This is a genomic window from Gemmatimonadaceae bacterium (assembly GCA_036273715.1).
Classification (GTDB): Bacteria; Gemmatimonadota; Gemmatimonadetes; order Gemmatimonadales; family Gemmatimonadaceae; genus JADGGM01.
In genome coordinates this window covers 1-57,122 of record DASUHB010000004.1, presented here as the reverse complement: position 1 = coordinate 57,122, position 57,122 = coordinate 1, and the positions used below count along the sequence as shown (strand labels likewise).

At 67.1% G+C, this 57,122-nt stretch carries 50 protein-coding genes and 1 tRNA gene; 27 read left to right on the top strand and 24 right to left on the bottom strand.

Annotation, left to right across the window (positions count from 1 at the left end):
- The first annotated feature begins 535 nt into the window (after window positions 1-535).
- Window positions 536-1,066: a DUF2059 domain-containing protein gene (locus VFW04_00610; GenBank protein ID HEX5177802.1), complete on the top strand. Its 531-nt coding sequence runs from the start codon at window positions 536-538 to the stop codon at window positions 1,064-1,066.
- A gap of 28 nt (window positions 1,067-1,094) precedes the next feature.
- Here the strand turns inward: VFW04_00610 and VFW04_00605 are convergent, their stop codons facing one another.
- Together VFW04_00605 and VFW04_00600 are read right to left on the bottom strand one after the other, a co-directional pair.
- Window positions 1,095-1,619, bottom strand: coding sequence for a hypothetical protein (locus tag VFW04_00605; protein ID HEX5177801.1), 525 nt, complete (start codon window positions 1,617-1,619; stop codon window positions 1,095-1,097).
- 175 nt (window positions 1,620-1,794) lie between these two features.
- The gene (locus VFW04_00600; protein HEX5177800.1) at window positions 1,795-4,128 is read right to left on the bottom strand and encodes a TonB-dependent receptor; all 2,334 of its coding nucleotides are present in this window, start codon (window positions 4,126-4,128) and stop codon (window positions 1,795-1,797) included.
- Between the two features lie 209 nt (window positions 4,129-4,337).
- Between VFW04_00600 and VFW04_00595 the strand changes: the two genes are divergently transcribed.
- A tRNA-Gly gene (locus VFW04_00595) sits at window positions 4,338-4,410 on the top strand.
- 129 nt (window positions 4,411-4,539) lie between these two features.
- Here VFW04_00595 and VFW04_00590 read toward each other — a convergent pair.
- The 5 genes from VFW04_00590 to ilvA all read right to left on the bottom strand — a co-directional run bounded on the left by VFW04_00590 (window position 4,540) and on the right by ilvA (window position 9,852).
- Window positions 4,540-7,056 carry an ABC transporter permease gene (locus tag VFW04_00590; GenBank protein HEX5177799.1) on the bottom strand — a complete coding sequence of 839 codons (2,517 nt, stop codon included), beginning with the start codon at window positions 7,054-7,056 and terminating at the stop codon, window positions 4,540-4,542.
- Window positions 7,057-7,180: 124 nt separating this feature from the next.
- Entirely contained in the window at window positions 7,181-7,672 is a 492-nt protein-coding gene (locus VFW04_00585; GenBank protein HEX5177798.1) for a carboxymuconolactone decarboxylase family protein, read from the bottom strand.
- Window positions 7,673-7,706: 34 nt separating this feature from the next.
- The gene (locus tag VFW04_00580; GenBank protein HEX5177797.1) at window positions 7,707-8,120 is read right to left on the bottom strand and encodes a hypothetical protein; all 414 of its coding nucleotides are present in this window, start codon (window positions 8,118-8,120) and stop codon (window positions 7,707-7,709) included.
- 172 nt (window positions 8,121-8,292) lie between these two features.
- Window positions 8,293-8,571, bottom strand: coding sequence for a DUF542 domain-containing protein (locus tag VFW04_00575; protein HEX5177796.1), 279 nt, complete (start codon window positions 8,569-8,571; stop codon window positions 8,293-8,295).
- A 72-nt stretch (window positions 8,572-8,643) separates the two neighbouring features.
- Complete coding sequence (gene ilvA / locus VFW04_00570) at window positions 8,644-9,852, bottom strand: threonine ammonia-lyase (protein HEX5177795.1); 1,209 nt, start codon at window positions 9,850-9,852, stop codon at window positions 8,644-8,646.
- A gap of 315 nt (window positions 9,853-10,167) precedes the next feature.
- Here ilvA and VFW04_00565 point away from each other — a divergent pair, with 315 nt between their 5' ends.
- Together VFW04_00565 and VFW04_00560 are read left to right on the top strand one after the other, a co-directional pair.
- Window positions 10,168-11,085, top strand: coding sequence for an NADP-dependent oxidoreductase (locus tag VFW04_00565; protein ID HEX5177794.1), 918 nt, complete (start codon window positions 10,168-10,170; stop codon window positions 11,083-11,085).
- A gap of 73 nt (window positions 11,086-11,158) precedes the next feature.
- Complete coding sequence (locus tag VFW04_00560) at window positions 11,159-13,444, top strand: ATP-binding protein (GenBank protein ID HEX5177793.1); 2,286 nt, start codon at window positions 11,159-11,161, stop codon at window positions 13,442-13,444.
- Here VFW04_00560 and VFW04_00555 read toward each other — a convergent pair.
- Window positions 13,404-14,183 (bottom strand): cytidylate kinase-like family protein, encoded by a 780-nt coding sequence (locus tag VFW04_00555; GenBank protein ID HEX5177792.1) that lies wholly within the window; start codon window positions 14,181-14,183, stop codon window positions 13,404-13,406. The genes VFW04_00560 and VFW04_00555 overlap by 41 nt on opposite strands.
- Window positions 14,184-14,440: 257 nt before the next feature.
- Between VFW04_00555 and VFW04_00550 the strand changes: the two genes are divergently transcribed.
- The 5 genes from VFW04_00550 to VFW04_00530 all read left to right on the top strand — a co-directional run bounded on the left by VFW04_00550 (window position 14,441) and on the right by VFW04_00530 (window position 19,902).
- Window positions 14,441-15,145, top strand: a complete 705-nt coding sequence (locus VFW04_00550) for a hypothetical protein (protein ID HEX5177791.1) — start codon at window positions 14,441-14,443, stop codon at window positions 15,143-15,145.
- A gap of 44 nt (window positions 15,146-15,189) precedes the next feature.
- Window positions 15,190-15,966, top strand: a complete 777-nt coding sequence (locus tag VFW04_00545; GenBank protein HEX5177790.1) for a (2Fe-2S)-binding protein — start codon at window positions 15,190-15,192, stop codon at window positions 15,964-15,966.
- 102 nt (window positions 15,967-16,068) lie between these two features.
- Window positions 16,069-16,416, top strand: a complete 348-nt coding sequence (locus tag VFW04_00540) for a PadR family transcriptional regulator (protein HEX5177789.1) — start codon at window positions 16,069-16,071, stop codon at window positions 16,414-16,416.
- 3 nt (window positions 16,417-16,419) lie between these two features.
- A complete protein-coding gene (locus VFW04_00535; protein HEX5177788.1) occupies window positions 16,420-19,158 on the top strand; it encodes an ABC transporter permease in 2,739 nt (912 codons plus the stop codon).
- Window positions 19,159-19,281: 123 nt separating this feature from the next.
- Window positions 19,282-19,902 (top strand): TQO small subunit DoxD, encoded by a 621-nt coding sequence (locus VFW04_00530; protein HEX5177787.1) that lies wholly within the window; start codon window positions 19,282-19,284, stop codon window positions 19,900-19,902.
- Here the strand turns inward: VFW04_00530 and VFW04_00525 are convergent.
- Together VFW04_00525 and VFW04_00520 are read right to left on the bottom strand one after the other, a co-directional pair.
- Window positions 19,834-20,835: an SDR family oxidoreductase gene (locus VFW04_00525; protein HEX5177786.1), complete on the bottom strand. Its 1,002-nt coding sequence runs from the start codon at window positions 20,833-20,835 to the stop codon at window positions 19,834-19,836. The genes VFW04_00530 and VFW04_00525 overlap by 69 nt on opposite strands.
- Entirely contained in the window at window positions 20,832-21,158 is a 327-nt protein-coding gene (locus tag VFW04_00520; protein ID HEX5177785.1) for a hypothetical protein, read from the bottom strand. The genes VFW04_00525 and VFW04_00520 overlap by 4 nt, the downstream gene beginning before the upstream one ends.
- 166 nt (window positions 21,159-21,324) lie before the next feature.
- Here VFW04_00520 and VFW04_00515 point away from each other — a divergent pair, with 166 nt between their 5' ends.
- The gene (locus tag VFW04_00515; GenBank protein HEX5177784.1) at window positions 21,325-21,675 is read left to right on the top strand and encodes a hypothetical protein; all 351 of its coding nucleotides are present in this window, start codon (window positions 21,325-21,327) and stop codon (window positions 21,673-21,675) included.
- A gap of 16 nt (window positions 21,676-21,691) precedes the next feature.
- Here VFW04_00515 and VFW04_00510 read toward each other — a convergent pair whose 3' ends face one another.
- Window positions 21,692-25,192, bottom strand: a complete 3,501-nt coding sequence (locus tag VFW04_00510) for an ATP-binding protein (GenBank protein ID HEX5177783.1) — start codon at window positions 25,190-25,192, stop codon at window positions 21,692-21,694.
- 79 nt (window positions 25,193-25,271) lie between these two features.
- Here VFW04_00510 and VFW04_00505 point away from each other — a divergent pair, with 79 nt between their 5' ends.
- The 5 genes from VFW04_00505 (at window position 25,272) to VFW04_00485 (ending at window position 29,739) form a co-directional block, all read left to right on the top strand.
- The gene (locus VFW04_00505; GenBank protein HEX5177782.1) at window positions 25,272-26,216 is read left to right on the top strand and encodes a VOC family protein; all 945 of its coding nucleotides are present in this window, start codon (window positions 25,272-25,274) and stop codon (window positions 26,214-26,216) included.
- 76 nt (window positions 26,217-26,292) lie between these two features.
- A complete protein-coding gene (locus VFW04_00500; protein ID HEX5177781.1) occupies window positions 26,293-26,601 on the top strand; it encodes a metalloregulator ArsR/SmtB family transcription factor in 309 nt (102 codons plus the stop codon).
- A gap of 55 nt (window positions 26,602-26,656) precedes the next feature.
- Window positions 26,657-27,532, top strand: a complete 876-nt coding sequence (locus VFW04_00495) for an arsenite methyltransferase (protein HEX5177780.1) — start codon at window positions 26,657-26,659, stop codon at window positions 27,530-27,532.
- Complete coding sequence (gene arsN2, locus VFW04_00490; GenBank protein HEX5177779.1) at window positions 27,529-28,008, top strand: arsenic resistance N-acetyltransferase ArsN2; 480 nt, start codon at window positions 27,529-27,531, stop codon at window positions 28,006-28,008. The genes VFW04_00495 and arsN2 overlap by 4 nt, the downstream gene beginning before the upstream one ends.
- A gap of 153 nt (window positions 28,009-28,161) precedes the next feature.
- On the top strand, window positions 28,162-29,739 hold the full coding sequence (locus tag VFW04_00485; protein ID HEX5177778.1) for an ankyrin repeat domain-containing protein: 1,578 nt from the start codon (window positions 28,162-28,164) through the stop codon (window positions 29,737-29,739).
- A 47-nt stretch (window positions 29,740-29,786) separates the two neighbouring features.
- On the opposite strand, the gene VFW04_00480 is transcribed toward VFW04_00485, so the two are convergent.
- Window positions 29,787-30,296 (bottom strand): cupredoxin domain-containing protein, encoded by a 510-nt coding sequence (locus VFW04_00480; GenBank protein ID HEX5177777.1) that lies wholly within the window; start codon window positions 30,294-30,296, stop codon window positions 29,787-29,789.
- Window positions 30,297-30,806: 510 nt separating this feature from the next.
- Entirely contained in the window at window positions 30,807-31,193 is a 387-nt protein-coding gene (locus VFW04_00475) for an FtsX-like permease family protein (protein HEX5177776.1), read from the bottom strand.
- Here VFW04_00475 and VFW04_00470 point away from each other — a divergent pair.
- A complete protein-coding gene (locus tag VFW04_00470; GenBank protein HEX5177775.1) occupies window positions 31,174-32,034 on the top strand; it encodes an NADPH-dependent F420 reductase in 861 nt (286 codons plus the stop codon). The two genes, VFW04_00475 and VFW04_00470, sit on opposite strands and share 20 nt — an antisense overlap.
- Before the next feature lie 25 nt (window positions 32,035-32,059).
- On the opposite strand, the gene VFW04_00465 is transcribed toward VFW04_00470, so the two are convergent.
- Entirely contained in the window at window positions 32,060-33,814 is a 1,755-nt protein-coding gene (locus VFW04_00465; protein HEX5177774.1) for a PAS domain-containing sensor histidine kinase, read from the bottom strand.
- A gap of 439 nt (window positions 33,815-34,253) precedes the next feature.
- Between VFW04_00465 and VFW04_00460 the strand changes: the two genes are divergently transcribed.
- Genes VFW04_00460 through msrA form a run of 4 tightly spaced genes read left to right on the top strand, consistent with a single transcriptional unit; the run spans window position 34,254 to window position 39,664 of the window.
- Window positions 34,254-35,993, top strand: coding sequence for a CHASE3 domain-containing protein (locus tag VFW04_00460; protein ID HEX5177773.1), 1,740 nt, complete (start codon window positions 34,254-34,256; stop codon window positions 35,991-35,993).
- Window positions 35,994-36,053: 60 nt separating this feature from the next.
- Window positions 36,054-36,380: a PadR family transcriptional regulator gene (locus tag VFW04_00455; protein ID HEX5177772.1), complete on the top strand. Its 327-nt coding sequence runs from the start codon at window positions 36,054-36,056 to the stop codon at window positions 36,378-36,380.
- Window positions 36,381-36,383: 3 nt separating this feature from the next.
- Window positions 36,384-39,068, top strand: a complete 2,685-nt coding sequence (locus VFW04_00450; protein HEX5177771.1) for an ADOP family duplicated permease — start codon at window positions 36,384-36,386, stop codon at window positions 39,066-39,068.
- 53 nt (window positions 39,069-39,121) lie between these two features.
- Entirely contained in the window at window positions 39,122-39,664 is a 543-nt protein-coding gene (gene msrA, locus VFW04_00445; GenBank protein ID HEX5177770.1) for a peptide-methionine (S)-S-oxide reductase MsrA, read from the top strand.
- A 54-nt stretch (window positions 39,665-39,718) separates the two neighbouring features.
- On the opposite strand, the gene ligD is transcribed toward msrA, so the two are convergent.
- Complete coding sequence (gene ligD / locus VFW04_00440; GenBank protein HEX5177769.1) at window positions 39,719-42,391, bottom strand: DNA ligase D; 2,673 nt, start codon at window positions 42,389-42,391, stop codon at window positions 39,719-39,721.
- Window positions 42,392-42,421: 30 nt separating this feature from the next.
- Between ligD and VFW04_00435 the strand changes: the two genes are divergently transcribed.
- On the top strand, window positions 42,422-43,243 hold the full coding sequence (locus VFW04_00435; protein HEX5177768.1) for a Ku protein: 822 nt from the start codon (window positions 42,422-42,424) through the stop codon (window positions 43,241-43,243).
- Window positions 43,240-43,941: a DUF72 domain-containing protein gene (locus VFW04_00430; GenBank protein ID HEX5177767.1), complete on the top strand. Its 702-nt coding sequence runs from the start codon at window positions 43,240-43,242 to the stop codon at window positions 43,939-43,941. Before VFW04_00435 ends, VFW04_00430 begins: the two co-directional genes overlap by 4 nt.
- Before the next feature lie 78 nt (window positions 43,942-44,019).
- On the opposite strand, the gene VFW04_00425 is transcribed toward VFW04_00430, so the two are convergent.
- From VFW04_00425 to VFW04_00415, 3 genes are all read right to left on the bottom strand, one after another.
- Window positions 44,020-44,619 (bottom strand): Uma2 family endonuclease, encoded by a 600-nt coding sequence (locus VFW04_00425; protein HEX5177766.1) that lies wholly within the window; start codon window positions 44,617-44,619, stop codon window positions 44,020-44,022.
- A 113-nt stretch (window positions 44,620-44,732) separates the two neighbouring features.
- A complete protein-coding gene (locus VFW04_00420; protein HEX5177765.1) occupies window positions 44,733-45,368 on the bottom strand; it encodes a Uma2 family endonuclease in 636 nt (211 codons plus the stop codon).
- A 93-nt stretch (window positions 45,369-45,461) separates the two neighbouring features.
- Window positions 45,462-46,097, bottom strand: coding sequence for a Uma2 family endonuclease (locus VFW04_00415; GenBank protein HEX5177764.1), 636 nt, complete (start codon window positions 46,095-46,097; stop codon window positions 45,462-45,464).
- Between the two features lie 89 nt (window positions 46,098-46,186).
- On the opposite strand from VFW04_00415, the gene VFW04_00410 reads away from it, so the two are divergent.
- Complete coding sequence (locus tag VFW04_00410) at window positions 46,187-46,540, top strand: cupin domain-containing protein (GenBank protein ID HEX5177763.1); 354 nt, start codon at window positions 46,187-46,189, stop codon at window positions 46,538-46,540.
- Between the two features lie 122 nt (window positions 46,541-46,662).
- Here VFW04_00410 and VFW04_00405 read toward each other — a convergent pair whose 3' ends face one another.
- From VFW04_00405 to VFW04_00380, 6 genes are all read right to left on the bottom strand, one after another.
- Window positions 46,663-47,364, bottom strand: a complete 702-nt coding sequence (locus VFW04_00405; GenBank protein HEX5177762.1) for a hypothetical protein — start codon at window positions 47,362-47,364, stop codon at window positions 46,663-46,665.
- Window positions 47,365-47,492: 128 nt separating this feature from the next.
- Window positions 47,493-48,725, bottom strand: a complete 1,233-nt coding sequence (locus VFW04_00400) for a DUF6596 domain-containing protein (protein ID HEX5177761.1) — start codon at window positions 48,723-48,725, stop codon at window positions 47,493-47,495.
- Window positions 48,722-49,087: a YciI family protein gene (locus tag VFW04_00395; protein HEX5177760.1), complete on the bottom strand. Its 366-nt coding sequence runs from the start codon at window positions 49,085-49,087 to the stop codon at window positions 48,722-48,724. Before VFW04_00395 ends, VFW04_00400 begins: the two co-directional genes overlap by 4 nt.
- 83 nt (window positions 49,088-49,170) lie before the next feature.
- Window positions 49,171-49,836, bottom strand: coding sequence for an alpha/beta family hydrolase (locus VFW04_00390; protein HEX5177759.1), 666 nt, complete (start codon window positions 49,834-49,836; stop codon window positions 49,171-49,173).
- Complete coding sequence (locus VFW04_00385) at window positions 49,833-52,763, bottom strand: UvrD-helicase domain-containing protein (protein HEX5177758.1); 2,931 nt, start codon at window positions 52,761-52,763, stop codon at window positions 49,833-49,835. The genes VFW04_00390 and VFW04_00385 overlap by 4 nt, the downstream gene beginning before the upstream one ends.
- Window positions 52,764-52,808: 45 nt before the next feature.
- A complete protein-coding gene (locus VFW04_00380; GenBank protein HEX5177757.1) occupies window positions 52,809-53,393 on the bottom strand; it encodes a Uma2 family endonuclease in 585 nt (194 codons plus the stop codon).
- Window positions 53,394-53,701: 308 nt separating this feature from the next.
- On the opposite strand from VFW04_00380, the gene VFW04_00375 reads away from it, so the two are divergent.
- The 4 genes from VFW04_00375 to VFW04_00360 all read left to right on the top strand — a co-directional run bounded on the left by VFW04_00375 (window position 53,702) and on the right by VFW04_00360 (window position 56,783).
- Window positions 53,702-54,022, top strand: a complete 321-nt coding sequence (locus VFW04_00375; GenBank protein HEX5177756.1) for a hypothetical protein — start codon at window positions 53,702-53,704, stop codon at window positions 54,020-54,022.
- Between the two features lie 93 nt (window positions 54,023-54,115).
- On the top strand, window positions 54,116-54,742 hold the full coding sequence (locus VFW04_00370; GenBank protein HEX5177755.1) for an NAD(P)H-dependent oxidoreductase: 627 nt from the start codon (window positions 54,116-54,118) through the stop codon (window positions 54,740-54,742).
- Window positions 54,743-54,747: 5 nt separating this feature from the next.
- On the top strand, window positions 54,748-55,728 hold the full coding sequence (locus VFW04_00365) for a hypothetical protein (protein ID HEX5177754.1): 981 nt from the start codon (window positions 54,748-54,750) through the stop codon (window positions 55,726-55,728).
- Complete coding sequence (locus VFW04_00360; protein HEX5177753.1) at window positions 55,728-56,783, top strand: LLM class flavin-dependent oxidoreductase; 1,056 nt, start codon at window positions 55,728-55,730, stop codon at window positions 56,781-56,783. Before VFW04_00365 ends, VFW04_00360 begins: the two co-directional genes overlap by 1 nt.
- Window positions 56,784-57,122: the final 339 nt, after the last annotated feature.

Here is a 57,122-nt window from a genome sequence, read left to right as displayed (position 1 = left end):
AGCCGCTCGGCGCGGAACTCTAGCGCGGCGGTGGTGATCGCGTAGTCGCGGCGCGTGGGGAGCGTGACCGGCGCAATGGGCTTCTGGACGGGCGCCTCGTCGAGCGTCATGAGGTCGGGCATTGCGATTCCTCGGGGGTTGGGGCACTGGCGAGTTGCACGGTTAGAGCGTCGATGAGCGATTGGGCGCGCCAGTTCACAGTGCCCACCGGGCGATGGTGAGCGCCTGCCGGACCGTGAGCGAGCACGGTTCCGTTTTCGTTACGCATTTTGGGTCGGTTTCGGGTCGAGAGGGGGGCTTGCGCAATAGAAAAACGACCATACGTTGCGCCAATCGGCGGCTAATTGTCATCTGGCGTTCGTACGGAGTCGCGCGGTCCTCGGTTCAATCCCGAGCGCTGGCTCTCTTCGTTAGGCCAACCATCACCCGAACACGCTGCGGCCGCCCAGGCCGCGCGCCTCCGTCTCTCCGACGTCGCGATGCCCGGGATGGTGACTGCCACCTCGTCGCGTGTCGCGCGCTACCCCCGACCCCCATGAGATTCGGCATGCACGCAGCGCTCGCCGTCGCGCTGGCGGCCGCCCCCGCTGCGCTCGCCGGCCAGACCGGCGCCGCCGGCGCCCGCGATACCGCGGCGCCCCTGCCTAACGATACCGTCGAGCCGCCGGCCGCCCGCCTGGCGCTCGCCGACACCCTGATGCGCGAGATGCACGCCGACACGCTGATCCACGCGGCGATGAAGAACAGCTTCGATGCGATGATCCGGCAGCAGCCGGCGCTCGCCATGTACCGCGACGTGTTCGACGAGTGGGCGGCCAAATACCTGACGTGGAGCCAGTTCGGCCCGCCGATGATGCGGGTGTATGCGCAGGAATTCACTGACGACGAGCTGCGCACACTCATCGGATTCTATGCGACGCCGCTCGGGCAGAAGATGGCGATCGCACAGCCGGAGCTCATGCGGCGCGGCGCGGAAGTCGGCCGCGCACTCGGCGAAAAATACGCGCCGCAGCTCCAGGAGATGATTCGCCAGCGCCTCTCGGCGCGACCCGACTCCACACGCTGAGCGTCGGGCGTTAGGCGGTTGTCGGACGTCAGTCCTGGCTGCCGGACACCTGCACCGTCACCACGGTGGGCACGACGACGGTGCTGTCGCCGTCGGTCCACGAGCACGGCAGCGTGAGCACGCCGCTCAGGGCGATGTCGCCGTTCTGCACCACGCCGCCCATCGCCCCCGACGCCGCCTGCGTGAAGTCGCACGAGGGCATTGCGGTCTCGAGAAACGCCACCGCCTCGAGCGGCGTGAGATTCGGGTCGCCGAAGTGTGTGATCGTGACCGAGCCGCCCGTCGTCATCGTGCCCGCGACCGTGCCCGAGCCGCCGTTGTCGTTGATGGAGAAGGACCCGCTGAACGAGCCGTCGCCGGCCGGCGTGCCTAACGAGATCGTGCCCAGCGTCTGCGGCAGGGTCGCCGATCCGTTGATGCTCGCCGCGGTCATCGTCGGCTGAAAGAACACATCGTAGGAGCCGGCCCCGCCGCCGCTCGTGCCGTTCGACCCGGTCGCGCTGCTGCATGCGGCGACCAGCGCGGCCAATACCCAGACATACCGAGATCGCATCGTCCTCCTCCGGAAAATTCCATTGCGTGGTGCGCTCCGGGGAGACGGATGGGCGGATCGGACGTCACCGGCCTCATCCCATATGACTAACGATACCGTCTGGATGCGGCAGAGCTCGGCGTGCTGGCCGCCGCGCGCCGGCAGGTCGTGCGAGCCCGTGCGCGCGGCCGCTCGATCAGAACAGATACTTGAGGCTGATGGTGCTGTAGAGCTGCGCCTTGTACGGCGCGGGAATGATGTACCCGTCGCCGCGGCCGCCGTCCTGCGCCTGCGCGAGCGCGGCGTAGTTGGCGCCCACGAAGAGGAAGCTATAGTAGGTGCTCCCGGTGAGGTTGTCACCACCGACGGCCAGGTCGAGCAGCCAGTGCGTGTTCACCGTCTTCTTGTAGCCGAGCTTGAGACCGAGCAGGTCGTACGAACGAACCCATGTCGAATTGTCGAACGTCACCGGCACCTTGGACACATACTGGTACGTGCCGTTGAGGTAGACGCCGACGTTGCTTCCCAGGTCGAAACCCGCGTTGAACATGTTGCGCGGAACGCGCGGCACATTGTTGCCTGAGAAGTCGACCGTCTGCGCGTTGGCGTTGTTGTCGCTCTTGAAGTCGGTGAACTTGGCGTCGGTGAAGGCGTACGACGCCCAGGGCCGCACGCTGGAAATGGGACGCGTCGTGTCGCTCACGGCGAGGTAGCTCAGCGACAGCTCGACACCGCGGTTGCGCTGGTGGCCGGCGTTGGTGGTGAACGTCACGGAGTTCGCCGTTTCGGACACCAGCTTGTTCGTGTTCTCGATGTCGAACACCGAAAGCTGTCCCGTTAGGCGCTGGCGCAGAAACGTGCCCTGCGCGCCCACCTCGTATTGCACGGCGCGTTCGGGCTCGAGATCGAGGTCCACGGTGCCGTCGCTCGCCACCACGTTGCTCAAGAGCGGCGGCGCATAGCCGGCGCTCACGCTCGCGTACAGGAGCGCGTTTCCGTGGATTTCCTTGCTCACCGCGATCCGCGGATCGAACTCCCATCCGAACGTCTCCGACGACACCTGCGTGGTGTCGAACAGCGTGCCCGAGTCGAGCAGGTTCCGGATGTTGAACTGGTTCTTGTTCAGGCTGGCGCCGGCGGTAACGGTGAACGACTCCGGAAAGAGAAAGCTCCACTCCGTGAACAGCGAGGACGCGGTCGCGCCGTTCTCCTGATCCGTTGGGCGCTCGGGGAAGGGCGGCGCCGGCACGATGAACACGCCGTTCGTCGTGAGGTTCGACTGCTGCACCGAGGCGCCCAGCGTGCCGCCCACGCCTGTGCTCGCGCCTAACTGGCCGGTGAAGCCGAATTGCGTGCGCGCGCCGAAGTTGTACTGGTTGACATCCGTGAATCCGTGCGCGAACGGCTGGCCCGACTGCCGGCCGACGCCGAACACCGTCGTCTGGTTGTTGAAGTGGTCGCTGAACCTGATCTGGTCCGTGAGTCCGCTGATGAAGCTGTTGACACGGATGTGCGAATTGTTCGCCAGGTAGGCGGCGTTGCTCTCCGGCACTCGACCGTAGAACGGCGTGCTGTCGATCTCGCCGGCGAGCTCCTCGAACGAGCGATTGTAGGAGACGTACGCCGACACCGTTTGCGCATTGCTCACGACCATGTCGCCGGCGGCGCGGAAGTAATTCTTCGTGGAGCCGCTGTGCGGGCGGAACGAGTCGTACGTCTGGTGCCCGTAGTTGAGCGACAGGTCGCCGTTGTCGTTGGCCGTTTCGAACGACGTGTTGGTGCGCACGAGCCCGTCGGTGCCGGTCACCACCTGCTGGCCGGCGCTCGTTGCGTTTGGCGCCGGCCGGGCCGTGTTGAGCAGCACGGTGCCGCCGATGTAGCTGTTGTAGAGGCTCGACGCCGGCCCCTTGACCACCGTCACACTGCCTAACGTCGAGTAGTCGATGTCGTCGAGGACCGTGGCGCCGGTGGCGTCGGTGATGGGGATGTCGTTCAAGAACACCTGGTAGCCGAGCCCGTTGGAGTTGGGGCTGTTGCCGCTCGTGCTCGGGTAGTAGCCGCGGAGGGTGATCCGCGCGCCGCCCCACGGCGTGCGCGTCTGCATGAACACACCCGGCACTGTGTTGATCGAGCTTTGCAGGCTCAAGCCGCTCGATCGATCGAGGTCGTGCTCCGTGAGGACGGCCGTCGATGGCGATGGGCTGTTGGCCACCACCTGGACGCCAGCGAGCTTGACCGGCGCGACCGATAAACGGATGCGAATGGCCACCGATGGATTCGTGACCGGGACGTCCTTGGTCACATAGCCGACCGACGAGACGATGATGTGGTCCAGCGCGCTGGTCGAGGAAAGCCTGAAGGCGCCGTGCTCGTCGGTCATCGTGCGGACGGTCGTGTCGGGTGCGGTGACTGTAGCGCCGGGGATGGGTGCACCACTTTGATTGTCGACCACGGTTCCGTGGACGGACACTTGGGCCTGCAGGATGGCCGGCGTCGCGAGCGCGAAGAGGGCGGCGACGATCTTATGCATGCAGCGAATTCCTTTGTTGGACGGGTGAAGCGATTCGGGGGCGTACGAGGCTGCTACGCGATGAGAGGGCGCGGCGTTGTAATCTTGCCGTAATGTTCACGCGGTTGCAGGTGGGCGCCGGCAACAAACTGATGAACGTTGCAGCTGGCTCTTTTCGGACTTGAGTGAGACTCAGGCGGGAGCTACGTTGTTGCGGAGCAGGGCAGTACGCGGGCGTAATTCAGTTGGTAGAATGCCAGCTTCCCAAGCTGGACGTCGCCGGTTCGAGTCCGGTCGCCCGCTCTTTAACTCTGGAAGTGGCGGCTTAATAGACGGTCTGCCGAGCGCGGCAGGCCGTTTTTTGCGGCGCACAATGGTGACCGCAACGAAGGCTGGACTGCCGTAGGAATCATGCATGACGCTGCCTTCCGGCTACTCGTATCTCAGTGCCTGCATCGGATCGACCCGCGAGGCTCTGAGCGCCGGAAGGAAGCCCGCCGCGAATGCGACCATCGCCAGCACGCCCGCCGCCGCCGCGATTACCACCGGATCGTATCCCTGGAGCTCGTACAGGAGCGACCGGGCGGCCCGGCCCAGCGCCAGCGCGACGGCGATCCCGATGGCCCCGCCAATGAATGTCAGCACGCCCACCTGGCGCAACACGAGCCCGCGTACGGAACCCGCGTTCGCGCCCAGTGCCATGCGCACGCCGATCTCACGCGTGCGCTGCGCGACCGAGTACGCCAGGACGCCATACAGGCCGATCGCCGCCAGCAGCGTCGCGAGGAGCGCGAACGCCACCGTCAAGGTGCTGATCATGCGGTCGAGATAGACGTTCTCGCGCACCTGCTGCGACAGCGATTCGAGCGATTCGAGCGGCAGATTCGGGTCGATCGTCTGCATCGCCGATCGGATGGCGCGAATGCTCTGGTCCGTCCGCAAGCCCGTACGCACGTAGAACGTGTTTTCGCCCTGAAGCTCCGACTGCGCCAACGGAAGGAAGTAGACGGGCGGAATATTGTCCTTCACCTGCGAATATTTCGAATTTTTTGCCAACCCCACGATCTCGATGTTTAAAGAATCATTATACACGGACATATGCTTGCCCACCGCATTGCGGCCGAGATTGAACTTCTTCGCGAACGCCTCGTTCACGATGGCCACTCTCGTGGCGCCCGCCTTGTCCGCCGCGGTGAAGTCGCGCCCCGCGAGGAGCGGCACGCCGAGCACGTGGAAGTAGTTCGGCCCCACGTTGCTGTAGCGCGAGATGTCGTCGGTGTCGGCCACTTTCCTGAATCCTTCGACCGACACATACCGGCTCCGGTTGTTGCCTCCGAGCAGCGGAACGGTGGACGACGTAACGCCTCGCACGCCGGGAAGCGCCGCGAGCGTTTGCTCGACACGGTCGTACAGCGCCATGGTGCGAGCGCTGTCGTAACCGCTGCGCGCCGGCGAGACGCCGAACTGCACGACGTGCTCGATGTCGATCCCGAGATCGACGCGGCTGATGTTCCGGAGGCTCTCGATGAAGAGTCCCGCCCCGATCAGGAGCGCCATCGAGAGCGCGATCTGAACGGTGACCAGCGACGTGCGGAAGCGTTCCGCGCCGCGATCGCCGGCGAGCTTGCCGGAGTTATTGCGCAGCGCCGTCACCAGGTCGGGCCGCGTGCTCGAGAGCGCGGGCGCGAGCCCGAAGAGCACTCCGGTCGCCAGCGAGACGACTGCGGTGAACGCGAAGACCTGCGTGCTCAGATGAAAGTCGTACGCCCGGGCGGCCTCGGTCGACAACAGTGCGGTGATTCCGTCCAGCGTCCAGTATGCGATGACGATGCTCACGATGCCGCCAAGCACGGCGAGCAGCAGTGACTCGGTGAGGACCTGCGTGATGAGCTGCCACCGCGTGGCGCCGAGCGAGAGCCGCACCGCCATCTCCGTGGTGCGGTTCGCAGCGCGCGCCAGCAGCAGATTGGCAATGTTGGCGCAGGCGATGAGCAGCACGATGCCGGTGACGGCGAAGAGCAGTGTGAGCGGCAGCCGTGACGCCGTGATGGCCGAGCTCTGGCCTCTGCGCCCGTCGCTGAGCGTGATGAGCTGGGCGCGGAATCGCGCCGCGGTCTGGCCGCCCAGGCCTTTGATCCGCGGCGCCTCGACGTCGTTGATGATCGCGTGATAGGTGGGGTTCAGCGACGCCGCAGCTTGCTCCGTCGTAGCGCCCGGCGCGAGGCGGCCGAAGATGTACACGAAGTGCTCGTCGCGGTCGGTTTCGACGCCCTTCCATCCGTCGATCATGAGGCCGGCCATGCTGATCGGGACGAACACGTCCGGCCGCACGCCCAGGGTCGTGCCGCTGAACCCTCGCGGTGCAACACCGATGATCGTCAGCGACTGCCCATTCACCGTGATCTGTTTACCGAGCACCGCCGGGTTCCCCCCGAGGGCGTTTTGCCAGAACGCGTAGCTCAGTACGGTCACGTAATTCCCCTCGATCGGCTGATCGACCGTCCGGTCGAGCAGGCGTCCGAGCGCCGGCTGAATGCCGAGCACCGGGAAGTAGGATCCCGATACCAAAACCCCATCGCCGGTGATCGGAGTCTGCCCGGGCATGGCGAGGCTGACGTTGAACGGCATGTGCCCGGCGATCCCGCTGAACGCCGTCTTCGGCGCCGCCAGCTCCAGGTCGCGGAACATCGGGTAGTCGTAGGCCTCGTCGCAGTCGCCGGCCGCGCCGCAGTTGTAATACGTCACTTGCGGGCCCGGACTGGCGAAGTTGACCAGGCGATCGGGGTGGGCAACCGGTAGCGGCGCGAGCAGGATCTCGTTGAACAGCGAGTAGATCCCGGCGTTCGCGCCGATCCCCAGCCCGAGCGACAGGATGGCGACGATCGTCACGAACGGCGTTTTGAACAGCGTGCGGAACGGGAGCTCGAGACGGCGAATGGCGGAATGCATTGCCGAATGGGTTGAGGGAGCGGCGTTGAAGGCTGCGGGGTACCGGATCGACCAGCGCGTCGGCCGACATCACCGGTCAGTGAGACAGTCCGGCGGTCTCGAACGTTGGCAGGCTCAGTGATGTTCAGCGATGTTCCGAAGCGCTCGCTCCCGCGAGAGTGTGCGCCTGGCGCGGCTGGTAGCTGCCTACCTCCGTGCCGAAACTGATTGAGAGGCGGTTCCAACCGTTGATCGTAATGATCGCCAGCGTGAGGTCGACCAGTTCCTTCTCGTCGAAATGCTCGCGCGCGCTCGCAAACAGCTCGTCGGAGACGCCGCCGGGGATGAGCGTCACGGCTTCCGTCCACGCGAGCGCCGCACGCTCGCGGGGCGTGTAGAACGGTGCGTCGCGCCACGCACTCAGCACATAAATGCGTTGCTCCGTCTCGCCCGCGACGCGCGCATCCTTGGAGTGCATGTCGAGGCAGTACGCGCAGCCGTTGAGTTGCGAAGCGCGGAGCTTCACCAGCTCGAGGAGCGAATGCTCGAGCCCTGAGCTTTGCGTGTACTGTTGCAATGCCTTCATCGCATGCACCGCGCCGGGCGCGATGTGCGAATAGTCGACTCGACGTGTCATTGGTGTTCCTCGCAGTACGACTCTCAAGTCCGACTTACGGCGCGGACTGCTCGCCGCGCAGCTCGTCCCATGCTGCGGCTTCCCATTCGCGCTCGAGCGCACGGCCGCCGGGCCGGCGGGGATTTCTCGTGCCCGGCAGATGCCAGTGCGCTCGCTGCCCTGGGACGGGTCCGCCGAGGCGCTCGCTCGGCGTTTGCCGCGTGGCGCCGCCCTCGCCGGGATGCGCCATCGCTTCTGCGAATCGCTCGACGTTCGTCGTGAGTTCGTCGAGGAATGCGTGCACGTTCGCATCGCCGATGTCGCGCACGAGCTTGGGGATCAAGCCTTTCATCAGGATCAAGCGCTCGCCCGGCGTCAGCGCTTGCGCGCGCCGGACGAGGTGTCCAATCTCGGCGCGGTCGAGCCACGCATAGAATGGACTTTCGCGCAACTGGTCGCTCTGTGCCATGTCTCCTCGCATTGCAGAAGAGGAAGGCGTCACGATGAATGTTCGCGCCGACGGGTGCCGGGCGGCGTGACGGATGTCTCACCGCCGCGCCGGCCCACGCAGCTCGCTCCTCGACGTCTAAGCTCGACGTCCACGCGGGCCGCGGCGAGCGCATCGGCGTTTGCCACGACTGTTAGGCGGCGATGACCTCCTCGAGCGCGCCGCACAGAGTTTCCCCGTCGACGTTGGCGGCGCGTGCGGCATCGGCAACGCTCAACCTGCCGCCGCAGCACGTGTCGAGTCCAAAGCGATGGAAGACCGGGCCCGTGGACGGATAGCGCGCGAGCACCGCGTTCACACTCAGCGAACAATCCAGATTCGGATGCGCAGGTCGAGCGCCAGCAGCGATGCTAACGCGATCGGCGCCATGCGTATTGGCGCACCTCGTATCGTTCGTGTTGTCGGGTGTCATCGTGTTCCTCGTGAACTCGTGAGTTGGATTGTGTCGATGTGGTCGAGAGTGGAATGGATTCCCTGAGTCCGTTCATTGCCGGCGTACGCCGAAGCCGTGGTGTTCGAGCGCGCGAACGACCTCTCGCACGTGCTCCGGCCCGCGGGTCTCGAGCTGCATCACGATCTCCACGTCTCGCACCGAGATGTCGGCGAAGGCGCGCGCGTGCGAGAGCTGGAGCACGTTGGCGCCCGCGGCCGCCACCAGCGTGGTCACGCGTGCGAGATTCCCTGGACGATCCGGCACCGTGATGGCGAGCATCGCGAGCCGCCCGTCAGTGACCAGGCCGCGGGCGATGATCCGCTCGACCATGTTGACATCGATGTTGCCGCCCGAGAGTACCATCGCGACGACATCGTGCTTGGCGATCGGCAGCTTGTCTGCAACCAGCGCCGCGAGCGGGACCGCACCCGCGCCCTCGGCCAACACTTTCTCGTGCTCGAGCAACAGGTGGATTGCCATCGCGATCTCGTCCTCGCCTACGCTCACGATGTCGTCGACGTATCGCTCGATGAGTGGAAACGGCCGCTCGCCCACACGCTTCACCGCGATGCCGTCTGCGAGCGTGTCCGCAGACTCGAGCTTTACGATGTGCCCGGCGGTGCGCGACGCGAGTGCGGACGGCGCCGCGGCGGCTTCCACGCCGAAGATCCTTACTGACGGACGCTGCTCTTTGATCGCGATGGCAATGCCCGAGATGAGACCGCCGCCGCCAATCGGCACGACCACTGCGGTGAGGTTCGCGTGCTGCTCGAGCAACTCGAGGCCGATCGTACCTTGGCCGGCGATCACGCGGTCGTCGTCGAAGGCGTGCACGAGGACGCGCGACTCCTCTCGTTCGAGACGCTTCGCTTCCGTGATCGCCTCGTCGAGCGTCGCCCCATGAAAGCGCACGTCCGCACCGAACCGGCGAGTGTTCGACACCTTGATGAGCGGCGTGTGCTCGGGCATCACGACTTGCACCGGAATACCAAGTCGCGCGCCGTGGTAGGCGACGGCTTGTGCGTGGTTGCCGGCGCTCGCGGTGACGACGCCGCGCACGCGTTCCTCGGTCGTGAGCGCGAGGAGGCGGTTCAACGCACCGCGATCCTTGAACGATCCGGTGCGCTGCAGGTTTTCGAGCTTGAGAAAGAGCGGAGCAGGGACGCGGTCGCGGAGCGCGAGCGCGGGTACGAGCGGCGTGTGCACGACGGTGGCAGCGATGAGCGCGCGGGCGCGCTGGATGTCGGCGAGCGTTGGCATGGCGGTGGAGTCGGGTGAACCGACGGTTCCACTCGTCGCGCCGACAACGCTCTTCTCGCGTATGCCAGCCATCTCAACCCTGCGGTCCACGAACAGAGCACTCATGCGCCTTGCGCATCGTTCCCCTCGGGCGATTCCCAATCGCAGGATAACCTCTATACCTGAGTATAGAGTCAAGGTGCAGCTCATGGGTTCAAATTTCGAGACCATCTTCGGTGCCATTGATGCTTACAGGCTTGTCGGTCGGCGTGCGCTTGGAGCTGGAGCGTTAGCCGGAACGAAGAGGGTCACAACTGATTGAGGAGATGATTTTCGATGAAGGCAATCGTGGTGATGGACCAGACTGCAGGCACGGCCGGGATGGAATTGACGGAGCGGCCCACACCGCAGGCAGCAATCAACGACGTCATTATCCAGGTTCATGCATCGGGCTTCGTCCCCACCGAACTGACGTGGCCGTCGACCTGGACCGATCGCGTCGGTCGCCAGCGCACACCGTCGATCCCGGGACACGAGATGGCCGGCGTGGTCACAGCCCTCGGTTACGGCACGACGGGTTTGTCGGTCGGACAGCGCGTGTTCGGGCTCGCGGACTGGTATCGCGACGGCACCCTTGCCGAGTTTCTGGCGATCGAAGCGCGCAACATCGCGCCGCTCCCGGGCGACGTCGACTTCACGGTGGGTGCCAGTCTGCCGATCTCAGGCCTTACCGCATGGCAGGGATTGTTTCAGCTCGGACGCCTCGAGGCGGGGCAGAGCGTCCTCGCGCACGGCGCGGCTGGCGCAGTCGGGTCGATGGTCACGCAACTCGCGCGATTGGCGGGCGCGTATGTCATCGGCACCGGACGCGTGGCAGACCGGCAGAAGACGCTCGACTTGGGCGCGCAGGAGTTCATCGACCTCGAGCACGACAGGCTCGAGGACGTCGGCGGCGTCGACCTCGTGTTCGATGTCATTGGCGGCGACATTGGGAAGCGGTCCGCGCGACTGATCCGACCCGGCGGAACGTTGGTGTCGATCGTCGGGCCGGTCGAGGCGCGGCCCGTCGACGGATTGGCGATCGACTTCGTCGTCGAGGCCGATCGTGGCCAACTGAACGAGATCGTGCAGCGCGTGCGGGACGGACGGCTGCGGACCAACATCGGTGCCGTCGCGCCCCTCGGCGATGCGGTCGCCACGTTCAATTCGACCAAGCGGCGGTCGGGGAAACCCGTCATTCGCGTGCGCCCGTAAGTCGAAGGCGTTTGCGAATTGCTCCAGCCGCGAAGGCGCGATATGCTCATAGCTTGGCAACAGCCGCTGACACGTGCACTCTCTCGATATCCAAGCATTGAGCCAGTCGGCGTCAGAGCGTGGGCTTTCGTGGGCGCATTTCCGGTCGCTCGTCGAACGGCTCACGGATGGGATCACCGTGCAGGCCCCCGACGGGGCACTGGTGTACGCCAATGAGCTCGGCGCGCGCCTGAGCGGATATTCGTCGCCCGCGGAGTTGTTGGCGGCGCCGGTCGGCGACTACGCTCGCAACTTCGACGTGATGGATCAGTCGGGTGCACCGATGCGTCTCGAGGATCTGCCGGGACGACGCGCGATCCGCGATGGAGAGGCGCACGGCATCCTTCAGGTCCTCGAGCGCGCAACCGGCCGGCGGCGCTGGAGGGACGTCAAGTCGTTCGCCATGCGCGACGATGCCGGACGCGTCGAGTTCGTCGTCAATGTCATCCGCGATGTAACGGGTTCGTTCGAGAGCCTGCGCGCAGCCGAGGCGCGAGAGACGATCGAGGCGCGCGCACGCGACCGCGCTGAATTTCTGTCGAGGGTGACGGCGCTCCTCAACGAGTCGCTCGACTGCGAGCAGACACTGCATCATCTGGCCGCCATGCTCGTGCCGAAGCTCGCGGACGTGTGCACCATCGACTTGCTCGATCGCCGGTCGGGCGCGCTGCGGCGCGTGGCGGTTGCCCACGAGCATCCGGCTGCGGTGCGCTGGTTGCTGGACGCGCGGTTCCCCCTCGACGCGGCGATGCCTAACGATATGCCCGATGTTCTGCGCACGACCGAGCCGACGGTGCGCACGGTGCAGTGGCATGACGGGCGGGCGGGGCACGATGCGGTGTGCGCCGATGGGTTTGAGCTGTGCCGCCGGCTCGACGGCGCGTCGGCCATGTTCGTCCCGATCCGAACGGCCGGCCGCACGGTGGGCGTCCTGACCCTGGTCGCGCCGGTGTCGGCGCGGTTCTCGGACGACGATCTCGCGTTTGCCACCGACATTGCGCGCGGTGCGGGCGCGGCGGTCGAGCGCGCGGAGCTGTACGCAGATGCGACCGAGCGCGCGCAATGGTTGTCGCGCCTGCAACAACTCACCGTTGGGCTTTCGCGCTCGGCCACGGTCGCCGATGCGATCGACACGTCGACGAACCTGGCGCGCCAGGTGTTCGAAGCGGACGCGGTCGGCCTGTGGCGTCTGAGCGGGGACCGCCGGTACCTCGAGCTGTGCGGCACGTACGGCGGCACCGACGCGTCGCGCCGGGCGGCGCAGCTCCTGCCGGTCGAAGCGGAGTTGCCGCCTAACGCTGTGCTCGCGTTCGGCGAGCCGCTGATGCTCGAGACGCCCGACGCGATCTGCGAGCGCTTTCCGGAGATGCGGGACATGGTGCGCGTGCTGCGCATCGGCGCCATTGCCAACGCGCCGGTGAAAGTCGCGGGAGACATCATCGGTGTGCTGGCGTTCCGCTACAATTCGCCGCGCACGTTCAACGCCGACTATGTGACGGCGTTCTCCACGTTCTCGAAAGAGCTCGGGCAGGCGCTCGACCGTACACGGATCCACGCCGAGTTGACGGACGCAAAACGCTCGGCCGACGAAGCGAGAAAGGCGGCGGAGGCGGCGAACGGCGCCAAATCCGCCTTCCTGGCCACGATGAGCCACGAGTTGCGCACGCCGATCAACGCGATTCTCGGATTCACCGATCTGCTCCAGCTCGGCATCGGCGAAGACCAGCAGCCGGCGCGCGCCGACTATGTCCAGCGGATCAGAAAGAATACCGAGCACCTGCTCGAGCTGATCAACGACATTCTCGACCTGTCGAAGGTGGAAGCGGGGCAGCTCGTCATCGACAGTGCCGAATCCGTGGCCGTCGATGTCATCGACGAGGCCTTGGCGGTCGTGCGGCACCAGGCGAACGCACGGGGCGTCGAGCTCTCCGCGCAGTGCGCGCCGGACACGCGCTACGTCGGCGATCCGCTGCGCGTGCGGCAGGTGCTGTTGAACCTCTTGTCTAACGGAATCAAGTTCACGCCGGCTGGCGGCCGCGTCACGCTTGCCTGCGCGGCGAACGGCGCGACGACGGCGTTCAGCGTCATCGACACCGGAATCGGCATCGACGCCAAAGATCTCGAGCGCATCTTCGAGCCGTTCGTCCAGACGGCGTACGTCTATACGCGCGAGTCTGGAGGGACCGGGCTGGGACTGGCGATCAGCCGCCGTCTTGCGCAGTTGATGGGCGGCCGGCTCAGCGTCGAGAGCGTCGTTGGGCAGGGAGCGACGTTCACGCTCACGCTTCCTGCGCGGGAGCGTCGCCGGCGCCGCCGGTAGCATAGCGGGCCGCGGTTTCCTGGGGCCGGAACCCGGGCGCCGTGTCTCGGGCGCGGGCGATCGGAGCCCCGGGCGCGTCCGTTAGGCGTGCGTCGCCCGCGCCGGCGCGCTCGCACCTGGCTGCGGCCTCGACGACGATGGTCGCTGCGTCCGCGATGGACACGCGTCCCGTGTTGATGAGCACGTCGTAGAGCAGCTCGCTCCGCCAGTTCTGATGAAAGTGCCGCTGGACGTAGGCCTGCCGGTCGGCATCGGCGCGGCGCAGCATTGTCATTGCGCCGGCAGCGTCGATGCCGAAACGCTGCATCACCCGCTCGACCCGCGCCTCCACTGGAGCGACGACGCGAACGTGCAGCGCGTCGTCACGGCCGGCGAAGATGCATTGCGCCCCGTGCCCGACGACGACTAACGGCGGCGACTTGCCGGCCTCGACGATCGCGGCACGCGTGGCCTCGGCGATGCGATCCGCCGTCACTACATCGGTTGCCGGCGGAAACGAAATCATCTCCGACTGCGGCATGATGAGGACGGCGGCGATGCGCGCTGCCAGTGACGGCGGATGCTCGTCGAGGTGCTCGACCGTGGTGTGGGCGCACCGGAGGCGCTCCGCGACGCGGTGGATGAGCTCCTGATCCAGCACCGGCCAGCCGAGTTGAGCGCCTACTGCGGCGGCCAGCTCGCTTCCTCCGGCCCCGAATTCCCGGCTGACGGTGATGAGACGCGTCTGCGCGATTCTCACTCGAGCACCTTGCCTGACGACGGGTACGATCCTGCTCGAAGGGGTTGCAGGCGACGTGCCGACGAGAAATCCCTCAGCAGTGTGTCAGAACTTGATGATTCGGCCGTCGGCGGCAAGAGTCGATGGAAAATCGCCGGAAATCGCAAGCTCAGCAGTTGACGCCGGTCGAGGCACTCGCGAACGTGCGCGTAATGCGACTTCGCGCCGTCCCTGTCTCGAGAGTCGATCGAATCGCGAGCACTGCGGCTGCGTCCGGGATGACGATCGCCGCCGCGCTTCTCGTGTTCACGAGCGCCCCGTCTCGTTTCGTGCCTGTAGCCGCGCCGGCGGGATCGCACGAGGCCGATCCGGATGCGCAGCGCATCGCGTACGTCCGTCCACTGCCGACCGCGGCGCTGCCACCGGTTCGGCCGGTGGTGCGGTCTCGGACACCGGTGCGACCGCGGACGGCGGCGCCCCCAACCGACGAGCGCCGCGCGAGAGAACCGCGGCCTAACGCTGCGGTGGCGGACTCGAGTGCCGGAACGCAGGCGCCGGACAGGACGAGTCCGCCATCGGTGTCGCGCTTCGAGCGGGAATGGACGGCGCACGGCATTTCGCCGCTGCTGCTGCCCAACGGGGGCGGCGCCCGGGCGTCCGGCGGCTCGGCGCACGTCCCGTCGGCGTTGTTCACGGTGCCGCCGCAAGCGGACCGGGATGCGCAGCTCCGGGCGCAGGCGATGGCGGACATGGCGGCGAAGGCGGCCGGCGCGCCGATGTCGCCGTCGGCTCGCGGCGGCGTGACCCTCGACGCGCCGATACCGTTCGGCGGGCCGTCGCGTGCCCAACGGAAGCGTGACAGCACCATCAATGCGCAGACGAAGGCCGCTTTGCAGCGGATCTGGCAACGGCTGGATTCCATCGCGGCGGCCCGCCGGCGGCACCACGCCGATTCGGTTGCCGCCGGCCGCGCGGAGCCGTAGCGCGTGCGCGCGTTCGCCCTAACGGAAGCGAGGCGGCTGCGCGCGTGAGCGCCGACTCGCCATCGCCCGTGGCCGCCATGTACGAGCGGTTGCGGGCGCTCGCGCCCGGTTGGGCAGTGGAGGTCGGGCGCCCGATGGACGGGGGATGGATCCGCGGCGACGATTTTCGGGATGCCACGACCGGTCCGTTCAGCGCGCTGCTCGAGCGCATCGGGGCGCGTTCCCGGACGGATGATCGGCGGACCATCGCCGGCTCCTTCGCGCTCCACTTCGGTTGGACGTCTGCGATGGTGATCGCTCCGTATCTGCGATTCGGCTGCGTTCCCGATTGCGCGCTGGAGAACATCGCGGTGCGGTTCAACCGGTCGGCGTACGTGGATGCCACCGCCGTGTACGAAGCGCGAGGCACGGTGGCGGCGGCGCATCCGTCGGCAGCGCAGGGATCGATGCGAGTGGTGCCGGACGAGGCGGCGCTGCTCCGCACGCTGCGCGACGGGCTGGCGGCGCAAGGGGCGCCGGTGGTCGACGCGTTGTATCGCTGGTCCGGGTTTGCGGAGCGAGCGAGTTGGGGCGTGCTCACGTCGCTCTGGGCGACGCACTTCATCGCCTTCTGGCCGGATCACGATGATCAGCGGCCTCTGGCGCGATTGCTGGACGCGTTCTTTTCCGGCGACGATGTGGTCGCCGAGATGCGGCCGGCGATCACGCCGGTCGCATCGGGCGCGGCCGTGCATCTGCATCTGCGCCGCGCGAGCTGCTGTCGCTTCTACCTCGTTCCGGGCGGCGGGCTCTGCGCCAGCTGTCCGTTGGGCGCGGCGTGAGTACGGCGGGCGGTGACGGCGCCTGAGCTCGTCGGCGGCTCGAGCTTGACGCGACAGGTAGCCAACTGCATATTGCTGCCGTCTACCTGTAGCGGACTGACTATGCCGCGCGACGATGCCGCGGGCGGCCGTGGGCCGCTCGGCGCCGGAACCCTGGAGATGCTGATCCTCAAGTCGCTGAGCGCCGCGCCGATGCACGGCTACGCGATCGCGCAGCACATCGAGCGGCTCTCGCAGGATGTGCTCTCCGTCGAGCAAGGGTCGCTCTACCCGGCGCTCGAGCGGCTGCAAGTGAAAGGATGGGTCACCTCCAGGTGGGGACCGACGCCCACCGGCCGCCAGGCGCGCTACTACACCATCACCGCCGCCGGCCGCAAACAGCTCGGCGAACGCACGGCGGAGTACAAACGCATCGCGCTCGCCGTCGGGCGCGTGATGCGCGGCGCCTAACGCATGTCACGCCTCGACGGCCTCCGCTATCGCCTCGGCGCGCTGCTCCATCGCTCGCGTCGGGCGCGCGACCGCGCGCGCGAAATGCAGTTCCACCTCGAGCTGGACGCGTCGCAGCGCGCGCACGCGGCGCACGGATCACTCTCGCCGCGCGACGCCGAGCTGGCGGCGCGCCGGCGCTTCGGCAACCTCACCTACCTGGGTGAGGAGGCGCGCGGCATGTCCGCGCCGGTCTGGCTCGACACCATCGAGCGCGACGTCCGCTTTGCCCTGCGCAGCATGCGACGCGCGCCGGGGATCACGACGGTCATCGCGCTGTCGCTCGCGCTCGGCATCGGTGTCAATGCGAGCATTTACTCGCTGATCGATGCGGTGCTGAATCGCGAGCTGCCGGTGAAAGATCCCGGCGCGCTCGTCATCGTCGGCGATCCGGGCAACGTGTATTCGCGGGGCCACGGGACGCCCGACGGCAAGTCGTACTCGTACCCGCTCTACCTCGACGTGCGCGGCGACGCGCGCGCCTTCACCGGACTCGCGGCGGTGGGCGAAGCGGGCCGCGTCGACGCGCGCATCGGCCAGCGCTCGGCGGAGTCCGAACATCCGGTTGGGCGAATGGTGAGCGGGAATTATTTCGCGGTGCTGGGCGTCGGCGCCGCGCTCGGCCGCACGTTCGACAGCACGGCGGACGCGCCCGGCGCGCCGCCCCAGGCGACGATCAGCTACGACTACTGGGTTAGGCGGTTCGGCAGGGATCCGGCGGTCGCGGGCCGCGACATCGTCGTCAACGGCGTGCGCCTCACGATCACCGGCGTCGCGGCGCGCGGATTCACAGGCGACGTCGTGGGGCAGTCCACGGACCTCTATCTTCCGGTCGCGCTCAACGACCGGATGCATCCGAACGTCCCGATCCTGCGCGACCGCCGCATGATGTGGCTGCTGCTCATCGGCCGCGCCAGGCCAGGCCTAACGCTGGACGAGGTGCGCGCCCGAACGACCCCGGCGGTGCGGTCGGCCGTTCTCGCCGCGGCCACGGCCGACGAGCTGGCGGAGATCAAGGATCGCGGGCTCACGATCGCGTTTGCGCCGGGTGCACGCGGCTTGTCCGGCGTGCGCGAAACGTTTCGCGCTCCGCTCATCGCGCTCATGCTCGGCGTCGCATTGCTCCTGTGCATCGTGCTGGTCAACGTCGCCAACGTGCTGCTGGCCCGCGGCCTCGCGCGCCGGCGCGAAATCTCGCTCCGCTTGTCGCTGGGTGCAGGCCACGCGCGTGTCGTCCGCCAACTCCTAACGGAGAGCGCCGTGCTGGCGGTCGTGAGCGCCGCGCTGGCGGTGGTCGTTGCCTGGTGGGGCAGCCGCATGCTCCTGCTCATGGCGGCGGATGGCGATGCGATCTCGCTCGAGGTCGGACCCAACGCGCACGTGATCGCGTTCACGCTCGCCGTCTCGATGGCCTCGGCGCTCGCATTCGGATTGATGCCGGCGCTCCGCGCGTCGCGTGTCGACCTCGCCTCCGTGCTGCGCACGACGGGCCGGTCGATCGCGCACAGCGCGCGCTTCGGCAGGACACTCATCGCCTGCCAGGTCGCGCTGTCGCTGTTGCTGCTGGTGGGCGCGTCGATCCTCACGCGGAGCCTGGTGAAGACGGAGTCGCAGCCGTTGGGCTTCGATCGCGACCACCTGATCGTGGCCGACCTGGACATTGCGACGCCGGGCTACGCGTCCGAGCGTCTCGCGAGCGCGGTGCACGCCTTGCACGACCGGGTGTCGTCGGTTCCGGGAGTCGCGCGTGTGACGTATTCGATGCTCGGCATTTTTTCCGGGAGCGAATGGCACACTACGGTCAGCGTCCCCGGCTGGGTCGGCGCCGCCATCCGCGACAGTTCCTGTGCGGCGGACAGAGTCGGCGCTGGATACGCGCAGACCATCGGCGCACGGTTAATTCATGGTCGTGACGTGGGACCGCAGGACGAAGGCACGCCGCCGCGAACCGCGCTCGTCAACGAGTCGTTTGCGCGATTCTATTTTCACGGCGCGAATCCGGTTGGGCAGTTGGCGCGATTCGATGATTCGAGCATCGTCCAGATCGTGGGCGAAATCGCGGACGTGCGGTCACAGTCGCTGGACACGACGAGCGCGCCCAGCGTCGAGCGCCGCATCTATATCCCGTACCTCTACAAGAGCGGGACGACGAAGTTCGCGCAGCCCACCGAGCTTCGGCTCCTCGTCCGCACGACGGGCGATCCGGCGCGGCTGCTGCCGTCGGTTCGGCGCGCGATCACGGCGACGGACCCGGCCATCGTGATCGACGACCTCCAGACGGTGCCGCAGCTCATCCGCTTTTCGATTCGAGACGAGCGCCTGGTCGCACGGCTGGCGACGGGACTCGGCGCGCTCGCACTGATGTTGGCCGCCATCGGATTGTTCGGCGTGATGAGCTACAGCGTCGGGCGCCGGACCACCGAAATCGGCGTCCGGTCTGCGTTAGGCGCGCGCCGCTCTGTCATCGCATGGATGGTGCTCCGCGACGGACTCCGTCCCGTCGCCGTCGGCGTGGTGCTCGGACTCCCGCTGTCGCTCCTCGCGGTGCGGCTGCTCGAGCACCACCTCAACGACATCTCGAGCGACCCGGCATCGATCGCGGCGGCGGTCGCCGTGCTGCTCGTGGCTGCGGTCGCCGCGGTGCTCGTCCCGGTAAGGCGGGCAACGCGGATCGATCCGATCGGTGCGTTGCGCGACGACTGATCCGGAACGTTGCGTGAGATGCCTTGCGGCGGCGGCATGCCACCCCGCCGCTACGGAATCTCTGTGCGCGGGCGCAGGTTATGCCGAGCTCGATGGCCGGTGATTTCCCACAACCGACTCCCGATGATCGTTTCCGAACAACCTGGCACTGCCGACCGCAACAGCCGCGCGCTCTCGCTCCTGCGCATCGCCGTGGGGATACTGTTCCTCATCTTCGCCGAGTACAAGGTGGTGGGCACGCAGTTCACGTTAGGCGGCGGCTTCGCCGGGTGGATTCATCGCTTTCTGGCCGATGGTGCGGCGTATCCGTTCATGCGGCCGGTCCTGCGGGGATTCGTGCTCACGCACCAGGTGCCGATCGCCGTTCTCGTGGCATACGGAGAGCTCGCGATCGGGCTCGCCTTGTTGTTGGGCATCCTGGCTCGCACGGCCAGCGTGGCCGGATTCATCTACATGATGGCCCTGCTGTTTTCCTCCAACTATCCGGGCGCGAACGTCGCACCGTGGCAGTATTTTGGCGCGGCGCTGGATCACCTCGTGCTGGCGATGTGCTTTGCGACGTTCGTCATCAGCCGGCCGGTCGCGTTTTCACTGACCGCCGCCCTCGGCGCCCGACGGGCCGTGGTCGGGACGCCGGTGATGGAGCGCATCCGCGAAGTGCGCGGCGCACGGGTCTCACCCATCGTCGTGCCGAGTGGTGATCGCGGCCCCGGCGATGACGGCGCCGACCACGGCGGCGCCTAACGTGAGCCACGGCTTCCGTTTTGCCATCCACAGCTCGACGCTCGATGAGCGCGACCGGTCGTCGAATCGGCCGTGCGCGGCGAAATCGCCGGACACCGGATGCCAGAGGTTGTCGGGGCGATCCGGTTCCACCGGCGTCCGGGTTTCCTCGGCCGCGTAGCCGCTCCTGCCGAGGTCGCGGTCGATGTACGCCGGCACGAGCTTCTCGCCCACCACCGCTTTGATCGTGGACCAGCTCACGAGGAACTCGCGTCCGACGTCGTGCCTAACGGCATGGTGCACGGCATCGGCGCCCACCTCGGGTTGATAGATCGGCGGCACGGGTTGGGGCTGGCGGGGCAGGCGGCTCTTCGCCCAATCGAACTGCGGCGTATTCATCGCCGGCATCTGCACCATGGTCGTGCGCACCTTGCTGCCGTCGTGGATGAGCTCGCTGAGCAGCGACTCGTGAAATCCCATGATCGCATGTTTGGACGCGCAGTACGCCGACTGCAGCGGAATGCTGCGGTGCGCCAGCGCCGAGCCGACCTGGATGATCACGCCGCGGTTGCGCGGCAGCATCCGCTTGAGCGCCGCCAGCGTGCCGTGAACGTACCCGAGATAGGTGACTTCGGTGACGCGGCGAAACTCCGCGGCGCTCATCTGCTTGATCGGCGAGTAGACGGACACCATGGCGTTGTTGATCCAGACGTCGATCGGGCCGAGTTCCGCCTCGACGCGCGCCGCGGCGGCTTCGACGGCGTCGGCGTCGGCGACGTCTAACGGAAGCATCAGCGCGCGTCCGCCGAGCGACTCGACCTCGAAGGCCGTTTGCTCGAGGCGTTCGCGGCCGCGCGCGATGAGCCCGATGGCCGCGCCGTCGCGCGCAAACCGCCGGACGATCGCCCTGCCTAACCCTGCCGACGCACCGGTGACGACGATGACTTCTTTCATGGCCCTCCTCGGTCCAGAGCGCGCTTCAGGACTTCCGCCAGGTGCAGCGGCCGCCGGTTGGTGGTCTGCACGATCTGCTCCCGGCAGCTGAACCCATCGGCGATGATGAGCGTATCTTCGTCCGCGTGCCGCACCGCGGGCAAGAGCACCCGTTCGGCGCAGGCGATCGACACGCGATACTGTGCGCCCCGCTCGTAACCGAACGCACCCGCCATGCCGCAGCAGCCCGCATCGAGCAACCTGGAGTCGAGGCCGGTCTTGTCAAACACCGTGCCGATCTCATCGAAGCCGGGGATCGACTTGTCGTGGCAGTGCCCGTGCACGAGCGCTTTCTCACGAGGCCCGCAGCGAGCGCCGGGGGAGGAAACGCGTCCCCCTTGTCGATCGCGCGAATGGGTAGCACTTTGGCGTTAGCGCCCGAGTGCGCGATTCAAGCCGAGCGTGCATTGTGGATTCGCGCATGTAGGGCCTCGAGTGCAGAGGCACCCGATGGCCGGCAATGACGGACGGATGCTTCCGGATGAGGCGGAGCGGCTCCTGACGGAGCTGTGGCTTCGGCTATTGGCGAGCGACGCACGAGAACCATCGCGCCGTGAGCTCGCCGATTTCACGCGCCCGGTATGCGCAATCGCGCGCGCGGCCGGACTGCTTCCCGAAGAATTGATCGTGGCCGTAAAGAAAAGTTGGGGTTCCCGCCACGAGCTACGGCCCCCCGGTCAACGCCGTCGTCTGGAAGAAGTGCTCAGCGATGTCATCACGGCGTGCATCGACGAGTTCTATCGCTCCGAGCCGCGCGCCGCGTTGGAGCCTGCGCACCGCGATGCGCGACGGCAGCGTTAGGCACCTCGACGCGCGGTCAGTCGTTGCCTGCGCGCGCCGCCGATTGCAACGACAGCGTGAAGGCGGACCCGCCGCCCTCCGTGCTCCGAACGCGGAGATCGCCGCCCATGCCGCGCGCCAAGTCCCGGCTGATCGCGAGTCCGAGCCCCGTACCTTCGGTGCTGTGCGTCAGCTTCCGATGGATTTGCACGAACGGGTCGAACACGATGTCCTGACGGTCGCGCGGGATGCCGATGCCGGTGTCCCACACGCGGAGTAAGACGACCCCGTCCGGGGTATCGCCCGTTGCGCGGCGCGGCGTGTCGATCTCGATGTGACCGCCGGCGTCCGTGAACTTCATGGCGTTCGACAAGAGGTTGAGCACGATCTGCTTGATTTTTTCCCGGTCGCCGCGCGCCACGACTTCGCGCGAGACGCGCACCTCGGACGTCAGCTGGCGGCCGACGAGCATCGGATGCACCATCGTCAGCACTTCCTGCACGACCTCCCACGGCCTGACATCGTCGAGCTGGTACTCCACGCGGCCGGCTTCGAGCTTGGCGAAGTTGAGAATGTCGTTGATGAGCGACAGCAGGTGCGCTTCGCTCCGCTGAATTCTGCCTAACGCTTCGTGCTGGCCGGCGGTGACCGGGCCATGGATGCCCATGTCGAGCAGCTCGGCGTGTCCAGCAATCGCGTTGAGCGGCGTTCGGAGCTCGTGGCTCATTGCCGCCAGGAAATCCGATTTGGCGCGATTCGCTTCCTCCGCATCCGCCCGTGTGCGCTCGGCTTCGCGGCGGGCGCGCACGAGATCGGTGACTTCGACGGCGTGGAAAAACAGCGCTTCGACCGTATCCTCGCTGCCGCGGATGGGCTGACACACGAAGTTGTAAAAGTGTTCTTCGGCGACGCCGTCGTTGTCGGCATCGAATTCGGCGCGAAACTCGCTCGCGGCGAAGGGCCGGCCGGTTTCGTACACGGTGTCGAAGGCCTCGTAGACGCCCTGTCCGACGAGATCCGGAATCGCTTCGTGCACCGGCTGGCCGAGCACCGGGCGGTTGCCGACCATGGCGAGGTACGCCTGGTTGGCGATCTCGAAGACGTGATCGGGGCCGCGCAGCACGGCGATGGCGGCCGGGGCTTGCACGAACAAGCTGCGAAAGCGCGCCCGCTCGGATTCGATCGCAACGCGCAGGCGCTGCTCGTCATCGGCGCGTCGGCGCTCGTGCGCGAGGTCGCGCGCGCGGCGCACCTGGGAGTCGACGCGCGAGAGGAGCTCCTTCGCGCTGAACGGTTTCACGAGGTAGTCGTCGGCGCCGGCGTGCAGTCCTTCCACCCGGGCTTCTTCGCCGGCCCGCGCCGACAAGAGGATGAACGGCACCGAGGCGACGCGCTGATCGGCGCGGACCGCACGCAGCAGCTGGAAGCCATCCAGCTCGGGCATCATGACGTCGCTCAATACAACGTTAGGCCGGGCGATGCGGATCGCATCGAGCGCCTCGGCTCCGTTAGACACTGGGACCACTCGCATGCCGCGCTCGCGCAGCAGGCGCGTCACGTACTCGCGCATGTCGCCGTTGTCGTCGGCGACCACCACCGTCGGATGCTGGACGACCGGGTCGGCGCTCGCCGGCGAGGCCGCGGCGTCCCGATCGGGTGCCGAGGTGTCGGTGGGCAGCCAGCGCAGCGCCTCTTCGACGTAGGTGGCAGTGACGGAGACGGTGCGCTCGAGGTCGTGCTCGCGATGCGGCTCGCGTGTCACGCGATCGGGCGGAAGGTGCGCCGCGCCGAACGGGATCGCGACGGTGAATGCGGTGCCGTATCCCGGTGTGCTCTCGACGTCGATCGTCCCGCCCTGCAGCTTCACCAGCTCCTGCACCAGCGCCAGCCCGATGCCGGTGCCTTCGTGCGTCCGGCTGCGCGCGTTAGGCACGCGGTGGAAGCGGTCGAAGATGCGCGCCAGCTGGTCGGAGGGAATCCCGACGCCGCTGTCGCGCACCACCAGGCGCGCCCGGTGATCGTCGGAATCGACCGTCACGCGAATCTCGCCTTCGAAGGTGTGCTTGAACGCGTTGGACAGCAGGTTCAGCACCACTTTTTCCCACATGTCGCGATCGATGAACACCGGCTCGGGCAGCGCGCCGCCCTCGACGACGAGCCGCAGATCCGCGCGCTCGACGGCCGAGCGGAAGCTCGACGCGACTTCTGCCGTGTAGGCGGCCAGGTCGGTCGGCTCGTATACCGCCTGCATGCGCCCGGCCTCGATGCGCGAGAAGTCGAGCAGGGAATTCACGAGCTTGAGCAGGCGCAGGCCGTTGCGGTGGACGATGCCTAACCGTTCGCGGTTGGCGCTGGTCGTGTGCTGGTCGGTGAGGGCCTCTTCGGCCGGCGCGAGCAACAGCGTGAGCGGGGTGCGAAACTCGTGGCTGACGTTCGAGAAGAACGCGGTCTTCGCACGGTCGAGGGCGAGCAGCGCGTCGGCGCGCTCGCGCTGCGCGTCAAACGCCTGCGCGTTGCCGATGCCCGCTGAAATCTGTGACGCGACGAGCTTGAGAAATCGACGGTAGTCGTCGTCGATCTGTCGCAGGGGATTGATACCCGCGATCAGAACGCCTGCGGGTCGGCTGTCACCCTGGGCGGCGATGGGGAGGACGGCCGCCCGCGTCGGTGGCCGCCGCCATCGTCCGGTGAGGGATGCCCCGAAGCTCGAGGGCAGGTCCAGCAGGCGGAAGGTCGCGTCCTCGGATTGCGCCACGGCCTCCGGAAAGAAGGCTCCGTCCGTCGCCACGATCCACGGCGCGGGCGAAGCGCGTTGGGCATAGAGTCCCGACACCGCGGTTAGGACGGCTCGCGATGGGTCGCCGGCGTCGATCAAGTACACGAGCGCCAACGGGACGTCACGCGGATTCTCGTCGATCGCCTTGGCGGCGAGCCGGCACGCGTCTTCCGCCGTGCGCGCTTCAGATGACTTGGCGGCGATATCGCGGAGCAGGGCCGTCTGCCGTTCGCCGATGACGCGCCGGGTGTCATCGGTGTTCGCACAGATGATGCCTCCCGTGTTACCTGCGTCATCCGGTACGGGGCTATACGAGAAGGTGTAGTACGTCTCCTCCTCGTAGCCGTTGCGCTCCATGATGAGGAGCTGTGCTTCGACGTACGTCCCGCGGTCGCCACGCATGGCGGTCGTCAGCATCGGACCGATCACATCCCACACCTCGTGCCAGATGACCGACGTGGGCTGACCGAGCGCGTGCGGATGACGGCCGCCGATGATGGGTCTGTAGGCGTCGTTGTACATGAAGATCAGCTGCTCACCCCAGCCGATCCAGATCGGCTGGCGCGATGTCAGCATGATGCGCACGCACGTCTTGAGACTCTGCGGCCACTGGTCGGGGCAGCCCAGCGGCGTCGACGCCCAGTCGAACGTGCGCATCCGCTCGCCCATCTCGCCTCCACCGGCAAAGAGCGAGCTGTTCCGATCCGCGTCCAACTCCGCGGATGGGCCTGTGGCCTCCACGTTTCCTGAGGCAGATTTCATGCAGCGTCTCGAAGTAGACAATACGCGTATCTCTCAAAACTCGGACCAGCGTGCGGAACCGCTTGGGAAGGCGATGAACGTGCGGTCCAACGACCGTGTGGACGCCGGCGACCGCGGAGACGCGGAGACGCCGGGCCGTTTCGGCGAGGCGCCGCGCGGATTTCGGCTGCCGTCTGCCACGCGGGTCGGGCCGGTGCGGCTCGACATCGCCGATTTGGGGCGGTCGCTCGACTACTACACGCGCGTCATCGGCCTCCGGGTGCTCGATCGCGGCGCGCGTCACGCGTCGCTCGGAGCTCACGGTTCCGTTAGGCCGCTGGTGTTGCTCGACGAGCGCCGCGGCGCCGCTCCGGCGCCGCGCCGAGGCCGGCTCGGCCTCTATCACTTCGCGATCCTGCTGCCCGATCGCGCCTCGCTCGGCCGGTTCGTGCGACACCTGGCTGCATCCGGCGAACGCGCCGGGTCGGCGGATCACCTGGTGAGCGAAGCGTTGTACCTGCAGGACCCGGACAACCTCGGCATCGAGGTGTATGCCGATCGCCCGCGAGACACATGGCGGCGGCAGGGCGGGCAGGTGGTGATGGCCACCGATCCCATCGACGTGGCGGGCCTGCTGGCGGCCGCGGGGGATACGGCCTGGACCGGGATGCCGTTAGGCACGGAGATGGGACACGTGCACCTCCACGTCGGCGACATCGATCGGGCGGCGGCCTTTTACGCCGATGGCCTGGGATTCGACCGGACGGCGTGGAACTATCCGGGCGCGCTATTCATGAGCGCGGGCGGATACCACCACCACCTCGGCGCGAACACGTGGGCGGGTGCCGGTGCGCGCGCGCCGGACGAGGGTGACGCGCGCCTCGCCGAGTGGACGCTCGAAGTGCCTAACGCCGAGGCGGTTGCGGGCGTCCTCGAGAGTCTCCGTGCGGCGGGCCACGCGGCGGAGCGCGATGGCGGCGACGTGGTGGCGCGGGATCCATGGGGCACGACGGTGCGGTTACGGGCGCGAGGCGAGTCGCGGTAGTCCGGGATCGCGGGGCTTGTCAAATCAACAATAGTTGATATAATACGGTGTGCCCACGACGACTTCCGCCGCTGACATGCGCCGGTCCGCCCGGCTGTTCCACGCGCTTTCGGACGACACGCGGGTGGCGCTCGTCGCCATGCTGCGCGACGGCGAGCGCTGCGTGTGCGAGCTGCAGGATGCGTTAGGCGCGGCCCAGTCCCGGCTGTCGTTCCATCTCAAGGTGCTCAAGGACGCGGGACTGGTGTCCGACCGGAAGGATGGCCGCTGGGTCTACTACTCGCTGCGCCGCGACGCGTTCGTCGAGATGGAGCACGCCGTGGCCGGACTCGCGCCGCGACGCCGCGCCATGCCGGTGCGTCAGGCGTCCGGGTGTTGCACCTGATCGCAGCATCGTCGTGATCAATACATCAACATTTTTTGATTAACAGGAGGAGGCTATGACCGAGAACGGTGGCAAGGGATCCGTGGAAGCCGACCGGCTTCGCGACGTCGTGCGAGAGCGCTATGGCAGCATCGCGAGACAGGTGGCTCGAGGAGAGAGCGGTGTGTCCTGCTGCGAGCCGTCGAGCTCGGCAGGCTGCTGCGGGACCACGCGCCAGTCGTGCGATCCCATCAGTGCGAATCTGTACGATGACGGACAAGTCGCGGGCCTGCCATCGGAGGCGCTGGTCGCGTCGCTCGGCTGCGGGAATCCGACGGCCCTGGCCGAGCTGCACGAGGGCGACGTCGTGCTCGACCTGGGTTCGGGCGGCGGCATCGACGTACTGCTGTCGGCGAAGCGCGTCGGCCTAACCGGGAAGGTGTACGGGTTGGACATGACGGACGAGATGCTGGCGCTGGCGCTCGAGAACGCGGCGAACGCGGGCGCGTCGAACGTCGACTTTCTCAAGGGCCATATCGAGGCGATCCCGCTCCCATCCAATCGCGTCGATGTGATCATCTCGAATTGCGTCATCAACCTGTCGGGCGACAAGCGCGCCGTGCTCGCCGAGTCGTTCCGCGTGCTCAAGCCCGGCGGCCGATTCGCCGTGAGCGACGTCGTGGTGCGCGGCGGGCTGCCCGATGTTGTCAAGGCGAGCATGCCGCTCTGGACGGGGTGCGTGGCCGGCGCACTGGAGGAGCAGGAGTTCATCGATCTCCTAACGGAAGTCGGCTTCGAGAACGCGACCATCGAGCCGGCGCGCGTCTACACGCGCGACGATGCAGCTGCTCTGCTCGCCGGCACGGGTCTCGATGTCGGCCTTGCCGATCAAGTCGCGGGAAGGATAATGAGTGGATTCGTGCGCGCCACGAAACCCAGGACAACACGATGACGACATCGACGACTGCCGGACCAGCTTCCATTCGCCGAGCGACGCAGGACGACGCCGGCGCAATCCAGCGCGTGCTGGCCGGCGCCGATCTGACCATTGCGGGCGTGGCCGAGATCATGAGGGAACATGCCGGCGATTTTTTCGTGGCCGAGTCGAGCGGCGCCCAACGGCAGATCGTCGCGGTGTCCGGCCTGGACGTCCGCGGTGACATGGCGGTGCTGCGTTCCGTGGCCGTGCACCCCGATTGGCGCGGCCGGGGCGTCGGGCAGGCGGTCGCTAGGCAGGCAATCGCCGACGCGGACGCCCGCGGCATTCATGCGCTCTACTTGCTGACGGTGACGGCTGAACGGTTCTTCCCCCGGTTCGGCTTCGAGCGCGTGGAGCGAGCGAGGATTCCACACGCGATCGCCGAGACGGTGGAGTTCGCGTCGGCGTGCCCGGCGACGGCAGTCGCGATGGTACGCGACAAACCTTGACGGTGACGCTCGGAGCGCCGACTATTACGGCGTGCGCCCGGGAGGCGCCCGCGGGTCCGCGCGAAGGACCGAGTCCACTCCTCCATTCACGGTGACCGCTGTCATCTCCGTGCTGGCCTGCTTGCGGACCGCCGGCTATCGCATGGAGGATGTATGACGCAGTTACCCGAGCGCCCGAATCTCGGGCAGCTCAAGCGCCAGGCCAAAGACCTGTTGCGCGCAGTGAAAGCCCGTGACGCCGCCGCGCTCGCGCGGCTTCGCACGCTTCCCGCATTCGCCCACCAACGCAACGACGACGCGCTCGCCGCATCGGCCGCGCTGCACGATGCGCAATCGGTGATCGCGCGCGAGCACGGGTTCCCGTCGTGGAACGCGTTGGGCGCGCGCGTGGAGGAGCTCACCCCCGAGGCAGGCGACGCGGTGACGCAGTTCATCGAGGCAGCCACCGACGGCCGTCCCGACCGCGCCGCGCGGCTGCTCGCGCTGCACCCGGCCACCGCGCACGCCAATTTCTACACCGCGCTGCTCATGGGCGATGCGGACGCCGTGGCTGCACGCCTCACGGAGCGGCCGTCGCTGGCGAGCGATCCCGGCGGATCCCGCGGGTGGCTGCCGCTGGTGTACGTCTGCCATACCGCGTTAGGCTTTGGCCCGCCGCATCGCGGCGATGGCCTGGTGGCGGTGGCGCGCCGGCTCCTCGCGTCGGGAGCCGACCCCAATACGCGCGTGCCGTGGATCCACCACGGCGTCTACCGACCGGTCCTGTGGAGCGCCGTGTGCGTGGCGCATCTGCTGCCGCTCGCCGAGGTACTGCTCGAGGCGGGCGCCGACCCGAATGACGGCGTCACGCTCGTCATCGCCGCGAGCGGCGGCGACGTCACGGCGCTCGATCTGCTGTACGCGCATGGCGCCGACGTGAATCAACCGTGGGCGACCGATGGCTCGGCGGCGCTGTATGCGATCCTCACGTGGTCCGAGAGCACCGTCGGCGCGCAATGGCTCCTCGATCACGACGCGGATCCCGATCCCGTCTTCCCGCCTAACGGTGAGAGGCCGCTGCACGCGGTGGCGCGCCGTGGGTCGCCGGAGCTCGCCGCCGAGCTCGTGCGGCGCGGCGCTGATCCGGCACGGCCGCGACTGGATGGACGCACGCCGTACGCCGTGGCGGCGATGTCCGGAAACGCGGCGGTCGCCGACTGGCTCGCTGTGCACGGAGGCGCGAGCGACCTCTCGGAGGTCGACCGGTTCGTCGCCGCGTGCAGCCGCGGTGATCGGGCCCGCGCTCAGGCGATGCTCGCCGCGAATTCGACGTTGCGCAACGAGATCGGGCCCGAGCACTACGGCGCGTTCTACCGCGCCGCCGAGCGCGGAGATGCCATCGTGCTCGACACGATGCTGGCGTGCGGTTTCGATCCGAACCACGCGGACGATGACATGGGCAGGACCGGCCTGCACGCCGCGGCCATGACCGGGCAGGTGGATACGACTCGCGTGCTGCTGGCGCGCGGAGCGTCGGTGTCGGCGCGGGACGCCGAATTTCATGGGACGCCGCTCGTCTGGGCGGCGGAAGGGCAGCGGTCGCACGCGACGAACGCCCGGGACTTCGCGGCCGTTGGGCGGCTGCTTCTCGACGCGGGGTCGCCCACCGAATGGGATCCGGGCGCCGAGCCGTCCCAAAGCATCCTCGACATCATCGGCGCCTGGCGGCGGGCTGCCGCTGAGAATCAGTGACACGCGCTGTCGTTAGGCAACAGCGGCGGCCGCAATGCCGCTGTTGCCTAACGCGCCTCACGCGCCGCGCCCGGCATCGACGACGCCGGCAGCACGATGAGCTGTCCCCACATCATCGGCAGGTGCGCCGGAATCGAGCACACGAACCGGAAGATGCCCGGTCGCGTGGCGACGTAGCTCACGGTGGTCGTCTTCTGTGGCGGCAGGGACACCGCCATGTCCGGCAGGACGAACGAGTGTACGTCATCCTCGGGATTGATCAGCACGAAATGGATGGTGTCGCCTTCGACGACGGTCACCGACGACGGAGAGAACGCATACACCTCCTTTCCGTCCAGCACGCCGCCCTTCGCGAAGTCCGCACCGAGGAAGGGCAGAACCCGTTGATCCTCTTTGACGAGGAGCGGAACCGTCGTGATCGTGACCGTGCGCGTCACCGGCGTGTACGGCGCGTGCGCCGCGCTCGACAAGCTGCCGCCGCTGCACGCGACGCCGGCTACCAGCGTCCAGGCGGTTGCGCCGATCGCCGTTAGGCGAGAGCGGTGTCGTGATGACATGGGTGGCTGCCCTGGTTTGACATTAGTGACGCTTCGCGGGGCCCGCTCCGCCTGGAGAGATCTACGACAAAGGTGCAAAAGGATAAGAAAAGGATGTAAGAGATAGGGTCGGTGCCTATCCAACCGCAACGACGCGTCGTTAAGCGCGGACGCACGCCGACCGATCTCTTGCATCCCTGTTGTTCTATGAGAGCCTTTGTCGTGGACCTCTCCATGTGGCGCTTCGGGCGGAGACTCGCCGCCGGACGGGCAGAGTGCTACGCTCATGAAGACGCGGACAAAGCAGGACACAACGGGCACAGCCCGGATAACAATCAAAGACGTTGTTTTGTCTGTCGTGTCCGTCGTGTCCGCACCGTGTCCGCGTCTTCATGAGCGTATCACTCTCGCCGTGTTTCCCGAAAATTTCCGAAGAACCATCCTTATTAAGCTGTTGCAGTTGTTCGGCATCGCCTTCGGCCGCCTTTGGACACCGACGAGCGGCGTGCGACCCAACATTCGGAGGCCCTCCTAGCCGGCCTGTAGCGCTGTCGTTGGATCTACGCGTGCGGCTTGTCGAGCCGGCAGCCAACTCGCCGCGAGCGAGGTCACGATCAACACGGCGCCCACCACCGCGAACACGGCCGGATCGTGCGGCGATTCGTCGAATAGCAGCGGCGCGATCCAGTGCGCGGCGGCCACGCTCACGATGCCGCCGATCAACAGTCCGCTCACCGCGAATCGAATGCTCTCGCCGACGACCAGGCGCACGATGTCTGCCGATCGGGCGCCGAGGGCCATGCGCACGCCCAACTCGTGTCTGCGGTGCGCGACGCCGTACGCGATCACACTATAGAGGCCGAGCGCCGCCAGGCACAGTGCGAGGCCGCCCAACGCAGTGAACGCGGTGGCACCCATCGATAGACGTGGGGAAGCGGCGCGCTGGCCCCCGCCAGCCGACCGCGTCCCGCCCCGCCCGCTCCATGTCCACCGGATCCAGATCTTCCTCCAAGTCGGCATTACCCACACCTGGCCAACGGCTCGCCTCGGCGCGACCATTGCTGGACCAGTCTCGTTCCTTGCATTCCGAAGGAGCGCGCGCATGCGCATCGGCATTCTCGGTTCCGGCCTCATGGGTGGCAAACTCGGTACGCTCTTCGCGCGTGCCGGTCACCAAGTGGTGTTCAGCTATTCACGCGACGCTGCCAAGCTCGAGCGGTTGGCGCATGACGCGGGGCACAGGGCGCGCGCAGGGACGCCGGCAGACGCCACGCGGGAGGCCGACGCAGTGCTGCTCGCCGTGCACTGGTCCCGCGTCGACGCTGTGCTCGAGGAAGCCGGCCACATTTCGGGCGCCGTGATCGTCACGTGCTCGCTGCCAATGGACGCGAGCGATGCGACGCTCGTCGTTGCGCACACATCGTCCGGCGCGGAAGAGTTGGCGAAGAAGGCGCCCGGGTCGCGTGTCGTATCCGCGTTCGGCACCGTCCCGAGCGAGGTCCTGTTCAGCGTCTTCAAGGCGCGCGGCAATACGAAGCCGCCGAGCCTCGTCTACTGTGGCGACGACACACGAGCGAAACAGCTCGCCGCCCGTTTGATCCGCGATGTGGGATTCGATCCGGTCGATGCGGGTCCCCTTCGGATCGCGCGCTACATGGAGCCGTTCACACTGCTCATGGCGCAGCTCGCGTACGAAGGATCACGAGGCGCGGCCGTGGACTACCGGCTGGAATGGAGGAAGGAGAAGACGCGCCTCTAGGCGCGCGCGACGCAGCTCGCGCGGTCTACTGCGCAGCGTGCGGTTGTTCGACGTTCGCCGGCAGGGTCAACGTGAAGGTCGTGCCGACGTCGATCGTACTCTCGACGATGATGTCGCCCTTCATCGAACGCGCCAGGTCGCGGCTGATGGCCAGGCCTAACCCCGCACCTTCGGGCGCGCTGGTCAGGGAGCGGCCGACTTGCACGAACGGTTCGAACACCGCGTCGAGCTTGTCGGCCGGGATGCCGCAGCCCGTGTCGGTCACATCCAGCGCGACGCACTCGGCGTCGACCTGCTTGCACGACACGACGACCGACCCGCCGCCGGCCGTGAACTTGACGGCGTTCGACACGAGGTTCAACACGATCTGCTCGGCCTTGAGCCGGTCCGCCCAGGCGATCACGTCGGCGGCGCACGGACGCGCTTCGAGATGCACGGCTTTCGCGATGGCCTGCGGCATCAACATCCGGACGACGACATCGATCACTTGCTGAATCGGCACCGCGCCGAAGTCGTAGGTCAGCTGGCCGGCTTCGACGCGGCTGAAGTTGAGAATGTCGTTGATGATGCCTAACAAATGCTCCTGGCTGCGCTTGATCCGGCCTAACTGCTCGGCTTGCTGCGACGTGACGGGACCGGAGAGGCCCATCAGGAGCAGGTCGGCGTAGCCTCCGATCGCGTTGAGCGGCGTGCGCAGCTCGTGCGACATCGCGGCCAGGAAATCGCTCTTGGCGCGGTTGGCGGCGTCGGCGCGGCGCTGCGCATCGCGGGCGTCGCGCGAACGCGCCTCGAGTTGCGACGCCTGACGGCGCAGTTTGTCCGCGAGTCCGCGCAGCTCGCTCTCGCGCTCGGCGGCTTCGGCGAGCTTCGCCTCTTCCGACGCTACACGGCGTGCATCGGCCAGGGCACGCTCCTGCGCCGCGCGCCGCTCGGTGAGATCGCGCGTGATGGTCGCAAAGCCGATCAGGTGGCCGTCCTCGGCGTGGAGTGCGGTGATCAACATGCTCGCCCAGAAGCGCCTCCCGTCGCTCCGAACACGCCATCCTTCGTCCTCGTAACGGCCGGTCGTTGCCGCGACATGGAGATGCTGCTCCGGCACATTCGCCGTGACGGCTTCAGCCGGGTAGAACTCGCCGAGTGAACGCCCGATGATCTGGGAGGCCGCGAACCCACTGATGCGCTCGGCGCCGCTATTCCAGGTTGCGACGCGACCGCCGGGATCGAGCATGTAAATGGCGTAGTCCCGAACGCCTTCGATGAGGAGGCGGAAATTCTGTTCGCTAATGCGAATCGCTTCTTCGGCTTTCCGCCGCTCGGTCAGATCCCGCGTGACCTTGGCGAATCCGACGAGCTCGCCACTGTCGTTACGCAGCGCGGTGATGACGACGTTGGCCCAGAAACGGGTGCCGTCCTTTCTGAGGCGCCAGCCGTCGTCCTCGAAGCGGCCGGTATTCGCCGCCATACGCAGCTCGAACTCCGGAAACCCCTCGGCGACTAACTCGGAGGGGTAGAAGATCGAGAAATGTTGACCGATGGCCTCGTCGGCCGTGTAGCCCTTGAACCGCTGGGCGCCGGCGTTCCAGGTGCGGATGTAGCCGCTGGAATCGAGCGCGAAGATGGCGTAGTCCGATACGCTCTCGACCAGCAATTGATACAGCGCGGCGTCCGCGTGAAACGGTAGGGACGGTGCATCCGCCCGCTGCTGGCCGGACGCGCGATGCGCGCCATGCAGGTCCGCAGGCGGCTGTTCGTCGGCGCGCTGAGACTTCTTTGAGCCCATCCTGTCCTTCATTCCCTGGCCGAAACCTCCGGAATGTCCCGTGGTGGCCGAACGCGGTGGGATTCGCGCCTGAGCTGCCGACCCGTTCGCGCGCAAGAATGCGGCCACGTTCCGGCGCAGGCCGCCCTCGGGGCGTAGCACCGGTGAAATAGTCGTGACCATCCGGCAATGGAAGGGGGTTGGGACGAGTGGTGCGATCAGCAGGGCAACGGGGGCGGGGGGCCAATATCGGACGACCACCGGCCTGTCGCTCGCTCACGATGGGCTCTCTTGCCATGGCGTGACCCCACCGTACTTTTTTCGATGTCGGTGGCGACGCTCGTCGCTCACCACGGCAGATGCGGACCGGGTGTTCGTTCGCGCGCACTCGCGCCACGGCACCTCTCCCGTTTTCGCGTTCACCTGCGGCGAGTGCGAGGGCGTGGGTTCCCATGGAGGCATGATCGTCGAAAGGCAAGCCAGAGCGCCGCATCGCCGCATTGTTGCCCGTATCGCGCAGTGGTCTCGCGGGCAGCATCTGGCGGCGGTGGTGGTGCCGAGCATCGTCGTGCTGGTCTTCGCGGGGCTGGTGTATGCGGGGCTCGATGCGCAGGTGCAGGGGCGCGACGACGTCGCGCACACCCACCGCATCATCGAGCAGGTCGAGCGCGTCCTCTCCCGTCTAACGGACGCCGAGACCGGCCAGCGCGGATATCTGCTCACCGGTCGGGGCGACTACCTGGAGCCGTACCTGGCGGCCGAGCGCGAGGCGACGGCCGCGCTGGACTCGCTGCGGCCGCTGTTGACCGGTCGCACGAATCAGGTGCGCCAGATGACGCGTCTCGATACGCTCGCGTCGTTCAGCAAAAGGCGATTCGCCGAGATCGACATGACGATCGCCATGGCTCGCGTCGGCCATCGCGATTCGGCGTTGGCGGTCGTCGAGAGCGGCCGCGGCAAACGCGACATGGATGGCGCGCGGCTCGTCGCGGCGGAGATGGAACGATCGGAGGCCCGGCTGCTCGCCCAACACACGGCGTCCGAGGCGCGGCTCGCGCGCGTCATCAAGACGGTCGTGGTCGTCGGGACGATCGTCACGGTTCTCGTCGCGCTGCTGGTGAACACGCTGCTGTCGCGTCACGCCGCCGCGCACGAGCGCCTAACGCATGATCTCGGCGTCTCCAACGTGCGGCTGGAAACGCAGGCGTTGGAGCTCGAGGCGCAGAACCGGCAGCTGCATGAGCAGGCCGCCGAGCTCGAGCAGCAGCAGCAGCATCTGCAGGAGCAGGCGACCGAGCTGGAAATGCAATCCGAAGAGTTGACGCACGCGAACGACGAGCTGCAGTTGGTGAACACGGAGCTCGAGCGCACGGTGGCCGACCTCGAGGAGGAGCGGGGCGTGGCCGAGGAGGCGCGGCGCGCCGCGGAGATGGCGAGCGCGGCCAAGTCGGAATTCCTGGCCACGATGAGCCACGAGCTGCGCACGCCGCTCAACGCGATCAGCGGGTATGTCGATCTGCTGGCCATGGAGCTGCGCGGCCCGGTCACCGATGCCCAACGAGAAGATCTGACGCGGATCAAGAAAAGCGGGCAGCATCTGTTGTCGCTGATCAACGACATTCTGAATCTCGCGCGGATCGAGTCCGGCCGCCTCGACCTCCAGTCAGACGACGTGCGCCTGGCCGACGTCCTGTCGAACGTCGAGACGCTGATGGCGCCGCAGATGCGCGCGCGGGGGCTGGCGTATGCGGACGCGCCCGCCGACGCGTCGCTGACCGTGTACGCGGACGCGGAGAAGCTCCAGCAGATCCTGCTCAATCTGCTGACCAACGCCTGCAAGTTCACGGCGAGCGGCGGCAGCGTGACGGTGGCGTGCGAGCTCGTTCCCGTGGTGCACGACGGCACGACGAATGGGCGGCGGATGGTGGCCGTCGGGGTGGCCGACACGGGCCGCGGGATTCCGGCGGAAAAGCTCGCGAGCGTGTTCGAGCCGTTCGTCCAGATCGACCGCCAATCGACGCCGGGCAGCCAGCAGGGCGTTGGGTTAGGCCTGGCGATCAGCCGGCACCTGGCGCGCGCCATGGGCGGCGACCTGACGGTGGTGAGCGCGGTGGGCGTCGGGTCGACGTTCACGCTCACGCTGCCGGTGGCCGCGGCGCGGGTCGGCGGCGGCGGCGAGGTCCGCGCGGACGCCCGCTGATCCCTTGCGCTTCTACAGGACGCGCAGTATCGTGCCCTGTAGAAGCGCAAGGGAACTGTCATGGACCGCCTCGATCTTCCGCAGGGCACACTCGATCTTCTGATTCTGAAGGCGCTTTCGCTCGAGCCGCAGCACGGGTGGGCGATTTCCGAGCGCCTGCGACAAGTCTCGCGCGCCATGCTCGACGTGCCGCAAGGGTCGCTCTATCCGGCGCTGCACCGGCTCGAGCGGCGCGGCTGGATCAAGGCGACGTGGGGGCCGTCTGAGAACAACCGCCACGCGAAGTTCTACGAGCTCACGCACGCGGGACGCAAGCAGCTCGGCGACGAGCTGGATGCGTGGCAGAAGTTGACCACCGCCGTCTCCCTCGTGCTCGAGATGCGGTGATCCATGGTCGGGCGTCTCTGGAGTGAGTTGGTGCACCGCCTGCGCGCGGTGCTGCGGCGCGACGCCGTGGAGCGCGAGCTGGATGCGGAACTGCGCTTTCACCTCGAGCGCGAGGCCGACAAGTACGTGCGGGCCGGCCTGCCGCGCGCTGCGGCCGAGCGGCGGGCACGGATTGCGTTAGGCGGCGTGGAGCGGACGAAAGAGGCGGATCGCGAGGCGCGCGGCGTCGCGCTGCTCGACGCCGCTATCCAGGATCTCCGCTACGCGGTCCGCACGCTGCGCCTCACGCCGGGCTTCACCCTGGCCGTCATCGTGACGTTGGGCCTCGGCATCGGCGCGACGGCAGGAATCTTTGGCGTGATCGATCGGCTGATGTTCCGGCCGCCGCCGATGATGCACGATCCGTCCATGGTGAGCCGCGTGTATCGCGCGTACGACTTCCGCGGTACACACCGGACCGACAACTCGTTCGAGTATCGGCGCTACCTGGATCTCGCGGAGTGGTCGTCGTCGGTGTCGCAAACCGCGGCGTATTCCCCGGGCATCCTGGCGGTTGGCGTTGGGCAGGATGCGAGCGAGATGCCGGTGGGTCGGGCGACGGCAAGTTTCTTTTCCTTCTTCGACATGCGTCCCGTGCTTGGCCGATTCTATTCGACGTCGGAAGATCGGGCGCCGCAGGGCGCGCTGGTCGCGGTCCTGAGTTATCCCTACTGGCAATCGCACTACGGCGGTCGTCGCGACGTGCTCGGATCGCAGCTCGCGATCGATCGCGGCACGTACACGATCATCGGTGTCGCGCCGAAGGGGTTTGTGGGCACCGATGATGGCGCCGATGTCGTGGCGTGGATTCCCGTCACGGCGTACGGCGGGCTGCGGAAAAAGACGTTCGCCGACAACTACGACTGGGGGTGGCTGGACATTCTGGTGCGTCGAAAGCCGGGCGTGTCACTGGCTGCGGCGACAGCAGACCTCACGACGGCGTATCGCCGCAGCTGGGAAGCGGAGCGTGCGATGGACCCGACGCTTGCTCCGGTGGAGGCCGCGAAGCCGGCGGCGATTCTCGCGCCGACGCAGGTGCTCCGGGGTCCGGATGCGGGCGCGCAGGGGCGGGTGCCGTTCTGGGTGGGGGCGGTTGCCGTCGTGACGCTCATCGTGGCCGGCGCCAACGTCGCGGGGCTGATGCTGGCGCGGGCGTTCCGCCGCCGGCGCGAGATCGCGCTGCGGGTGGCGTTAGGCGTTGGGCGCGGCCGCCTCGTTGGGCAGCTGTTCACCGAGGGAGCGCTGCTGGCCGTGGCCGGCGGTCTCGTCGGGTTAGGCATTGCGTGGGTCACGGCGTCGGGGCTGCTCCTCCTCTATGCGGGCGGGGACCCGGTGAGCGGCGCCGTGGTCGACGCGCGCACGGTCGCCTTCTGCGCCGCGATCACGCTCGTCGTCGGACTGGCGACCTCGATGGCGCCGGCGCTGTTCGGTCTCCGCGGCGATCTGGCGGCGGCGCTCAAGGCGGGCGTGCGCGAGGGTACGTACCAGCGGTCGCGAGCCCGCACGGCGCTCGTGATCGTGCAGGGTGCGCTCTCGACGGCGCTGCTGGTCGCCGCCGGCCTCTTCGTGCGCAGCTTTGCCAACGTCCGCGGCCTTCCGTTAGGCTACGACGTCGGCCATACGCTCGTCGTCGAGGTGAACCTGCGGGGCATGACGCTCTCGACCGATGCGCAGAAGCGGTTGATGCAGCGCCTCACCGACGAGGCGTCGGCGCTGCCGGGCGTCCAGGGCGCCACGCAGATGGTGAGCACGCCGTTCTACAGCTTCGAGGGGACGGGCATCAGCGTGCCGGGCGTCGATTCGGCCGAACATCTGGGTCCGTTCAATCTCCAGCTCGTCTCGCCGGGCTATTTTCGCACCGTGGGCACGCGGATCCTGGCCGGCCGGGCGATCGACTCGACGGACCGCCCCGGCGCGCCCCTCGCGATCGTCGTCAGCGCCGAGATGGCACGGCGGCTGTGGCCGGGGCAAAATCCGTTAGGCAAGTGCGTCAAGGTCGATGGGCCGGCGTGCTCGACGGTCGTCGGCGTTTCGGAGAACGTCGTGCTTCGGCAGATCTCGCACCAGGCGGACGCGAGCTACTACATTCCCGCGGCACAGGCCAATCGCGCCGCGTACGGACTGTACGTGCGCGTGCGGGGCCGCAGCGCGGACGAGCTGGCGCTCGTGCGCCGGCGCCTGCAATCGGTGATGCCGGGCGTCAGCTACGTCGTGGTGATACCGTTCAGCCGCATCGTCGGGGCCGCCGAGCAGTCGTGGCAGATCGGGGCGACGATGTTCTCCGCGTTGGGCTTGCTGGCGCTGGTGCTCGCGGCGATCGGCATCTACAGCGTCATTGCGTATAACGTGGCGCAGCGCACGCACGAGATCGGCATCCGCATCGCGCTTGGCGCGCGCCTCGCCAACGTCGCGCGCCTGGTGCTGCGCGACGGCCTGCGCTTGGGCGGCGTGGGGCTGGCCTTCGGCATCGCCATCGCGCTCATCGCCGGCCGGTGGCTCGCGCCGCTGCTCTTCGACGAATCCGCGCACGACCCGGTCGTCATTGCCGCCGTCGTCGGCGTGCTGGCGGGCGTGACCTGCCTCGCTTGCGCGATGCCGGCCGCGCGCGCGGCGCGCGTCGATCCCAACATCGCGCTCCGCGCCGACTGACCCTTGAACAGTCCGCGCGTCCGGGTTACGGTGAGCAGAGGAGGGTGAACAACATGACGAACTCGATCGACGGAGCACGGACCGAACGCGCGGTGCTCGCCGGCGGATGCTTCTGGGGTGTCCAGCAACTCGTCCGCCGCCAGCCCGGCGTCATCTCCACCCGCGTCGGCTACACCGGCGGCGACGTGCCTAACGCAACCTACCGCAACCACGGCACCCACGCCGAAGCGATCGAGATCATCTTCGATCCGTCGGTCACCAGCTTCCGCAAGCTGCTCGAATTCTTCTTCCAGATTCACGATCCCACCACGCGCAACCGCCAGGGCAACGACATCGGGATGAGCTATCGCTCGGCGATCTTCTACACCACGCCGGAGCAGGAGCGCGTTGCCCGCGACACCATCGCCGATGTCGACGCGTCCGGGTTGTGGCCGGGCAAGGTTGTGACGGACGTCGTGCCGGCGGGCCCCTTCTGGGAAGCGGAGCCCGAGCATCAGGACTATCTCGAGCGGATCCCGACCGGCTACACCTGTCACTTCGTCCGGCCGGGCTGGGTGCTGCCGAAGCGCGGCGCAACGGTCGGGTCGGGGGCGTGAGCGGCGCGGCGGCCGGCGTGCGTTAGGCGCACGCCGCCGCGTCGCCGCCGCGGCTCACGCCTCGTCGACCGGATCCTGGCCCTGCGCGAGCACCGCCGACAACCGCTGGAGCACGGCGCCCAGATCCGGCTGCTGCTCCAGGACGGCCGCACACGGATCGCTGCCTAACCGCTCCATCCGCTCGAGCGCGTTCCGGATCGTGAACGCCTTCGGGTCGAGCGCGTCGTTCACCTCGTCCCAGACGAGCGGCATCGACACGGTCGCGCCGGGGAGCGGCCGCACGCTGAACGGCGCCACGATGGTCTGTCCGTGCCGGTTCTGCAGATAGTCGAGATAGACCTTGTCGCCGCGCTTGGTCACATGGCGGATAATCGTCGCGTAGCCGTGGCTCTCGCGGAGCACCACCCGCGCGAGGAGCTCGCCTAACGTGCGCGACTGCGCGTACGTCATCTGCCGGCCCAACGGCACCAGGATGTGCAATCCGGTTTTCCCCGTCGTCTTGACGTAGCTCGGCAGCTCGATCGACTCGCAGAGCCGGCGGAGCACGATGGCCGTGCGCACGACGTCCGAGAACGGCGCTTCTTTCGGGTCGAGGTCGATCACACACCAGTCGGGCTGCTCCAGCGAGCTCACCCGGCTCGCCCAGATGTGCAGCGGGATCGAACCCATGTTCGCGATGTAGAGCAGCGTCTCTTCGTCGTCGCACACGAAGTAGCGAATCTCGCGCTGCGTGTCTTCGCTCCAGATGGGAATCGTCCGGATCCAGCGCGGTGCGAACTCGGGCGCGTCCTTCTGGTAGAACATCTTGCCGTCGATGCCGTCGGGATAACGCGTCAACACCACCGGCCGGTTGCGCAGGTACGGCAGCAGCATGGGCGACACCGCCCGGTAGTACTCGATGAGATCGCCCTTGGTGTACCGCTCGGCCGGCCAGTACACCTTCTTCACGTTGGAGAACGCGACCGTTTTCTCCTCCGGCTGCGGCGCGACTGCCGGCGGCGCCGAGTCGTTGCCCGACGCATCGGGCGAGGGCGTATCGCGCGTCGGGGCGGTGCCCGGCGCCGCGTTCCAGCCCTGACGGTCGCAATCTTCCGGGTTCTTGTCGGCGCGCAGATGCAGGAACGCCGGATGGCGCAGCACGCCGTCCGGCGTCCACTCGCGAAAGCGCACCTCGCAGACGTACCTGGGCTCGACCCACGTCGTGGTCTTGGTCTCGGGAATGTCCGTGGACGGTCGCGGCTCGGCGCCCGGTTCGAACGCGGGCCCCGCGCACGGCGGATCGGGCCGCACGATCGCCGCGAGCATGCGGCCGATTTCGCCTAACAACGCGTCGTTGAATCCCGTGCCGGCGCGGCCGGCGTAGGTCAGCGTGCCGTCCACCAGGTCGGCCAGCTGGAGTGCGCCGAAATGCCCGCGGCCGCCCTTGGGCGCGGTGAACCCGACGATCACGAAGTCGCCCGTCTTCTCGGCTTTGATCTTGAGCCAGGAGTCGGTGCGGCCGCCGCGATACGTCGAATCGGCGCGCTTGGCGATCACGCCTTCCAGGCCGAGGGCTGCCACCTGCTCCAGAAAGCGTTCGCCCTCGCGCTCGATGTGGTCGAGTACGCGCACCGCGCCTAACTTCGGCACCGACTCGGCGAGCAGCGCCTTGCGTTTGACGAGCGGCAGGGGACGCAGGTCGAAGTCGTCGAACGCGAGAAAATCGAACACGTAGAAGGTGGCCGGAAGCTCGACGGCCGCGCGCTTGATGTCGAGCGTCGACGTCAACCGGCCGCGCTGCTGCAGCCGCGCGAAGCTCGGCTTCCCCTGCGGGTCGAGCACCACCACCTCGCCGTCGACGATGCAACTGTCTAACGGAAGCGCTTCGATGGCCCGGGCGATCTCGGGAAATACGGCCGTGTAGTCGTTGCCGTTGCGCGTGAGCAGCAGCGCTTCGCCGTGCTGCTTGCTCGCGATCAGGCGGTACCCATCGAGCTTGAGCTCGAACAGCCACCCGTCGCGCGTGAAGATGGTGTCGGACGGCTCGGCCAGCATCACCTCGACGCTGCGCGGGTCCACGCGAACGCGCCTGGCCTCGCTGTCGTCGAGCTCGACGCGCACCGACTCGGTCTTCGTCTTGAGGCCGCCGGCCTTGACTTCTTCTACCGTTAGGCCGGACAACACCGACTGTTCGGGGAACTCGTCGCCGGGCGTCTTGACGTAGGCGTCGCGCTCCTTGATCAACAGCCAATCGCGTTCGCTCTTCTTGATTTTCACGAGCGTCCACTTGCCGTGCAGCTTGTAGCCTTTGAGCTCGAACAGGAGCTTGCCCTTTTCGAGGCCCTGCCGCCAATCCTCGAGCGGCACCCATTCGCCGCGGTCCCACACGATCACGCCGCCCGCACCGTAGTTCCCCGCGGGAATGATCCCCTCGAAGTCCCCGTATTCGAGCGGGTGGTCCTCGACCTTGACCGCCAGCCGCTTGTCGTTGGTGTCGTACGATGGCCCTTTGGGGACGGCCCATGAGCGGAGCACGCCGTCCATCTCGAGACGCAGGTCGAAGTGCAGCTGCCGCGCCGCGTGCTTGTGCACCACGAACAGATGTCCGGATACGGCCGACACCGTCCCGAACGGCTCCGGCGTGCTGTCGGTGGAGCGCTTGGCTCGGTAGGTGCTGAGATTGTCACCTTGCGGCGGTACGTCGTCGGCACTTGCCATGTGCACCCCGGGCGACGGAACTTTCGGCACGGTCACCTCACTCCCTATTCTCTCGCGCTTATGCCTGCTCGTCCAATCGCGGCTGCCACGATCTCGTTCGGCTTGGTCTCTGTCCCGGTAAATTTGTATTCGTCGTCGGAATCCAAGGCCAGCGTCTCGTTCAATATGCTGCACAAGAAGTGCGGCTCGCGCCTCAAGCAGCAGTACGTCTGCTCGAAGGACGGCGACATCGTCCCGCGCGACGAAACGGTGAAGGGCTACGAATTCGCGAAGGATCAGTACGTGATTCTGTCGCCGGAAGAGCTCAAGGCGCTCGAGGAAAAGGCGACGGCCACCATCGATGTCGCTGAATTTGTCCCGCTGTCCAAGGTGGACCGCGAGTATCTCGAGAAGGTGTACTATCTGGGTCCGGACAAGGGCGGCGACCGGGCGTACCGGCTGCTCGTGGCCGCGCTCCAGGACACGGGCCGCGCGGCGCTTGGCCAGTACGCGGCGCGCGGGCAGCAGTACCTGGTGCTCCTGCGTCCGCTGAACGGGGTGCTGGTGATGGAGCAGCTGCACTACGCCGACGAAGTTAGGCCGACAACCGAAGTGACGGTGCCCGAAGGCGACGTCAAGCCGGCGGAGTTGGCGTTGGCGAAGCAGCTCATCGAGCAGACGTCGACCGATGCGTTCGAGCCGACCAAGTACAAGGACACGGTGCGCGAGCGTGTGCTCGAGACCATCGAGCGCAAGGTGGCGGGTCAGGAGATCACGGCGGAGGCGGCGCCGGAGACTGGCGGCAAGATCATCGACCTCATGGAAGCGCTCAAGGCGAGTCTGTCGGCGGCGCCGGCCGCGGCGACGGAGAAGCCGCAGAAGAAGGGGAGAAAGGCGTCGTGAAGTTGATCGCGGGGACGAGCGGGTACGCGTTCAAGGAGTGGAAGGGCTCGTTCTACCCCGAGGATCTGAAGGACGACGGGATGCTCGGCTTCTACGCGGGGAAGTTTCCGAGCGTCGAGATCAACAACACGTTCTACCGGCTGCCCAAGGAGCACGTGCTGCGGGAATGGGCGGCGCAGGTGCCGGACGCGTTCACGTTCGCGATCAAGGCGAGCCAGCGGATCACGCACCATGCGCGGCTCAAGCCGGAGTGCGCGAGCGCGGTGGAGTTTCTGCTCGCGAACACGTCGGTGTTGGGCGGGCGGTTAGGCCCGGTGCTGTTTCAGCTCCCGCCGAATCTGAAGAAGGACCTGCCGCGGTTGCAGGCGTTCGTCGATACGTTGCCGAACGATCGGCGGTTCACGATCGAGTTCCGGCATCCGACGTGGTTCGAGGACGACGTGTACGACGTGTTGCGCGGGCGGAACATCGCCATGTGCATCACGGAGCAGCCGGAGTTTGCGTCGCCGGTGGTGGCGACGGCGGCGTGGGGGTATGCGCGGCTGCATCGGCTGGACTACGACGAGCCGGCGTTAGGCGGTTGGGCCGAGAGGCTCGCGGGGCTGCCGTGGGGCGAGGCGTACGTGTACTTCAAGCATGACGAAGGCGCTGGATCGGGGCCGCCCGCGGTGGACGCGTTTCGGCGGGTATTTCTGTGAGCGGACAACGGCGGACGAAGCCGGACACGACCGGAACGCCTCACCGCACGGCGTAGCGCATCAGGCGCCCAACGTGGCCTAGCTTCTCGGCTTGTTAGGCGAAGGTGCGGCGTCAGCCTGGTCCGCGAAGAACGCTTTGACGCCGAGCGTGAACGGCTCCCGGCATCCAGTGGGGCGCCACGTTAGCACGTCGTCAATGAGCATCGCGCCCTCGTCACTCGGGCGCCACACTTCTATCGCTTCCGAATTTCCGTCCACACCCCAGTACTCCGGAACGCCGCGGCGTTGGAACGCGCGACGTTTGGTGATACGATCATGACGGACAGATCCCGGAGACACTATCTCGCAAATGAGCAACGGGTTCGTCACCGGGTCGTTCGCGGGCGCGCGCACGCCATCGACCATCGGCGCAACAAAGATGTCGGGCTCGAAACGATTGTCACTTTCGAGGGCGATCTCGCCCGGGCCTAACCGCACCTCGCCAAGGTGCTGGCGTCGCACGTACTCGTCGAGCAGAACCGCGAGCCTGAAGGTGATGCGTTGATGGCGACCGCTTGGAGCGGGCGTCACGAGCAGTTCACCATCCACCAGCTCGTACCGCGGGGAGTATCCCTCGCGCTGTTCCACCAGGTGCGCGACGGCCTCGCGAGACCAGTGGTTCGGGCGCGTTGCAGGCATGACCATAATCTGCTCGGCCAAAGTCTTGTGGCGCAACTCGGCATGCGCCAGCATAGAAACTACTGCACTCACGCGGACATCAATTCATCCCGCGTAGTCCGATTTCTACGCCTTCAGGCAAGCGGCGCATTGTCGGCAAGGTCCGCAAAGAACGCGCGCACATCGAGCCTAAACGTCTCCCGACTTCCCGCCGGACGCCATGTTAGCACGTCGTCGACGAGTGTCGCACGCTCCTCCCCCGGCCGCCACACTTCGAAGGCTTCCGCGCTGCTGTCGATGACCCAATATGCCGGAACGCCATGACGTTGGAACGCGCGGCGCTTGGTGATGCGATCATGGCGCGATGAACCCGCCGAGAGCACTTCGCACACGAGAAGCGGCTCCGAAACGGGGTCACTGCCTGGCGCGCGCCTACCGTCGATTGCCGGAGCAACAAAAATGTCGGGCTCGAAACGACTTTCTCCGTCGAGCGCGACCTCGCCCGGACCGAGGCTGACCTCGCCCAATCCCTGACTGCGCACGTACGCATTCAGCTGAACAGTCAACTCGACTACCACACGCTGGTGGCGTCGGTTTGGCCCCGGGGTCACGAGCAGCTCGCCGTCGACGAGCTCGTAGCGCGGCGAATAGCCTTCGCGCTCGTCGACGAGGCGACCGACGTCGTCGCGGGTCCAACGGTGGCCCTGAGCGGCTAGCATGACCATAATCTGCTCGGCGAAAGGCGGGCGGCGCAACTCGGCATGCGACACGGTAACGCGGTCGCATCATCGTGGCGTCATCAACACGCTGACGATGGTGTTCATTTGTTGCGGACACGCGAATAGGTCGGAAGACTCCGACCGTTAGGCGAATGGCGCGTCGTCAGCCTGGTCCGCGAAGAACGTTTTCACATCCAGGACGAACGGAGCGCCGCAGCCCGCGGGTTGCCAGGTCAGTGTATCGTCAACCAAGACCGCGCGCTCGTCACCAGGGCGCCAGACCTCGATCGCCTCGGCGCTTCCATCAATCACCCAGTACTCGGGAACTGCATGACGTTGGAAGGCGCGGCGCTTCGTGATGCGGTCATGACGCACGGATCCGCGGGACAGCACCTCACAAATGAGAAGCGGGTGCGATACCGGAGCGTCAGCCGACGCACGCCGGCCGTCGATCGCCGGCGCGACGAAGATATCGGGCTCGAAACGACTCTCTCCATCGAGCGCGACCTCTCCCGGGCCTAGACGGACTTCTCCCAACCGCTGCCGAACCACGTAGTCGCGCAGCAGCACCGCGAGCTCGAGCGCAATACGTTGATGTCGTCCGCCCGGCCTCGGGGTCACCAGCAACTCGCCGTCGACGAGCTCGTAGCGCGGCGAATAGCCTTCGCGCTCCTCAACGAGGCGCTCGACGTCCTCCCGGGTCCAACGTTGCCCCTGAGCGGCTGGCATGCCCATAATTTGCTCGGCCAAAGTTGGATCGCGCAACTCGGCATGCGGCACGGTATACTGATCGCATCGTCATCGCGTCATCGTTTCACCGACCGTGGTGTGCATCTGTTGCAGAGACCTGCTAACCTGGGCGAACCCTCATGTCTTCACTCGACCGCGTGCTGGAAGGCGATGTGCTCGTTCATCACCTCCCGCGCGATGAACAAACGATCGACACCACGCTCCTCACCAAGCACGGACGCACCGCGCGCACTCTGGTGAAGGAAGGAGCGCTGCGTCTCACGCTGCTCGCCCTCGCCGCGCCCGGCGACATGCCGGCACACAATGCCGACGGACCAGTCAGCGTCCACGTGATCGAGGGCGATGTCGTGTTCAGCGCCGGCGGCAGGGAGTACGCGTTGGCGGCTGGCGATGTCATCGTCTTTGGCGCAGGCGTCGTGCACGCCGCGCGGTCAGAACACGGCTGCCGCATGCTCCTAACGGTCGTACACTGAAGCCGGACACGGCCGGACAAAGCCGGATCACCCGCCTTCACGGCCGGTCGTATCCGGCGGTGTCCGGATTTGTCCGCCTTCACGGCCGGTCGTGTCCGGCGGTGTCCGGATTTTGTCCGCCTTCAGTGCGCCCTGACCGCCGTCCCGTCCGACCACGTGGGCACGGCAACGTAGAACTCGGTAACCGGCGCCGGCGCTCCAGGAATGCTGTGCTGCCCCATGATCACCGGCGAGCCTTTCGCATCTGCGCCTAACGATGCACCATCGACGGATGGCGTGTAGAGCATCAGGTGCGACAGGTTGTGGTCGCCGCCGTCCGTGAGATATGCCGCCTTGGACATCATATAGCAGATGGCTCCCGGGTGCAGGACGGGATTGCTCTTTCGCGTTGTGGCCGCGGTGGTGCTGTCCATGATCTGCGTGACGGTCAAGCCGTCTAACGCAAGCTTTGCCCGCTCGAGCACCAGCGGCAGAATGCTGCGCACCGCCGCCGGATTGAAGCAGATGGGGCCGCGGATCTTCGGATTCCAAAACTCCGCGGATTCGAACCCGGCATCCCACGCCCGATCGACCAGGCATCCGAACCCGTTCGTGCCTTTGACCGCGGTCTCGTAGCCGTGCCGGCCGAGCACGAGCACCTCGGCATCGCGCGAGATGGATTTGGGAGCCGCGGTTCGCGCCAACGCGATTTCCTCGACGCGATTCGGCATGAGGTACTGCTCGACGGGCGCCATCTGCGGGTACTTGCTCTTGGCTTCGTGCGTCTGCGCGCCGCACACGGCGCATGGAATGATGGCCAGTGCCAATGCTCCCAGATTGATCATCCTGACGTTGGTTAGGCGCATGCGGAGATCCCCCGGCGATCAGGTGGAGACGGGACCGTGGCGATCGCCACGTCCTCTGGAGAGTGACGGGCGAGCGGTCGCGATTTCGACAGGTGGGCCGCGGACGATCAGCCGCGCCGCTGGAGCAAGAATGCGCGCACTGCCGGGTCTTCCGCGAGCCCGATCGCCCGGTCGAAGGCCTCCGAGGCGTCACACGATCGGCCGAGCCGCTGGAGGAGATGGGCGCGTACGGCCCAGTACGGTTGGTAGGTCGAGACGCTGTGGCGGGCAATGGTATCGAGCGCGGCGAGGCCTGCCGCGGGTCCGGTCGCCTCGCCGACCGCGGCGGCGTAGCCGGTGCGCGCGCCTAACGTGGGCGAGATCGCCACGAGCTGTTGATAGAACAACACGATGGCGGCCCAGTTGGTCGCGGCGTCACGCACGCGCTCGCTGTGCACGGACTGGATCGCGGCCTCGAGCTGAAACCGGCCGGGGCAACCCGACGCCGAGGCGCGGCCGAGACACCGCTCGGCCTCGTCGATCATGCCTAACGACCAGCGACGCGCGTCTTGCTCCGAGAGCGGAACATAGCGACCGTCCGGTTCCCGGCGCGCCGCGCGCCGCGCCTCGCAGTGGAGCATGAGAGACAAGAGGCCCAACACTTCCGGCTCGTCGGGCATCAACTCCAGGAGCACGCGCGCGAGCCAGATCGATTCCTCGGCCAGTTCGCGGCCGCGCTCGTCGGCGCCCGGCATCGCACTCCAGCCGATCCCGAACGCGGCATAGACGGCCTCGAGCACGGCGTCGAGCCGTGCGCCTAACTCGTTGGGCTGCGGCACCTCGAACGGGATCCCGGCCATGCGAATTTTCGTTTTGACGCGCACCAGACGCTGACCCATCGTCGCCGGCGAAATCAGGAATGCTTGCGCGATGCGCGCCGCGTCGAGGCCGAGCACGGTCTGCAGCATGAGCGGCGTGTGCATGGCGGGGTCGATTGCCGGATGCGCGCACACGAACAGCAGCTTGAGGCGCTCATCGGGAAAATCAGCCGGAGCGCTCGTATCGATCGCCGCGACATCCGGCGTCATTACGACACTTTCGTGTGCCCGCACCACCTGGTCGTGACGCACGCGATCGATGTAGAAGTTGCGCGCCGCGGCGACGAGCCATGCTTCCGGACTGTTCGGAACTCCGTCGCGAGGCCACGTGGCGAGCGCCGCGACCAACGCGTCGCCTAACACGTCCTCGGCACTGGCGACGTCGCGCGTGTGCGCGATGAGGCGCGCCAGCAGCCTGCCGTACGACTCGCGGGCGACGCGTTCGATCGTTCGATGCGCGTCCGCCGCGCCGCCAGGGTTCATCCGGTGATCCGGATCCTCGCCTCGTGACTGACCGGCCGGACCTCGACAGCGCCGAGCGACGACGCGGGGCACCGTGCCGCCCAATCGAGCGCGGCATCGAGCGATGGAAGCTCCAGCACACAGATGCCCGCGAGTTGCTCCTTCGACTCGGCGCACGGGCCATCTTGCACGCGTCGCGTGCCGTTCGTAAGGCGCACGGTCGTCGCGGTCTCGGGGATCTCGAGCGCATCGCCGCCAACGTACACGCCGGCCTCGACGATGGCCTTGTAGTACGCGCGCCAGGCGCCGATGTACGGGTCCTCGTCGTTCTTGCGCGCCTCGAAAGCTCGCGGCAATTCGTAAATCAGCAGCGCGTATTGCATCGTGTTCTCCTCGCAAAGCGGACGTCGAATGGTGGTGTTGTCTCAAGGCAAAGACTGGCGTCTGGCGCAACGCACCCCCACGCCTAAAGCGCGCGGTCGATCCATCGCCGCGCGGTGGCGGCCATATCCTCCATGACCGCCGCATCGGTTCGCCCCGACGACTTGAGCACGTGAAAACTGTGGTCCGCACCTTCCACCCAATGCATCTCCCACGGCGCCGTCATTCGTTGAAGCGCGCGCTCCATGATGTCGCGCGTGATGAACGGATCCCGCGTGCCGCAGAAGCACAGCACCGGCATCCGAATGTCAGGCAGGTGCGCATCGCGCAGCTGGCCGGTCTTTCCCGGCGGATGCAGCGGATAGGCCAGCAACAACAGGCCGTCAGCCGCGAACCCCTGGGCCGCGAGCATGGACGCGGCTCGACCGCCCATCGACCGGCCGCCGATCACGACCCGTTTGGGGCCGAGCTCTCTGCGCGCGTGTTCGACGACTGCAGCCACCGTGTCCTGGAGGACGGGCATCTGATCGGGCCGGCCGCGCTTCTTTTCTCTGTAGAGAAAGTTGAATCGCACGACGCCGATCCCGCGGGCGGTGAGCGCCTTGGCGGTGGCGACCATACTTCGGTCGCTCATGTTTCCGCCCGCGCCGTGCGCGCCGACGAAGAGCGCAGCATCGGCAACGCCTAACGCAGCGTCATAGGTGGCCGATGTCGTCTCGGGCCCGACGGCCACGGTCCACGGCTGGCTCATGCCGGCGCGCTCGGCGTCAGGCGCATTTCATCGAGGAACCGATGGCCGCCCGTGCGTTTCTCGCCGCGCGTCCGGACGCGCGTGAGCACCAGGCGATCGATGGTCCGCGTCATGCCGACGTACAGCACGCGACGGGCCTCCTGGATCTCCTCTTCGGTGGCAGGCTTGGCGTTGGTGCCGCCGGGCATCTCGCCGTCTTCCGCGCCCACGATGTAGACGCGAGAGAACTCGAGACCCTTGGTCGAGTGCAGGGTGAGGAGATTCACGCGTCCGCGTTCGGGGTCGTGGCCATCCCACTTCGACAGCACGATGCGTTCGAGCAGATCGGTCAGCTGCTCTTGCAGGGTGCCGTCGGGAATCTCGGCGATGAGGCGGCGAAGCCGCGCCATGACCGTTGGATAGCGTTCGTCCGCTGTCTTTTCGGCGCGGATGCGCAGCATGAGCGCGACGCCGCCCAACCGTTCGATCAGGTCGTGGAGGGAGGGGAGGGACGCGTCGGCGCCGCGGTGGCGCTCGTACCAGTCCAGGCACGTGCTGTACTTACCTAACGCAAACGGCCTCGTGATCCGGGCAAACAGCGCCGCCTCCGCGCACGGGGGCCCGCTGTCATCCAACCCTAACGCAACGCCGAGGGGGCCGAGCATGTGGCCTAACGCAGTTTTGCGGGCGCGGGAGAGTTTGCGTTCCTCGAGCGCCGGCAGCAGCTTGGCCAGCGCCACCGTGTCGTCCAGCGCCCGGTGCGATTGCCCGGTGGGGATGCCGAGCTGGCGGGACAAGTCGCCTAACCGGCGGCTCGTCGGGAACAGGTCGCGCGCCAGCGGCAGCGTATCGAACAGGCTGAGGTCGAACGATCCGTTGAGCGCCTTGGCCGTGCGCCTGAGGATCGGGAAATCGAAGTGGTGGCCGTTGTGGGCGACGATGACATCGTCGCCGCAGAACGACCGGAAGGCCGGCCAGACCTCGGCGATGGGCGGCGCGCCGGCGACGTCGGCGTCGTGAATGCCGTGTGTGGCCGATGCGTCGGCCGGAATGGGACCCTTCGGCTTGACCAACGACGAGTAGGTGTCGACCACCGTGCCGTCGCGCACCCGCACCGCGGCGATCTCCACGATCTCCGTGGTGGCCGCGACGGCGCTGGTGGTTTCGAGGTCGACGGCGGTGTAGTTGGTGAACGCCGAGCGCGTGTCGGTCATCTCGAGGAGCTGTCCAGCCTTGAACACGGCGAGCGGCAGTCCGAGTGTCGGCGCATCGGCGGCGGTGAGATGCAGGGACGAGTCCGGCGGCGGGTCGCCGCGCACGGCGCGCACGTTGAGATCGCCGAGCATGCCGGCGATGGCGATGCCCGCGCCGCCTAACGGAGGGATCCAGAGCCGCGCGCCGCGCGCCCGTGCGTCGCGCAGCCGCTCGGCGATGCGCACCACTTCCGGGACCGACGCCGGATCGCTGATGTCGTCCAGATGGTCGCCGAGCACCGACTGGAGCATGCCGACGCGGCGCGAGAGCAGCTCCTGGACCAACGCCGCGACCGATGGGTGTTGCTTGCCGACCGCCTCGAGGTTGCGCAGGTCGGCCGTCGCGCGGCGGATCTGCTTGCCGCGCTCGTCGTGGCGCGGCAGGCGCGCCTGCATGTGGCCTAACTTCACCCGCAAATCGTTCGCGCCGGTGGTCTGCATCGCTTCGGCTTCGAGCAAGGTCGATTGCGGCAGCACGGTGCGCAGGAACCCGTCCCGCAGCAGCGCATCGTCGGGGCGCGCGATCACGCGAAGCGCGGCGATGAGGTACGACACTACGGGGTCTTCTGCCAGCGCCCGCCCCGCAGCGAGGCGGCAGGGCACGCCGGCGTTCACGAGCTCCGTCTCGACGCGCTCGCCGATTTCGTGTTTCCGGTACAATACGGCGACGTCGCCGAAATCGAGATCGGGGTGGTCGCGGCGATCCCGCGCGATGTCGGCGACGAGCCAGGCGGCTTCATCGTCGTCGGTGTCGAAATCCACTGCCTGCACGGCGAAGGTGTCGTCGCGATCGGCGCGCGGCACGATCTTGTCGGTGAAGATCGGCGGGTTGTGCTCGATGAGCGTGCGGGCGAGCGCAAACACGGTGCGCGGGCAGCGGCGATTCTCCTCGAGGTGGATCCGGCGCTCGCCTAACTGGAATTCCTGGTCGAAGGTGGTGAACACGGCGCGGTCGGCGCCGGCCCAGGAGTAAATCGATTGCTCGTCGTCGCCCACCGCGAAGACGTGGCGATGGTCCCGGGCCAGCCCGCGGATGATGCGATACTGCACGCGATTCAGATCCTGGAATTCATCGACGAGCACGACGTCCCATCGCGTGCGAATCTCCGCCGCGCGCGGCGAGCGCTCCATGAGCTCCGCGGCCTTGATCACGAGATGATCGAAGTCGAGCACGTTGCGTCGCACGAGGTGACGCTCGTACGCGTCGAACAGGACGAGCGAATCGTGATGCAGGCCGATGTTGCGAAACCGGAACGCCGAGAACTGCGTGAGCGTGTGGCGATGCCAGCGGCGAGGGCCTTCGATCCGGCGCAGGACGCCTAACTGATAATCCTCGTCGGCGAGGCCGAAGCCGGCCGGCAACCCGATGTCCTCGCCGTAGCGCCGCAGCAAATCGGCGCAGAACGCGTGGATCGTGCCGCGCGTGATGCGCTGCGCGGCGTCCGCGAGTCCGGCGCGTGTCTCGAGACGGTGCGCAATCTCGCCGGCGGCCTTATTGGTGAACGTGAAGACGCAGATGCGCGACGGATCGAACCCGTGCTGTTCGATGAGGTATCGAATGCGCTCGATGAGGCAGAACGTCTTGCCCGCGCCGGGGCCGGCGAGCACGAGCAGGGAGCGCGGTTCGGCTTCGATCGCGCGCCGCTGCGACGGGGTGGGGTGATTGGTGCTCGGAATGAAATCCGTGTGCGTCATGGGGACGCGGTGCGACCGCGCCCGAAGAATGGCGCCGAGTGTGGGTCAGCGCAACGGCGCGCCGTCGGCGATACTCGCGAACAGGTCTTTCACGTCGAGCTCGAACAGGGCCGTGCACCCCTCCGGGCGCCACGTTAGGCGGTCGGCAATGACCCTGGCGCTTTCGTCGTCCGGGTGCCAAACCTCGAACGTTTCGGACGTGCCGTCCACAATCCAGTATTCAGGTACGCGATCACGCTGGAACGCTCGGCGCTTGGTGAAGCGATCATGCCGCAGCGAGCTCGGGGACAGGGCTTCACAGATGAGCATTGCGTGCCGAATCGGATCCACGGCGGCCGAAAGAAGTCCGTTAGGCGCGGGAATGACGCACAGGTCGGGTTCGAAGCGCGTCCCTGGGCGCAACCGAAAGTCAACCGGCCCGAACAGTACCTCGCCGATCCGTTGCTCGCTGAGGTACGGGCCAAGTCTGAAGGCCAGTTGCATCAACGCTCGCTGATGCCGCGTCGTCGGTGGAGACGTAACTAACAGCTCCCCGTCGACGAGCTCGTACCGGGGCGTGTAGCCCGGGCGTTCATCGATAAGGCGCGCGACTTCCTCTTCCGTCCAGCGGCGCGGTCGAGTCGAAGGCATAGACATAAGTTGCTCGGCCCCACGGTGATAAGGCAACTCGGCCTGCGCGACGATGGGGCTCGATGGCATGTCGAATCTCATCGGAAACGATGGTATCAGTCGCAATTCATTTTGCACGCATCGGACACCAGCGTCGCGCCTCTCTTGTGGTCCTCCGAATCATCTGCTAGCTTTCAAAAACCGAAGACACACCGAACTACTATTGTAATGGCTGTCGCGCGTGCGAGCCAGTCGCGCGGCGGAGGCGATGGGCAATGACCCAAGTGATGGGCAGGGATGAGCTCGAGAAGTGGCTTTGCGGTCCTGGCGTGAGGACCCCGACGCACGCCGAGCTTGCGGCGCACGCTGGACTGCCGCTGAGCATCTTCGGCGACTCGACGCTGCTGCGCACCGCGCGCCGGTTGCGAGGTTTGCGCTTCGTGTTGGCGGTGCTGCGGGACGTGTACGCCGACGATGATGTCGTCCGACACTGGTTGCGGCAGTCGCGGGCCGAGCTTGAGGACTCGAGTGCGCTCGAGGCGCTCCTGGTCGGCCGCGTTGGAGCCGTTGAAGAGCTCGCCGTGCGTGAGTGGCACCGTCCGTGGCGGGCTGCGCGCACGCGCTTGACCCAGACGTGCGCGCCCGTCTAAGATGCTTGCTTAAGGCGCACGCATGCAGCGCGTCATCGTCGAGTCCGGCCTGACTCTCTGTGCTCGGAGAGTCGGGCCGTTTCGTGTCACGGTATGGCCGGATCGGGAACGGTTCGGTGCGTCCCAGGTGTTGGTGTGAGGAAGGGTCCTTTGAGCTCAAACGGTTTTTCCGTTGTCGGCATTTCCGGCAGTCCCTCCGCCGCGTCGAAGTCGAGGCGTCTTTTGGAGGACGTGCTGGCGGCGTTAGGCGCGCTCGGCGTGGCGGCGACGCTCGTCGATCTCGCGACCGTGCCGGCCGACGGGTTGCTGGGCCGCCGCGCCGCGCCGGAGGTGGAGCAGGCGTTGGCATCGGTGGCGGCGGCGGACATCGTGGCGGTGAGCACGCCGGTATATCGCGCCACCTACAGCGGACTACTCAAAGTGTTTTGCGACCTGTTTGCTGCGGGTGCGTTAGGCGGGAAGGTTGCGATTCCGATCGCGACCGGCGGCGGGCCGTCGCACGCGCTGTGCATCGATCACGGGCTGCGTCCGCTCCTCGCAAGCGTCGGCGCGGTCGTCGTGGCCGCCGGCGTCTACGGCACGGACGCCGAGTTCATCGAACGGTCGCCTAACGCTGAGTTGATGGCGCGGGCGAGGATGGCCGCCGGCGAAGCGGTTGCTCTCGCCGAAGGGCTTCGTGCGGTTCGCGGAGCGATGTCGTCGTCTTCCATGGAGAGTTGACACACATGTCCGTCGTCGATCGACCGATTGCCATTTTTCACGAGCATCCCGACTGGTTCCGGCCGCTGTTCGCCGAGCTCGATCGTCGCGGCACGCCGTACGTGCGGCTCGACGCCGCGTCGCATCGGTTCGATCCGTCGGAACGCCAGTCGCCGTACTCGCTCGTGTTCAATCGCGCGAGCCCGTCGGCGTACCTGCGCGGGCACGCGCAGTCGCTCTACTACACGCTGCACTGGCTGCGGCACCTGGAGCGCATCGGCGTGCCCACGGTGAACGGGTCGGCCGTCTATGCACTCGAGTTGTCGAAGGCAACGCAGCTCGGTCTGCTCGACGGGTTGGGCCTGCCGTATCCGCGCGCCGTGGTGATCAACGACGCGGCCGAAGCGCCGGGCGCCGCGGCGGGACTCCGGTTCCCGGTGCTGGTCAAGGCCAACGTGGGCGGGAGCGGCGCGGGCATCGTGCGCTACGACACCCCGGAGGCGCTGGCCGACGAGACTGCACGCGGCTCGGTTGCGTTAGGCATCGACGGCACGGCGCTGGTGCAGGAGTCGTGCCCCTTGCGCGACGGGCACATCACGCGCGTCGAAACGTTGGGCGGCGAGTATCTGTACGCGATCAACGTCTATCCGGCGACCGGCTCGTACGATCTCTGTCCCGCCGACGCCTGCCAGCGCACGGATGGGGTGGAGCTGGTGCGCGGCGCCTGTGCGATCGACGCGCCTCGCACCGGCATGCGGGTCGAGGCGGCGCACCCGCCGCGCGACGTCATCGCGCAGGTGGAGCGCATCGCGCGCGCGGCCAAGCTGGACGTGGGCGGGATCGAGTATCTCGTCGACGATCGCGATGGCAGGCACTACTTCTACGACATCAACGCGTTGTCCAACTTCGTGGCCGACGCGCCCAACGTCATCGGGTTCGACCCCTTCGCCCGGCTCGCGGACTACCTCGAGACGCGCGCGGGCCTAACGACGGTGGAGGCGGCGTAATGCGGTATGGCTATTGGCTTCCGGTGTTCGGCGGCTGGCTGCGCAACGTGCCGGACGAGAACATGGACAGCAGTTGGGACTACGTGAGGCGGTTGGCGCGTCGCAGCGAAGAGATCGGCTACGACATCACGCTCATCGCCGAGCTCTTTCTGAACGACATCAAGGGCATCGATGCGCCGGCGCTCGACGCCTGGTCGACGGCGGCCGCGCTGGCGGCGGTGACGGAGCGGCTGGAACTCATGGTCGCCGTTAGGCCGACGTTTCATTCGCCGGCCATTCTCGCGAAGCAGGCGGCGAACATCGACCAGATCGCGCACGGGCGCTTGGCGCTCAACGTGGTGTCGAGCTGGTGGTCGGACGAGGCGCGCCGGTACGGCGTGCAGTTCGACCAGCACGACGACCGGTACGCTCGCACCGCGGAGTGGCTCGACGTGCTCGACGGCGCGTGGCACGAGCCCACGTTTTCGTATCACGGCCGCTACTACAACGTGGATGACTTGGTGTTGGAGCCCAAGCCGGCGCGCGCGCCGCGCCCCACGATCTATGCGGGCGGCGAATCGGAAGCGGCCAAGACGCTCATCGCGCGCGCATGCGATGCATACGTCATGCACGGCGATCCGGCCGAGCGCATCGCGCCCAAGATCGCCGACATGACGCAACGTCGCGAAGCGGTGGGCGCGGAACCGATGACGTACGGAATGGCGGCGTACTTCATCGTCCGGGACACGGAGCGAGAGGCGCGGCGCGAGATGGAGCGGATCACCAACGTGTCGCCGGGGTCGCCGGGCTACAACAACTATCAGGATTGGATCTCGAACACGAAGCTCGAGCAGCAGGTGAGTCTCGAGGATTACTCGGTGTCTAACCGTGGGCTGCGCGCTGGGCTTGTCGGCACGCCGGAGCAGGTGGCGGAGCGGATCATCGACCTCGAGAAGGCGGGGCTCAACTTGCTGCTGCTGCAGTGCAGCCCGCAGTTCGAGGAGATGGAGCGGTTCGCGGAGCAGGTGATGCCGTTGGTGGAGCGGGAGCGGGCGGCGGCGAGCCGGGCGAGCTGACATCCGATCACCGCGGTACGGTCGGTTGACACACGATCTGAGGATTTGCGCCCGCCCCGCGGGCGCTTTCGCTAACAGCGGACCGCCTATGCCTCTCGCTCCGGCGCTCGGCGTCTACACGACGTCCGCGTTCATTCTACTGCGTGCGGTCGCAGCCTAAACATGGCGGCGTGTCCCACGCGCGCGGCGGAACTGCTTCCCTTGCCATGGGATGAGGGCTAGGCTGTTCGGAGCGCGCGTACTTAGGCAGCGAATTCTTGCGATAAATCGAGGAACCTCGCAGGATAAGCATGCAGCGTAAGGCACACTACAGCGCAACCATGCAGCATAGTGTAATAG

What these genes read in the sequence shown, in the direction of transcription:
- VFW04_00610 (HEX5177802.1), top strand. Translation starts at nt 536, where the DNA reads ATGAGATTCGGCATGCACGCAGCGCTCGCCGTCGCGCTGGCGGCCGCC.
- VFW04_00605 (HEX5177801.1), bottom strand. Translation starts at nt 1,619, where the DNA reads ATGCGATCTCGGTATGTCTGGGTATTGGCCGCGCTGGTCGCCGCATGC.
- VFW04_00600 (HEX5177800.1), bottom strand. Translation starts at nt 4,128, where the DNA reads ATGCATAAGATCGTCGCCGCCCTCTTCGCGCTCGCGACGCCGGCCATC.
- VFW04_00590 (HEX5177799.1), bottom strand. Translation starts at nt 7,056, where the DNA reads ATGCATTCCGCCATTCGCCGTCTCGAGCTCCCGTTCCGCACGCTGTTC.
- VFW04_00585 (HEX5177798.1), bottom strand. Translation starts at nt 7,672, where the DNA reads ATGACACGTCGAGTCGACTATTCGCACATCGCGCCCGGCGCGGTGCAT.
- VFW04_00580 (HEX5177797.1), bottom strand. Translation starts at nt 8,120, where the DNA reads ATGGCACAGAGCGACCAGTTGCGCGAAAGTCCATTCTATGCGTGGCTC.
- VFW04_00575 (HEX5177796.1), bottom strand. Translation starts at nt 8,571, where the DNA reads ATGACACCCGACAACACGAACGATACGAGGTGCGCCAATACGCATGGC.
- ilvA (HEX5177795.1), bottom strand. Translation starts at nt 9,852, where the DNA reads ATGCCAACGCTCGCCGACATCCAGCGCGCCCGCGCGCTCATCGCTGCC.
- VFW04_00565 (HEX5177794.1), top strand. Translation starts at nt 10,168, where the DNA reads ATGAAGGCAATCGTGGTGATGGACCAGACTGCAGGCACGGCCGGGATG.
- VFW04_00550 (HEX5177791.1), top strand. Translation starts at nt 14,441, where the DNA reads ATGACGATCGCCGCCGCGCTTCTCGTGTTCACGAGCGCCCCGTCTCGT.
- VFW04_00540 (HEX5177789.1), top strand. Translation starts at nt 16,069, where the DNA reads ATGCCGCGCGACGATGCCGCGGGCGGCCGTGGGCCGCTCGGCGCCGGA.
- VFW04_00535 (HEX5177788.1), top strand. Translation starts at nt 16,420, where the DNA reads ATGTCACGCCTCGACGGCCTCCGCTATCGCCTCGGCGCGCTGCTCCAT.
- VFW04_00530 (HEX5177787.1), top strand. Translation starts at nt 19,282, where the DNA reads ATGATCGTTTCCGAACAACCTGGCACTGCCGACCGCAACAGCCGCGCG.
- VFW04_00525 (HEX5177786.1), bottom strand. Translation starts at nt 20,835, where the DNA reads ATGAAAGAAGTCATCGTCGTCACCGGTGCGTCGGCAGGGTTAGGCAGG.
- VFW04_00515 (HEX5177784.1), top strand. Translation starts at nt 21,325, where the DNA reads ATGGCCGGCAATGACGGACGGATGCTTCCGGATGAGGCGGAGCGGCTC.
- VFW04_00510 (HEX5177783.1), bottom strand. Translation starts at nt 25,192, where the DNA reads ATGAAATCTGCCTCAGGAAACGTGGAGGCCACAGGCCCATCCGCGGAG.
- VFW04_00500 (HEX5177781.1), top strand. Translation starts at nt 26,293, where the DNA reads ATGCGCCGGTCCGCCCGGCTGTTCCACGCGCTTTCGGACGACACGCGG.
- VFW04_00495 (HEX5177780.1), top strand. Translation starts at nt 26,657, where the DNA reads ATGACCGAGAACGGTGGCAAGGGATCCGTGGAAGCCGACCGGCTTCGC.
- arsN2 (HEX5177779.1), top strand. Translation starts at nt 27,529, where the DNA reads ATGACGACATCGACGACTGCCGGACCAGCTTCCATTCGCCGAGCGACG.
- VFW04_00485 (HEX5177778.1), top strand. Translation starts at nt 28,162, where the DNA reads ATGACGCAGTTACCCGAGCGCCCGAATCTCGGGCAGCTCAAGCGCCAG.
- VFW04_00480 (HEX5177777.1), bottom strand. Translation starts at nt 30,296, where the DNA reads ATGTCATCACGACACCGCTCTCGCCTAACGGCGATCGGCGCAACCGCC.
- VFW04_00475 (HEX5177776.1), bottom strand. Translation starts at nt 31,193, where the DNA reads ATGGGTGCCACCGCGTTCACTGCGTTGGGCGGCCTCGCACTGTGCCTG.
- VFW04_00465 (HEX5177774.1), bottom strand. Translation starts at nt 33,814, where the DNA reads ATGGGCTCAAAGAAGTCTCAGCGCGCCGACGAACAGCCGCCTGCGGAC.
- VFW04_00460 (HEX5177773.1), top strand. Translation starts at nt 34,254, where the DNA reads ATGATCGTCGAAAGGCAAGCCAGAGCGCCGCATCGCCGCATTGTTGCC.
- VFW04_00455 (HEX5177772.1), top strand. Translation starts at nt 36,054, where the DNA reads ATGGACCGCCTCGATCTTCCGCAGGGCACACTCGATCTTCTGATTCTG.
- VFW04_00450 (HEX5177771.1), top strand. Translation starts at nt 36,384, where the DNA reads ATGGTCGGGCGTCTCTGGAGTGAGTTGGTGCACCGCCTGCGCGCGGTG.
- msrA (HEX5177770.1), top strand. Translation starts at nt 39,122, where the DNA reads ATGACGAACTCGATCGACGGAGCACGGACCGAACGCGCGGTGCTCGCC.
- VFW04_00435 (HEX5177768.1), top strand. Translation starts at nt 42,422, where the DNA reads ATGCCTGCTCGTCCAATCGCGGCTGCCACGATCTCGTTCGGCTTGGTC.
- VFW04_00425 (HEX5177766.1), bottom strand. Translation starts at nt 44,619, where the DNA reads ATGCCTGCAACGCGCCCGAACCACTGGTCTCGCGAGGCCGTCGCGCAC.
- VFW04_00410 (HEX5177763.1), top strand. Translation starts at nt 46,187, where the DNA reads ATGTCTTCACTCGACCGCGTGCTGGAAGGCGATGTGCTCGTTCATCAC.
- VFW04_00405 (HEX5177762.1), bottom strand. Translation starts at nt 47,364, where the DNA reads ATGATCAATCTGGGAGCATTGGCACTGGCCATCATTCCATGCGCCGTG.
- VFW04_00400 (HEX5177761.1), bottom strand. Translation starts at nt 48,725, where the DNA reads ATGAACCCTGGCGGCGCGGCGGACGCGCATCGAACGATCGAACGCGTC.
- VFW04_00395 (HEX5177760.1), bottom strand. Translation starts at nt 49,087, where the DNA reads ATGCAATACGCGCTGCTGATTTACGAATTGCCGCGAGCTTTCGAGGCG.
- VFW04_00390 (HEX5177759.1), bottom strand. Translation starts at nt 49,836, where the DNA reads ATGAGCCAGCCGTGGACCGTGGCCGTCGGGCCCGAGACGACATCGGCC.
- VFW04_00385 (HEX5177758.1), bottom strand. Translation starts at nt 52,763, where the DNA reads ATGACGCACACGGATTTCATTCCGAGCACCAATCACCCCACCCCGTCG.
- VFW04_00380 (HEX5177757.1), bottom strand. Translation starts at nt 53,393, where the DNA reads ATGCCTTCGACTCGACCGCGCCGCTGGACGGAAGAGGAAGTCGCGCGC.
- VFW04_00370 (HEX5177755.1), top strand. Translation starts at nt 54,116, where the DNA reads ATGGCCGGATCGGGAACGGTTCGGTGCGTCCCAGGTGTTGGTGTGAGG.
- VFW04_00365 (HEX5177754.1), top strand. Translation starts at nt 54,748, where the DNA reads ATGTCCGTCGTCGATCGACCGATTGCCATTTTTCACGAGCATCCCGAC.
- VFW04_00360 (HEX5177753.1), top strand. Translation starts at nt 55,728, where the DNA reads ATGCGGTATGGCTATTGGCTTCCGGTGTTCGGCGGCTGGCTGCGCAAC.